The sequence below is a fragment of the Paraburkholderia domus genome, assembly GCF_905220705.1.
Taxonomy (GTDB): Bacteria; Pseudomonadota; Gammaproteobacteria; order Burkholderiales; family Burkholderiaceae; genus Paraburkholderia; species Paraburkholderia domus.
In genome coordinates, this window is the sequence record NZ_CAJNAT010000007.1 from 1 (window position 1) to 57,671 (window position 57,671).

Sequence of the window (57,671 nt, forward strand, 5' to 3'; positions counted from 1 at the left end):
CAGGCATGCACCATTGCCGTGTCGGTCATTGCGGCGCTGCCGTTCACCGGTATACCGCATCTCCGTTTCTCCGCCAACGCCGAGCCCGACGCGGGATTGGAATGCTTCCAAGGTGTTCCGGCCATGCACGCCAAACTGCTCGAACATTTGCAGACGCACGGCCACGCGTGGTCCGCGCCGCATCTGCGCTTTGCCTATTCGGGTGGCTCGCCGCTCGACGCCGCGTTGAAGGCGCACGTCGAAAGCGTCTACGGCCTCCCGCTGCACAACGGCTACGGTATGACCGAGAGCAGCCCGACCGTCTCCCACACGATGCTCGATGCACCGCGCAGCGATTGCTCGGTTGGCGAGGTGATTCCTGGCGTTGACGTGCGGTTCGTCGGGCTCGACGGCGTGGATGCCGCGCCGGGCGAAATCGGCGAACTGTGGGTGCGTGGCCCGAACGTGATGCTGGGTTACTACCGCAGCCCGGAACAGACCCGCGCCGCTGTCACCGAAGACGGCTGGCTCAAGACCGGCGATCTCGCACGGCAGGACACGGACGGCGCGTTGCATATCGTCGGGCGCAGCAAGGAGCTGATCATCCGCTCGGGCTTCAACGTGTATCCGGCGGAAGTCGAGCATGTGTTGAACGCCCATCCGCAGGTGGTGCAGTCGGCGGTGATCGGGCGGGCAGTAGAGGGTAACGAGGAAGTGGTCGCGTTCGTCGAATTGATCGCGGGTGCGAAGGTGTCGCCGGCTGAACTGATCGCGTGGTGTGGCGAGCGTCTCGCGCCATACAAGCGGCCTGCCGAAGTGAAGGTGCTCGCTGCGCTGCCGGCGGCGTCGACGGGGAAGATTCTCAAGCACCGGCTTCGTGAATTCGTCTAACGAGCCTCACCCCCGCGGATGATGCTGCGCATGCAGCGACTTCAACCGCTCGCGGGCCACGTGCGTGTAGATCTGCGTGGTCGAGATATCCGTATGACCGAGCAGCAATTGCACGACGCGCAAATCGGCACCATGGTTCAGCAGGTGCGTGGCGAACGCGTGCCGCAGCGTATGCGGTGAGAGCGGCGCGTGCACATCGGCTGCTGCCGCGTGACGCTTGATGATGTTCCAGAACTGCTGGCGGGTCATGCCCTCCGCGCGGCTCGTGACAAACAGCGCATCCGTCGCCCGCGCCCCTAGCAACGCCGGACGCGCTTCGCGCAAATAGCGTTCGATCCAGCCGTGCGCCTCTTCGCCGAACGGAATCAGGCGCTCTTTCGAGCCCTTGCCCATTACACGCACTACACCTTCGTTCAGGCCCACTTCCACCGTCTTCAGCGTGACGAGTTCGGTGACACGCAAACCGCTCGCGTACATCAACTCCAGCATCGTGCGATCGCGCAGGCCCAAGGGCGTGTCGATATCCGGCGCACCGAGCAGCGCTTCGACTTGCGCTTCAGAGAGCGTCGACGGAAAACGCGGCGGTTGCTTCGCTGAACGGATGCGTACCGTCGGATCGACCTTCGCGCGATGCTCGCGCACCGCCCAGCCGTAGTAGCGGCGAAACACCGAGAGCCGCCGGTTCGCCGAGGTGGATTTGTCTTTCTGACGTGCCGCACTATAGGCGTTGAGATCAGCCTCGCTGGCGGTATCGAGTGACGTGTTGCGGGTTTGCGCCAGCCATTCGCAGAACAGCCGCAGATCGCGCCGGTACGCATCGAGTGTGTTGCGCGACAAGCCGTGCTCGAGCCACAACGCGTCGCAGAAGGCATCGATCGAGGCCGAACTCGCCACAAACAAAGGTGACGCGATGGGCGCGTCTTCAGTCACGGTGTCGCTCATGCGTACGGGATACCTTCATGCGCCAGAAGCCAGCGCTTGACGTTGCGAAAGAAACCGTCTCCGGCGTGATGCGCGAATCCGCCGATGCCGCTCGAACTGACCACCCGGTGGCACGGAATCACGATCGGGAAATAGTTGGAGCCGCACGCCTGGCCGACCGCGCGCGGAACGCTGCCTAGCTGTTTTGCCAGTTGCCCATAGGTCAGGACGACGCCCGGCGGGATGTCGCTGATCGCTTGCCAGACGCGCCGCTGATACGCGGTGCCGACCGCAGCCAGCGGCAACTCGAACTTCGCGGACGCACGCTCGAAATAACGTTCGATCTGCTCGACGGCCTGCTTTGCCAGCAGCGTGTCCGGCGCGACGCTCTGGATCGACTCCGGCAGATAGACGATCTCGCGTACGGCCTCGCCTTCAAGGCGGATGCCGACCTTGCCGAACGGTGCATCGATCACTGCGTTGAACATGCTTGCCTGCTCCGTGATTGGCGCTACTTTACGCCGCTTCCAACGCCCATTCCACATGCTCGCGCACCACGGCGGAAGGATCTTCGACACGTAACTTCAGCGCGTGAACAATCGCCTCTCGCGCATCCACGCTCAAACTTTCGGAAGACGCACGCAGCGCATTACCCATCCCCACCGCCAGATTGCGCAGCCAGCTTTCATAGCCAATGCGGCGAATCGCGCTGCCCTGCATGCGCGTATCAAACTCGTCCGCGCTCCACGCGAACAATTCGACCAGCGTCGCGCGATCGAGCCCGTGCCGCACGTCGAAATCGGCAACCGGTGCAGCCTGCGCAAACTTGTTCCACGGACAGACGAGCTGGCAATCGTCGCAGCCGTATACACGATTACCGATCAGCGGCCGCATTTCCAGGGGAATATTGCCCTTCAGTTCGATCGTCAGATACGAAATACAGAGACGTGCATCGACCTTATAGGGCGCCACGATCGCACCGGTCGGGCATGCCCCGATGCAGCGCGTGCAACTGCCGCAATGCGAGCCCGGTGTTTCGGGTGCATCGTCGGGCGAAATCTCGGCATCGGTTGGCAACGGCACGTCGACGTAGATTTCGCCGAGGAAAAACAGCGAACCGGCATTGCGCTGCAGCAGCAGCGTGTGCTTGCCGCGCCAGCCAATGCCGGCCTTCTGAGCAAGTTCTACTTCGAGCACCGGCGCCGAATCAGTAAAAACGCGGTAGCCGAACGCACCGATCTCCGCTTCGATTTTCTCGGCCAGATGTTGCAAACGGTTACGCATCACCTTGTGATAATCGCGGCCCCGCGCATAGATCGACACCACCGCCGCCGATGGGTCCGCGAGCCGCGCATGCTCGGCCGCGCGCCAGTCTTGCGGTGCGAGCGGCGAGTCCTGCAAAGCGCTTTCGTGCGCCTTTCCACTCAATGTCTGAGCGGGCAAATAGGCGATGCGCGCGGTAATCACACGTCGCGTGCCGGCCACAAGCTCGGCGGGGCGCGCGCGTTTCATGCCGTGTTTCGCCATATAATCCATCTCGCCGTGGCAACCCGCCTCCAGCCATGCTGCAAGCGGTGCTTCGGCAGCGGAGAGATCGGTGTCGCTGATACCGATCTCCCCGAAACCCAGTTCACGGCCCCACGTTTTGATGTTGAGCGCGAGCGCATTCAGCGCCGCTTCATCGAAATGACGCTCGGCACGCGCATCGTCGTTAGACGCAGGCGTGCAGGAAACAGGGGACTCCGGACTTCGGTTCATCACGCCATTTTACGAGAATGCCCGTCAATCCCGATCTCGCGATCCAACCGCCCGCCAATGTCCTGCTCGAACGCTCCTTCGCGCTCGCGGACGAGGCCGCCACCCATGCATTCGGCGAGCGCTTCGCCCAGGCGATCGAAAGCGTGCGCGAGTTGCAGCAAAACCCGCAGCAACGCGCATCGGGTGCGGCGGATGATCAGGCATTCCACGGACTGCAAGTACAACTCGTCGGCGATCTCGGCGCCGGCAAAACCACCCTCGTGCGCGCGACCTTGCGTGGCCTCGGCCACGCCGGCCGCGTGCGCAGTCCCACTTACACACTCGTCGAACCCTACGTGCTCGAGCGGCCCGCTGGGGAACTCGCGCTCTATCACTTCGATCTGTATAGATTCACCGATCCGGCCGAATGGGCCGACGCGGGCTTTCGCGAGTACTTCGACAGCGGCGCCATCTGCCTCGTCGAATGGCCGCAGCGCGCCGGGCGGCTCCTCGGCGTGCCGGATCTCGTCTTCTCGCTCGACCTGGACAGCGGGGGCGACGGCCGGGTACTCGTCGCACGGGCATATAGCGAATCAGGAAAGGCATGTCTCGAAAGATGTTGATCAAACCGTTCCGCTCGATCGAATCAGCGGCTACCGCAACGCATAACTGGCGGCGCCGGCAGATTCTGCGCGCGGGCGCGTCCACGCTCGTGCTCGGCCTGGTCGCTCCGCGTCTCGCGTGGGCGAGCTCGGTGCTGGGTGTGCGGGTCTGGCCGGCGCGCGATTACACGCGTGTGACGATCGAGTCGGATCAGCCTTTGCAGAACGCGCAGCAGTTGCTGCAGGGTCCGGACCGGCTGGTGGTCGATCTGAGCGGCCTCGATCTGGATCAGGCGCTGAAGGATCTGGTCTCGAAGATTACGCCGAACGATCCGCAGATTCAGTCGGTGCGAGTCGGGCAGTATCAGCCGCACGTCGTGCGCATGGTGTTCGATCTGAAGGGCTCGGTGAAACCGCAGGTGTTCACGCTGCCGCCCGTCGGCGCGTACAAATACCGGCTGGTGTTCGACCTGTACCCCGCTGTCGCACCCGACCCGCTGATGGATCTGCTCGCGCAGACCGAGCGCAAGCAGCAAACGTTGGACGAAAACAACGCGCCGCCTGCCACGCTAAGCGGCCCGGGCACCACGCCGCCCACCCCCGACAACAGCGAAGCCTTCTTTGAGCGTTATGCGCAGAACGGCAGTGGCGGAACGGCGCCGGGCGTGCCACGTCCGCCGGTGCGCGTCACGCCGACACCTGCTCCGCCCATCCTCGGCAAGTCCACAACGCCGACGCCACCGATTGCGCCGGTCACGCCGCCCAGCGCGATCGCCCGCAACAAGGGGGGGACCAGTGGCAGCAACCTCGGTGGCGATGACAGCGACGGCGACGACAGCTACGCATTCACCAACCCGAAAACCGGCAAGAGCAACACGGTGCGTCTGCTCACCGTCGCGATCGATCCAGGCCACGGCGGCGAAGACCCGGGCGCGATCGGCGCTTCGGGCACGTACGAGAAGCACATCGCACTCGACGTCGCGAAGAAGCTGCGCGCAAAGATCGATGCACAGCCGAACATGCGCGCCATGATGACGCGCGACGCCGACTTCTTCGTGCCGCTCAACGTGCGCGTGCAGAAGGCGCGGCGCGTGGGTGCGGACCTGTTCGTATCGATCCACGCGGACGCGTTCACCACGCCCGACGCAAAGGGCTCGTCGGTGTTCGCCTTGTCGGAGCATGGTGCGTCGAGCGCCGCGGCGCGCTGGATGGCGAACAAGGAGAACTCGTCGGATCAGATCGGCGGGATCAACATCAAGTCCGCTGACGCCACCGTCAACCGCGCGCTGTTCGATATGTCGACCACCGCGCAGATCCGCGATTCGATGCGCTACGGCAACTTCGTGCTGAAGGAGATCGGCGGCATCAACAAGCTGCACAAAGGTTCGGTCGAACAGGCCGGGTTTGCCGTGCTGAAGGCACCGGACATTCCATCGATCCTCGTGGAGACCGCCTTCATCAGCAACCCGGATGAGGAGCGCCGCCTGAACGACGACGCGTATCGGGAGAAGATGGCCGATGCGATCATGACCGGTATCAAACGCTATTTCGCGGCGAATCCGCCGTTGGCGAAAAACCGCATGACGTAACGCCTCCCCTGCATGACACCGCGTCGCGCTGTGTCATGCAGGCGGTAAAAAACGGCCGCTCGATGCGGCCGTTTTTTCTGCTTCACGCTCAAGAGGCATTCAACGCGCCGGCGAAAGCCGCTGAACGACCCAACCACCGAACACATTGACCGCCAACCCTGCCATCACCAGCAAGGCGCCCACGATCTGCGCTGCCGACAACTGCTCGTCGAGAAACAGGGACGCCGACGCCAGCCCGACAATCGGCACCAGCAGCGAGAACGGCGCCGCCTGACTCGCCGGATAGCGCGATAGGAGCCGGCTCCACAAGCCGTAGCCGATCAGCGTCGCGATAAACGCGAGGTATACGATGGCGAAAATCGACATCGCGCTGATGCCGGACAGCGCCGCGACGATCCGCTGCGGCCCCTCGAACGCGTACGACAGCGCGAAAAACGGCAACGGCGGAATCAGGCTCCCCCACACCACCAACCCGACCAGATCGACCTTGCCGACCTTCTTCGTGACGATATTGCCAAACGCCCACGAACACGCGGCGCACAGCGTGAGGGCGAAACCGGCGAACGTCATCGCGTGGCCGCCTTGCATGCCGATGACCGCGAGACCGCCCGCTGCGATCAACAAACCGACGATGTTCGGCACGCGAAATCGCTCATGCAGAAACAGCGCCGCGAAAATCAGCGTGAAGAATGCCTGCGCCTGCAATACGAGCGAAGCGAGTCCCGCCGGCATGCCGACGTACATCGCAGAGAACAGGAAAGCGAACTGCCCGAACGAAATCGTCGCCCCGTAAGCGAACAGCCAGCGCCACGGCATCTGCGGCCGCTTGACGAAAAACACCGCCGGCACCGCGGCAAGCGAGAAACGCAGCGCACCAAGCAGCATCGGCGGCACGCCATGCAGGCCCACCTTGATCACGACAAAATTGACGCCCCACGCAACGACGACCACCAGCGCGAGCAGCAGATCCCTGGGCGACATCCCCGTCTCCATTTGATTGTTCGATCCGGCAGTTTAGCGGACGTCGCCTCACTCGACAGTGCGTTAAAGCGTAGTTAGCCGTTCAGCCAGTTTTCCACGCGCAGCCCCGGATACGCGGCGAAGTCACGTTCGTTGTTGGTCACCAGCACCACCCCGAGCGCCACGGCATGCGCTGCGATCAGCTTGTCGAGTTGATCCTTCTTACGCTCACGCGTCGCCTCGCGAATCGGACCGTACGCACTGGCTGCCGCACTGTCGAACGGCATGACCAGAATGTCTTCGGCGAGCGCCGCCAGGTTGCGGCGCTCGCGCGCACGGTTCGCCGATACCGCCACGCCGTATTCGAGTTCCGCAAAGGTAATGGCAGACATCACCACATCGCCGACGAAGCATTCCGCAAAGCGCTTCGCAACCTGTTCCGGCTGGTTCTTCATCAGATAGATGCAGATATTCGTGTCGAGCATGTAGCGCGGCATTACAAATCCTCGCGCTCGGCCTGCTCGTGGTCGCCACGTCCTTCGGACATGAAGTCTGGCCCGAATTTGCCGAATTTCTTGAGCACGCCGGTCAGTGGACGCCGGGTTGGACGGATCCGCAATTCTTCGCCAACTCGTTCGATTTCAACCTCGACGTCGGCGCGGTCGAATGCCAGTTCGGCTGGAATACGCACCGCTTGCGAATTGCCGTTGCGGAAGACTTTGGTGAGCATGCTGAACTCCTGCTGCGGATGTACGCTGGATGTACGAGCTAATACTATAGCCATCCGCGGCATCAATGTAAATACATGTGTGTACATAGCGTGCAGAATGCGGGCGTAGCCTCAACCGCAGTAGAATCATCCATAAAGCAAAATCCAACCCACCCTCCCAGCCGAGCCTGCCCCATGACTTCTTCGATCAAAGCAGTCCTTAAACCGCATCTGCGCGACGTCGGCAGTCTCACCGTGCGGCGCGTGCTGCCGGCCATGGCGGCACGCCTGATCGGCCCGTTCATCTTCTTCGACCACATGGGCCCCGCCACGCTCGAACCGGGTGTCGGGCTCGACGTGCGTCCGCACCCGCATATCGGCCTCGCCACCGTCACGTATCTTTTCGAAGGCTCGATCATGCATCGCGACAGCCTCGGCTCCGAGCAGAAGATCGTCCCGGGCGACGTCAACTGGATGACCGCGGGCCGCGGCATCGTCCATTCCGAGCGCACGCCTGCCGAAGACCGCGCGAGCGGCCTGGCCATGCACGGCATCCAGACCTGGGTCGCGCTGCCGCTTGAAGACGAAGACATCGAACCATCCTTCTCGCATCACGCGGCCGACACGCTGCCGGTGGTCAAGCGTAACGGCGTTACGCTGCGTGTGATCGCGGGCAGCGCGTTCGGCGAGACCTCGCCGGTCGCGACCTTTTCCGGCACGCTATATGTGGCCGCGGAGTTCGCCCCGGGCGGTGCCTTCGCGCTCGAACCGGAACACGAGGAACGCGGGGTGTATCTGGTGGACGGCGATCTGGAGATCGACGGCACACCGCTCGAAGTGGGTCAGATGGCCGTGCTCGCGCTCGACGAGACCGTCACGCTTGCCAGCACCCACGGCGCGCGCGCGATGCTCCTCGGTGGCGAGAAGCTGGATGGCGAGCGCTTTATCGAATGGAACTTCGTCGCCAGCTCGCGCGAGAAGATCGAAGCCGCGAAGCTGGCGTGGACCAACCAGGAGATGGGCAAGGTGCCGGGTGAAACCGAATGGATTCCGCTGCCGACAAGAAAATGAGCGCGAACCCGGGCACGTAAAAGTGCGCGCGAGGCGCATTGAATTCGCCGTGCCCGGCCCCACTTAGCCAACAAACCGTTTTATCGACGAGGACGCAATGGACACCACTCTGGCCACTTTCGAACAGGACGTCATCACGGCGTCGACACTGGCCCCCGTGCTGGTCGATTTCTGGGCGCCCTGGTGCGGTCCCTGCAAGACGCTCGGTCCGATGCTGGAAAAGCTCGAAGCCGAAGCCGCCGGCAAATGGAAGCTGGTAAAGGTGAACGTGGACGAGAACCAGGAATTGGCCGGGCACTTCCAGGTGCGCAGCATTCCGCATGTCATGGCGTTTGCAGATGGCCAGCCGGTCGATCAATTTGTCGGCGTGCTGCCGGAAGGCCAGTTGCGCGAGTTTATCGAGCGCCTCGTGCCGCAAGGCGCGGACGCGGCACGTCTTGAAGCACAAGCCGCGCTGGCCGAAGGCCGTCGTGACGATGCCTACAATGCGCTGCAAGCCGCACTCGCCTACGACCCAGGCTTCGACGAAGCGCGCATGGACCTCATCGAGATGCTGCTCGAAGATCACCGCATCGACGAAGCGCGCGATGAAGTCGATCTGCTGTCGCCGAAAACCACGCAAGGGATCGACGCCCGCTTCAACGCGATCAAGACACGACTCGACGCTGTGGACGCGGCTGCTGATCTGCCGCCCACGGACGCACTCGAAGCCCAAGTCGCAGCGAACCCGGACGATCTCGAAGCACGCTTCGATCTGGCTAGCGCACTCATCGCCCGCCGCAAATACGACGGCGCGCTCGAGCATCTGTTAGCCATCGTGCAACGCGACCGCACATTCCGCGAAGATATCGGCCGTAAGACGATGCTGTCGGTGTTCGATCTCGCCGCGCATCAGCCGGAGCTGGTGTCGAAATGGCGGCGCAAGCTGAGCGCGTTGTTGTTTTAATCTGTACGGTGTTCAGGTGCAGCCAAGGAGCCGCACCTGAATGCACTGCGTCCGCCGGTCTTACTGCACGAGCATCCTACCGTTCTAACGCAGCGACACTGTCACCCACTACCGCGTCAACCCGTCGCCTGCTTTGCCAACGCTCGCAACACATGCGCGGCAGCGGCAAAGCCGAAGCTCGCGGTCACACACACGCTCGATCCAAATCCCGCACAGTTCAAACCCACCGGTCCCATGTGACCCGGTGACGTCGTGACGTGCTCCGCTTCCTCGTCGATATCGCAGACGGCGGCTTCCGGATAGATCAGCGGCTCATCGGAATACACCGCACTCACCTTGAACTTCGCCTTCGGACCACGCGGAAACCCATGCTGTTTGCGCAATTGCCCGCGCACTTTCGACAGCAACGGGTCCTGGATGGTCAACGCGAGATCGTCGATCCGAATGCGCGTCGGGTCCAGTTGGCCACCCGCGCCACCCACCGTAATCAACGGCTGCTTCTTCTCGACGCACCACGCGATCAACGCGGTTTTGGTGCGCACGCTGTCGATCGCATCGATCACGTAGTCGAAACCACCGCCGAGCGTCACCGCAAAGTTGTCCGGCTCGACGAAGTCTTCAACCAGCCGGACGTCGCAGAAGGGATTGATCGCCGCGATGCGTTCTGCCATCGCCTCGACCTTCGGTTTTCCGTAGTTACCGTCCAGCGCGTGGATCTGGCGGTTAGTGTTGCTCTCGGCGACGTTGTCGAGATCGATCAAGGTCAGCGTGCCAACTGCGCTGCGCGCCAACGCCTCCGCCACCCACGAGCCGACCCCGCCGATGCCGATCACGGCAACGTGCGCCCCTTCGAACGCGGCGAGCGCCGGCGCGCCGTACAGGCGGGCAACGCCGCCGAAGCGCCGCGCACGATCGGCGGTTTCACTGCCGTCGAGGCTGGTAGTAAGATCGGAATGCGTGGTGGTGCTGGACATGGTGGAAGGCTCGTTTAAAGCAGGCAAAACAGGAAGTGGCAACGCCAAAGCGCTCGCAGCCCGTATTTTGCCTGATCGCGACAATGCACATCGCCGCACTTACTTGATCACGAATGGCCGCAAACGTGGTGACAGGAAAATCCACATAGCGCGGCAGACATTGACTTAGTCGCGGGCAAAGAACTCACGCCTTAGCTATACTGGATGTACTGTAGCGTTCGCATAAGAACATGACCTCACTCGCCGAACTTCGAAAAAACTATTCGCTGGGTTCTTTGGACGTTGCCGATGTTGACCACAACCCGTTTCGTCAATTCGACACGTGGTTTCGGCAAGCGGTAGACGCCCAACTGCCCGAACCGAATACGATGACGCTGGCCACAGTCGACTCGCGCGGCCGGCCGTCGGCGCGCATCGTGCTGATCAAGGGCGTCGATGAGCGCGGCTTTGTGTTCTTCACCAATTACGAAAGCCGCAAGGGCCGCGAACTGGCTGCCAATCCCTACGCGAGCCTGCTGTTCTACTGGATCGAACTCGAACGCCAGGTGCGCGTCGAGGGCCGCATTGTCAAAACCAGCGCAGAAGAAAGCGATACGTATTTCGTGTCGCGCCCGCTTGGTTCACGCATCGGCGCGTGGGCATCGAATCAAAGTCAGCCAATTGAAAGCCGTTCGCAGCTCGAAACGCGCGAACGCGAAATCAGCCTGCAATACGGCGACCAACCTCCGCGCCCACCACATTGGGGCGGTTATCGTTTGGTACCCGAAGCAATCGAATTCTGGCAGGGCCGGCCGTCGCGTCTGCACGACCGTTTGCTCTACACGCGTTCAAGCGAAAGCAGCAACTGGCAAATCTCCCGCCTATCGCCTTGAACCGGGATACAACACCGTACGCGCGTTGCCAACGCAGCAGCGCGCAACGGCCGGATTGCGCCTCGCGGCATGGGAGTTGCGCCGCAGTGAGCAGCGGTCCACACAAGCTTTGCTTTAATTCAACGGACACGGAGAGATCACATGTTCTGGGAGAAAAAGCTGGCGCAGTGGGTGGAAGAGGTAAAAACCAGGGCTAACCTGCCAGCACGCCTTGTGCTGTGGGACGGCCAGCAACATGACTTCGGGCAGTTCGCCGCGCCTCAGGTCACGCTACATGTCAAAAGCGCCACGGCGCTGCCTTATCTGCTCGAACCGAGCCTCGACAATCTCGGCGAGGCGTACGTGAAGGGCAAGATCGACATTGAAGGCAAGCTGTCGGACATCATCAACATCAGCTATCAGCTGGCGCGCAACACCGTCACCAGCGCGAGCAAGCTCGCGCGCGTACGGCGCTATTTCCAGCACTCGAAATCGTCTGACAAGAAGGCCATTCAGTATCACTACGATGTCTCGAATGAGTTCTACAAGCTGTGGCTCGACGAGAACATGGTCTACTCGTGCGCGTACTTCGAAAACGGCGATGAAGATCTCGCCACCGCGCAGATCAAGAAGATCGACCACATCCTCACCAAGATCCATTTGCAGCCGGGGCAGCGCCTGCTCGATATTGGTTGTGGCTGGGGAGCGCTCGTCTTGCGCGCCGCGCAGAAATTCGGCGCTCAGTGCGTCGGCGTGACGCTGTCGCAGAACCAGTTCGATCTCGCTACCTCACGCGTGAAGGCCGCGGGCCTGGAAAACCAGATCGAAATTCGTCTGCAGGATTATCGCGACATCGACGGCCAGTTCGACCGCATCACCAGCGTCGGCATGTTCGAGCACGTCGGCCGCAAAAATCTGCCGGGCTACTTCGAGAAAATCCACGATCTGCTCGTCGACGACGGCGTTGCCATGAATCACGGCATCACGTCGAGCGATTCGGACAGCGGTGAAACCGCGCTCGGCGGCGGCGAATTCATCGACCGCTATGTATTTCCGGACGGCGAACTGCCGCACATCAGCCTTGCCCTCGAAGCCATGCAGCGCGGCGGTCTGGAAGCGGTTGACGTCGAAAGCCTGCGCCGTCACTATGCGCACACGCTGGGCATCTGGGCGGAAAACTTCGAAGCGCATGCGGACGAAGCCCGCAAGCTGGTCGACGACGAAAAATTCCGTATCTGGCGTGTGTACCTCGCCGGCTGCGCGTACGCTTTCGAAAACGACGACGTCTCGATCTTCCAGGTGGTCTGCCGCAAAGCCGGCCGCAGCGCGAAAACCTTGCCGTGGTCGCGCCGTTATATGTACGACAAACCGCTGTGATACGGTTGCGCCGCGGCGATTTGCCGTGGCTGCGTGCCGGCGCTGCGTGCATTGTATGGGCGGGCCGACGCGGCGCAAACCTTAAACAGCAGGTCGAACATCGATGGATCAGAGCGGGACAAGCGAAGTTGAACAGCCGGTGAGCGCCGAGCATGAGGCACAGGCCGACGCCGTGCAGTTCGATCTGTTCGGCATGCCGGTGGCGCAGCCACCAGCGCAGGAATCGCCCTTGAAGGCGGATGCCGGCACCGAAGTTACTCGAGCAAACTCAGCTGCAATTCAGCCGCCCGCTGCCACGGCGCAGAGTAAGCGGCGGCGCCAGCCGCGCGAAAAGGCAAGCGACGCTACCCTCCCCTGGCAGGAAGACGACGCACCTGCGCCACCCGAAACCCGTACCGCGGTCGAAGCCAATGCGGCGTCAACCACCGATACGCCCAGGAAACGCCGCTCGCGCGACGTTCTCACCGCAGCACCCTCTCCTGAACTCCGGGCACTCGCCGCCGAACTGCCGCCGCAGGTCCACCTCGGGACTTCGACATGGTCGTTTCCGGGCTGGAACGGTATCGTCTACGGTGATGACTACAGCAATAGCAAACTCTCACGCGAAGGTCTGACGGCTTATGGCGCGCATCCGCTGCTAAAGACTGTCAGTATCGACCGGTCGTTTTATCAGGCGCTCACCGTCACCGAATACTTGCGCTACGCACAGCAGGTGCCGGCGCACTTCCGCTTCATCGTCAAAGCGCCGATGACGATCACCGACGCCACCGTGCGCGCCGAACGCGGCGAACCGGTCTCGCTGAACCCATGCTTTCTGAACGCGCAAATGGCGATCGACGAATTCGTCACGCCGTGCCTCGAAGGCCTCGGCGACAAAGCCGGGGCGCTGGTGTTCCAGCTCTCGCCGCTGCCCGACCAGATGCTCGCGCAACCCGCGGCGTTCATCGAACGCCTTGCTGAGTTCCTGATAGCGTTGCCGAAGCTGCCTGAAGGCACTTGCTACGCAATCGAAATCCGCGACGCGAGTTTGCTCACGCCACGCTTCATCCGCACGCTAAAAACGGCGGGAGTGCGGTATTGCGTGGGAATTCATGCGCGGATGCCGGACCCGCTGCGCCAGGCGGCGGCGCTCGCGCTGCTGGACGGCGAGCCGGCCGGACCATTGATCGTGCGTTGGAGTCTGCACGGCGGCTTCAAATACGAACAGGCAAAGGCCAAGTACGAGCCGTTCAACCAGCTGGTCGATCAGGACCCGTCGACCCGCGCCGCGCTCGCTGAACTGGCCGCGCGTTATGCGTTGGCCGGCCAGCCGGTGGTGATCGCGATCAACAACAAGGCGGAGGGTTCGGCGCCGTTAAGCTGCGTGGAACTGGCGCGGGAGATTATTGAAGCATATGCGCGCCTGGCTCATGAGCATGAGCATGAGCAAACGGAGTCGGAGTCGGACAAGAGTGGGCAGCGCGAAGACGGCGAGACAAGCTGAGCGGCGCATGTGCATTGCGCGCCGTCCGGCGTCGCCCGGCGTCGCCCGGCTTACCGGGCCGCCAGGCTGAAGCCGAGGCGGCAGCCTGTCCCGCCAATCGGCCTGCCATCAACCCCCACCGCCGCGCCGACTCAGCTCGCCTTGATCCGATGCGCGAACTTCTGACGGAACTTCGCGACCTTCGGCGCCACCACGAACGAGCAGTACCCCTGATTCGGATGCTGCGCGAAATAGTTCTGGTGATACGCCTCGGCCGGCCAGTAGTTGCCGTCAAGCGGTAGCACCTGGGTGACGATCTGACCGTCGTAGATACCTTGTTCGCCGATCTCGCGGATCGCCTGCAGTGCCGTTTCACGCTGCGCGTCGGAGTGGGTAAAAATCGCCGAGCGGTATTGCGTGCCGACATCGTTGCCCTGCCGGTTCAACTGGGTCGGATCGTGGATCGCGAAGAAAATATCAAGAATCTCGCGATAGCTGATTGTCGCCGGATCGAAGTCGACGTTCACGACTTCCGCATGGCCCGTCACGCCGTCGCACACCTGTTCATAGGTCGGCCGTTGAGTCTGGCCGCCCGCATAGCCCGACTCCACCGAGTTCACGCCTTCCACGCCCAGATACACCGCTTCAAGGCACCAGAAACACCCGCCACCAAGGGTGGCGACTTCGCCAGTCTGACTCATGCTGCTTGCTCCTTGATACTCATAGTCGGCCAATGCCGGTCCCGGTTAACCGCAACGCTCATGCCACCACCAAGACTTTCCAGCTTAGCGGTTTTTCCACTAACCGGCAGGGGTCGCGGCCAGTCCACCGCGATTGCAGTTAAAATTGGGACAAATCGACGATTTTCACTATGACTTTTGAATCATTTGTTTCCGGCTGCACGCGCGATGGGTTCAGCCCGGGGTTCACCCGGCTTGGCACCAAGGCTTTCGCCCGATGAAGCACGCCAGCCCGCCCAACTTCGACCAGTCCGCCTTTAAACAGGCGCTTGGCCAATTCGCCACCGGCGTCACCGTCATTACAACGCGCGCAGCGTCCGGCCAATTGATCGGCATCACGGCCAGCTCGTTCAATTCGGTTTCACTCAATCCGCCGCTGGTGCTGTGGAGCCTCGCCACGCGCTCGGCATCGATGCCGGTGTTCCGGGCGAACAGTCACTACGTGGTCAACGTGCTGGCCGCGTCGCAGCTCGATCTCTGCAAACGCTTTGCCACGGTGAAGGGCGATCGTTTCGAGGGTGTATCGCACGCCGAAGGCGACACCGGCATGCCGGTGCTCGACGGTGCGCTCGCGTGGTTCGAATGCCATAACCGCAGCCGCTACGAAGAAGGCGACCACGTGATTTTCGTCGGCGAAGTGGAGCGCTGCGGCGTCCACGAGAATGCCGCGGAGATTGCGCCGCTGGTCTTCCAGAACGCCCAATTTCACGGACTCAAGACGCTTTGAACGCTGCGCCGCTGTGTTTGAACAACGGTCGCAGCAGGTACGAGCCGATGCAAGCTGACCAGCCGCTCACACTCAGCTATGCGGCGCGCTATGCCCGCTGGTTTTCGTCACTAACGACACCGGCACGCCCGAATCTTCCTTCAGCGTTTGCAGCACGATATTCGAACGAATATCCATCACACCCGGCGCCTTATAGAGGCGTTGCAGCACGAAATCCGAATAGTGTTTGAGATTGTGGGCGAGTACCCGTAGCAGATAATGGGTTTCGCCGGTCACGACAAATGCGCCGACCACTTCCGGCCAATCCCGCACGGCCTCCGCAAAACGCTCGTGCCAGTTCTCCTGGTCGTTGCGCATCGACACCTGCACGAACGCCTCCAGTTCGAAACCCAGCACTTCGCGATTCAGACACGCGCGGTAATGTTCGATAACGCCCTGCTCTTCCAGCAGGCGCAAACGCCGTAGACAGGCTGACGGCGAAAGCGAAATGCGCTCCGCCAAATCGAGATTGCTGATCCGTCCTTCTTGCTGAAGCACCGTCAAGATACGGCAATCGGTGGCGTCGAGCGAGATCGCGTTCATATTCGGTCTCCCTTTCCCATTTGACTCAAATTATGTTCCAAGACACGGCTCAGAAGGAGATTTTTTCGCAATCACATTTCGCGCCAAGGCACCTATCATTCCCAGATAGACACAATCTGCCGATGGAGACATGGAAACACTCTGGGACATCACCCCCGCCGTCGATACCGCGACGCCCGTCTGGCCGGGCGATACGCCGGTCGGCATCGAACGCGTGTGGCGCATGGAGGCGGGCTCGCCCGTCAACGTCGCGCGCCTGACGCTGTCGCCCCACACCGGCGCCCACACCGACGCTCCGCTTCACTACGACGCCGAAGGTGCGGCGATCGGCCAGGTGCCACTCGACGCGTACCTTGGCCGCTGCCGCGTGATTCATTGCATCGGCGCTTCGCCTGTTGTCACGCCACAACACCTGACTGGTTCGCTCGACGAGCTGCCACCGCGAGTCTTACTACGAACTTACAAAAGCGCGCCGACGACAACTTGGGACAGCGCGTTCTGTGCGGTTGCACCGGAGACCATCGATCTGCTGGCCGCGAAAGGCGTGAAGCTGATCGGCATCGATACGCCGTCGCTCGATCCGCAGGAATCGAAGACGATGGACGCCCACCACCGGATTCGCGCGCACCGCATGGCGATCCTCGAAGGCATCGTGCTGGATGCCGTCGCGCCCGGCGACTACGAACTGATCGCGCTGCCGCTCAAGCTGACCACGCTCGATGCGAGCCCCGTGCGCGCCGTGTTGCGTGCGCTGCCCGAATCTCGCTGAATTCCCTGATCACACCGCCCTCTCTGACTGGACCATCATGAACAACCGTGACGAAGCACTGGCGCTCGACAGCGCCGACCCGCTCGCAACGCTGCGCGACCAGTTCGCGCTGTCGCCGACCACCATCTATCTCGACGGCAATTCGCTCGGCGTGCCGCCGGCCGCCGCCGCGCAACGCGCGCAGACCGTGATCGCCGCCGAATGGGGCGACGGCTTGATCCGCAGCTGGAACACCGCCGGCTGGTTCGAATTGCCGCGTCGCCTCGGCAACAAGCTCGCGCCGCTGATCGGTGCGGCCGACAACGAAGTGGTCGTCACGGATACGATTTCGATCAACCTGTTCAAGCTTTTGTCGGCTGCCGTGCGGTTGGCGAATGCGCGCGATCCGAAGCGTCGCGTGATCGTCTCCGAGCGCTCGAATTTCCCGACCGATCTGTACATCGCGCAAGGGCTGATCGAACAGCTCGACCGCGGTTACGAATTGCGGCTTGTCGATGACCCATCCGAGCTGCCCGCCGCGATCGGCGATGACACCGCGATCGCGATGATCACGCATGTGAACTACCGCACCGGTTACATGCACGACATGGCCGCGCTGACCAAGCTGATCCACGACAAGGGCGCGCTCGCGCTGTGGGACCTCGCGCATTCGGCAGGGGCTGTGCCGGTCGACCTCAATGGGGTTGACGCGGACTACGCGGTGGGCTGCACGTATAAGTATCTGAATGGCGGCCCGGGTTCGCCGGCGTTCGTATGGGTACCGAAGCGGCATCAGAACGACTTTGCGCAGCCGCTGTCCGGTTGGTGGGGTCATCGCGCGCCGTTCAAGATGGACCCGGCGTATCAACCCGATGACGGTATCGGCCGCTTCTTGTGCGGCACGCAGCCGATGGTGTCGATGTCGCTGGTCGAATGCGGTCTCGATGTATTCCTGCAGACGGACATGCAGACGATCCGCGCGAAGTCGCTCGCGTTGACCGATCTGTTTATCGAACTGGTTGAAGCGCGTTGCGGCGAGTTTCCGTTGAAGCTCGTGACGCCGCGTGAGCATGCGCAGCGAGGTTCGCACGCGAGCTTCGAGCATCCGCACGGTTATGAAGTGATGCAGGCGCTGATCGCGCGCGGCGTGATTGGCGATTATCGCGAGCCTCATGTGTTGCGATTTGGTTTCACGCCGCTGTACACGCGCTTTGTCGATGTGTGGGATGCGGTGGAGACGCTGCGCGATGTGCTTGCGCAAGAGACCTGGCGAGCACCTGAATTTGCCGCCCGCGGCGCAGTGACCTAAGGAGCGCGCGATGACCGATCACATGCAAACGCCGGGATTGCCAGAAGAGAAACCGGTGCAAGGGTGTCCGTTTGGACACGGCAGTGTAGCTGCCCCTTCGGACTCCGCTACGGCCGCTGCCGATGCCGGCGATGGCTGGCATGACGCGCAGCTCGATTTTTCGGAGTCGATGAGTTACGGCGATTATCTGTCGTTGGGGACGGTGCTGGATGCGCAACATCCGTTATCGCCGGATCACAACGAGATGCTGTTCATCATCCAGCATCAGACGAGTGAGTTGTGGATGAAGCTCGCGCTGTATGAACTGCGCGCTGCGTTGAAGGCGGTGCATCGCGATGAGTTGCCGCCTGCGTTCAAGATGCTTGCGCGAGTGTCGCGGATCATGGAGCAGCTCGTGCAGGCATGGAGCGTTCTCGCGACGATGACGCCATCCGAGTACACGGCGATGCGGCCTTATCTGGGTAGCTCTTCAGGGTTCCAGTCTTATCAGTATCGGCAGATCGAGTTTTTGCTCGGCAATAAGAATGAGCAGATGCTGAAGCCGCATGCGCATCGGGCGGATGTTCTTGCCGAGGTGACGGCTTCGCTGGAAGCGCCTTCGTTTTACGACGAGGTCGTTCGACTGCTGGCGCGGCGTGGGTTTGCGATTTCACCCTCCAGATTGGAGAGGGATTGGACGCAGCCGACTGTGCATGATGCTTCTGTTGAAGCTGCGTGGCTGGAGGTATATCGAAATCCTTCGCAGCATTGGGAGTTGTATGAGATGGCAGAGGAGCTTGTCGATCTCGAGGATGCATTTCGACAGTGGCGGTTCCGTCACGTGACGACGGTTGAACGAATTATCGGATTCAAGCAAGGCACGGGTGGCACGAGTGGCGCACCTTACCTGCGGAAGATGCTCGACGTTGTGTTGTTTCCCGAGCTTTGGCATGTGAGGACGATGCTTTAAGGGTCTTTATGCCGTGGTCGATGTCCGATGCATTGACCACGTTCGCGCAACGCACGGCGACCCGTCGACGCATCGGCCCAAATGTAAAGATTGGTTATAATTCGCGCGTTTAGCCGGTGTGGTTGATCGTCTTAAAAAACGGTTGGGTTAGATTTCTGTTTGCCGTTAAACAAAGCGGCCGGGTGTGAGAGCCTGAACGGTAGTTCGCACGACCTGCATTCGTGGGTCGTGCGCTTGCTTCTGCACGTCCAATCAATGGGCGGGTCGTAGTGAGGGGGCCGAAAGGCCCGCCGGTTTGAACTACCGCCGGTCTCTCAAACTCGCTACGTGCCCGCTCACCCCATCTGTTAGAGAGTGTCGGGCGTTTCAGAAACACACCGGAAATCGCACCATGAGCAAACCCGCTAAAAAGACCAAAACTGCATCACGCCCACCTGTTGATGCGCTCCAGTACGAAAAACTTGCACTGTCGGCGTTTGGCGCATGCGACCGGCAAATCCAGCAGCTTGAAACACTGATTGATCTCGCAGCGAGCATCACCCGATGCCCGGCTACGACGGTTGAGGAAAGACGCCGTGAGCGTAACTTGCTGGAACACCTGCTCTATACCGTCGAGCAATACCAGCAGGAAGTTGAATGCGACCGTGACCTGTACCAGGTGATCGCGCTCGATGCGAAGGGCGTTGTTCACAGTCGCATCACCGCCAAACTTGCGGCACAACTTCTTTCAGATGCTGCGGAGGTTGGACGAGAAGCAGGGGAAGCTACAGCTGCAGCCGAGGCTGCGTCGGACAATGCTGTGACGCGTAAGCACGCGCGTGTGAGGACTGCCGCGTGCGCGCGGGCGGAAGTGCAACAGGCGCCAGTGAAGCACTAGGTTGAAGTGGCGGCCACCACGCCGCTGCAATGAAAAAGGCGCGAACTACTCGCGCCTTTTTCGTCCAGCCGACAGCCTTACGCCGCGTAATCCTCGAACTCCCAATGAGCAAAACGAGCAATCTTTTGTGCCGTGCTCACCCAATCATCGCTACCGCACCGACTCACCAGACGCTCAACGGCGCGCTTTATCTGGTCTACATCGTAGTGGGACACGATGAGCATATGACGCCCCCAAGCTGCTCCATCTTTCTCGCCTTCAATGTATGAGTCGAGCCAGGTCGGCGTGCAAACAAGTATCTCGAAGTTGTCTGCTGCCGGCGACCCAGATGTCCCGATTCCCACACGTATCCATGTTCCGAAGTTACTGATATCGGCAGGGCGGAAGTCGTCTAGTGGATCTTCGATTTCAATGGAATCGAACGTCTTGGCTTCTACTTTCATGGCGCGATGTTCAAATGACCGTTCACGTATGGTTGCCCGTTTGGCGTGCTCTTCACTTGGAAATTGGATTGTACCCCTGTATCCGCATACGGAGAGTCCTTCGACTTGGGGAACCGATAGACGCGCAAGCCGTCAGCGCTCACCCAGCCTGATCCGTCACGTGTTTCTCGAAACCCCGGACCGACAAAGTCTTTTCCCAACGCATCAGAGTCCGCGCGTGTAGCAGTCCCCATCCTCGTATTACCCTTCTGGCCGAACAGCTCGCGCAGCATTCCTGCTCGTTCTGCGGTCGTCAGTTGCGGTGGAAGATCTACACACTGTTTAGCTTCCGCTGATGGTTTGCCCCCTCTCCCGATGCCCGCCCAGATCGGGTCTTTGAAAACGTTATAACCTGTATTAGCCCAGCGCAGCGGAATGACGAATGCGCATTCGATGCAGACCGGTTCCAGGCCAGGCTCCTGTACAGATTGCAACGCCTTTAGCAGGCCGTGTAAATTAGCAGGCGGCCCAACGGGGTTGATCCCCGACTCGTAGTTATCCAACCATTGGTCAATTTCGTCGCTGCTTATTGGCGTCGCGTCACCCATAAACGTTGAGCCACCGTTGTTCCTTGCGGCAGTGCCTGTACGGGACACGATTTGCCCATCGGCGGAGTAACTATATTTGAGGGTCAGCGTCCGATGAAGACCCCCGTTCAACGTAGTTGGATACTCGAAATAAGCGAACTGCGTTACCCGCCCTCGTGCGTTATAGGTGATAAGTGCTTCTCGATTGTCGCCAGCCAGATAGGTAGCGCGGTGCGCTGCGTCCCTGCCCATCATGCCCAGCGTCCACCCCGATACCCTATCGGTGGCAAGGCGCAGATTGCCCGTCGCGTCATAGAAGTACAGCCAGTCAGCGGTCTTGCTTCCGTTAAAATATTCAAGGGCCGCTACCGCACGATTTGACGAGTCGTAGGCAACACCTGCTGTCCTTTGCTGCCCAGACGCTTTAGCATCGAACGCGCTTTCTCCAGTTGGATCGCTCGTGGAGAACTCGCTGAATCCCGTGACATTGCCGTTCGCGTCATACACGAATGCCCGCACCTTACCTGGCTGCGCCATCGATGAAGGACGGAGCGTCGTCGCGTCGGCATAGCGAACCGAGGTCACTGATATGCCCGACGCACTGTGGACTACCAGACGAGTGGGACGGCCGGCATTGTCGTAGGTGTACTCCTGACTGCTGCCGTCGATCCCGGTTTGCGACCCAAGATTACCGTCCGATTCCCATGCAGTTTTCGTTGCACCTTTGGTCGAACCGGTGCCCGTAGGGCGCAGCACGCCTCCGGTCGAAGAAAAATGAATCGTGAGGTTGCTTTTCCCATAGCTCAACGTAGTTGCACCGTTGCCATAGGCGAACTGCACGTTGCGCGACGCGTCAGGATGGCTAACGGCGCTCGCACGACCCTGTGCGTCGTAGCTCCACGTCGCGATACGCGTACCGGCTTCATCAATCTCCCCGGTTATTGCATTCTTGAACCGCGCGTCGTCGTAAGCGTAACGTCGAACATTACCGTCAGGCCAGGTGACAGAAGTCAGATTGCTATTGTTGTCGTACCCGTACTGCGTCATGCCGCTGACCGGATCAAGCAGCCGGGAGACGCGCCGCTTGTCGTCGTATTCCAGTCGCACAGTCAGGTCATTGTTCGCGCTTGTTCCTGCTGCATGCTGAGTGATAACTGTAAGCAACCCGCTGCCGTCATAGTTCAGTGTTCGAAGGAATCCGGTTCTGGTGCTCTCTGAAAGCAGGACGCCTTGCGCAGAGTACGTTTCGGTAGTGCCCGTTGTCTGATTGGTTAGCGTCCACCCTGAGCCGCTTTGCGCCAAACTTAAGACGGGACTTCCAGACGCGCGCCACACACCGCTTGACCAACTGAACGTAACGGGCTCGCCATTCTCGCGATAAGCAAGGATCGTTGACGGGCTGCCGCTGTTCGCGTTCGCCAGGCCCAGGTTGCGCTGCCAGCTATGGAACCAGACCGGTCCCATCGCGCCGATATTTTTCGCAAGCGGCGTTGAACGATAGGTTCGCGTGAACACCATCGGTACGTCGTCACCACTCACGAAATCGCTTTCAGTCAGCGTGACGGCACCGCTGCCCGGATAGACGGGATCAGCAACCGGACAGGATTGCTCAGGCTGCGGGTCGGTTTCGCCCGCGCACCATTGCTTGATGAGATCGATGTCGTTAAGACACGAGTAGCCGCCTGGACCACCCGGCGTGTTACTTGCCACGTCGAGGGCACACCATTTAGTGCCGGGTACCGCGCCGGACTTTGCGTAGCGGCTAGTACAGTCGGACGTATGGTCGGCTCTTGCACCGAACGCGACCAGAAGTAATGCGAGCGCGGCCAGTAAACGAGCAAGGTTGACGACAGCCCCGTGAGACGGGTTTCTTGGTTTCATGAATCTCCCTGTTGTAATACGTCGTTAGAAATTCGTACTAATTCGACGTTGCATCAGGGATTCATGAATCCAAAATAGGAAAATTCGGAAAATTTCAACCACGCAACACATCTTCACAAACCTGCCGAAATGACAGGCTTCAGCGGAGGATCGGCGCTATGCGGAGCGCCAACAACGCCCGCATCGAGGACAGTCAAAGAAGGTGGAGAGCACGAGAGTAGATATCTACAACGGAGAGGGAAACGCTGCGCGCGGCGTCGTCGCCCACGACGCCGTCAAATCATTCGCAGAGTGACGCAGGCGCAACTGGCGGTGTGCAGCGCGCGCCAAGGACGCTGTGCATATTCGTGCCTAGGACCACGCTTTTCCACCGCGTTCAGAGCACGCGGGCAAACACATCACCTAGCGAGCGGTATAGCCGCCATCAATCGGCAAGCAAACTCCACTAATCATAGAAGCCGCATCGCTCAACAAAAACATGATCGGTGCAGCAACCTCAGCGGACTCAGCGAACCGTCGCAAAGGAATCGCCATCAAAGCTGGATCGCGCTTAGCAGGATCACTCCATGCCTGCACCGCCATAGGCGTCAACGTAACGGTCGGATTGACGCTATTAACCCGAATACCGAAAGGCCCCAACTCGATACACAAAGCACGCGTAACAGCATCAAGCGCCGCCTTGGACGCCGAATAAGCCAAATGGTCATCGAGCGCCACGAGCGCAGCCTGACTGGAAACATTCACTATGCTGCCGGCGCGCTTCGCCTCGATCATCCCGCGTGCCACATGCTTCGCCACCAACACCGCCCCGCGCGCATTCACCCCCATTACGCGATCGAAACTTGCGCCAGTCGTATCCACGGCACGCTCAAGCAACGCAATCCCCGCGCAGTTCACGAGCCCATCGAACGCTTCAAGTGAACCTAATGCATCATCGATAGCGGCTTCATCGCTCACGTCGAGCGTTAAAGGCTCGCATCCGGTTTCTTCAGCCAAGCGCGCGAGCTCATTCACATTCCGAGCTGCAGCGACCACATTCGCGCCGGACGCGCACAACGCTTCCACCGTCGCTCGCCCAATTCCGCTCGACGCACCCGTCACCAGAATCGAGCGACCAGAAAAATCAAAACTAGCATTCATGATGTCTGCAACCGATGCATGACCGGCTTCAACGCCGGATACAAATCCCTATAAACGCCAAACCGCTGCTCGTACAACGCCATCCGTTGCGCGTTCGGCTCAGCGCGTTCAATCAGCGTGACCCATCCAAGCTGCGCCTCTTCACGCGATACCAGCCCGGCACCGACACCAGCCAGCAACGCCGCGCCCATCGCTGCCTCTACGTCCTGCTCGATCGTATAAACCGGATAGCCGGTAATGTCCGCAATGATCTGCATCCACAAATCCGAATGCGCGGCGCCGCCCACCACGATCAACTTGTCATCCAGCGATTGCGCACCTTTACGCCCGGCTTCGATGTTGTGCTTTAACGCGAACGACACGCCTTCCAACACCGCGCGATACAAATGCGCCCGTGTGTGAAACAGGCTTAGACCAACAAACGCCCCACTCGCTTTCGCATCCCACACGGGGCTTCGTTCTCCCATCAAATACGGCAAGAACATCACGCCGTCCGAACCCGCCGGGATCTGAGAAGCACTCTCTTCCAGCAAGCGATGCGGATCCCCATTCGGCATCGCACGCGCCGCCTCAGTCTCCGCATGACAAAACTGCTCGCGATACCATGTCACCGAAGCACCCGCCGTAATCGCTCCGCCGAATACATAAATATCGCGCTGCCCGTTGAACACATGCGGCATGCTGATTAGCCCATGTCGCGCATCGACAGTCTGATTGATATACCCCCAGCACATACTCGTGCCGATCATCGCGACATGCTGCCCCGCGCGCGTGACGCCCGCGGCAAACGTCGCCACCGCCGCATCCACACCGCCCGCGACGATCGCCGTACCCACATCCAATCCAAGCTGCCCGGCCCACTGCGACAACAACCCACCCACCACTTCGGACGACTCCACCAACCGCTCCGGCATCATCGTCGCGGGAATACCAAGCATGTCGAGCGCTTCATCCGACCAGTCGCGTTTCGCGATGTCGTAAATACCGCCGATATTGCCCGCCGAACTATGATCGACGGCAACCTCCCCAGTGAGCATATAAATCACATAAGCATTCGGCGGCAGAAAGTAACGCGTATGCGCCCACACATCCGGCTCATGATCGCGCAACCACAACATCTTCGTATAACCGTAATAGCTGTCTACGCCATTGCCCGTGATCGCATACAGCCGCTCGAGATCGATGTTGTCACGCACCCACTCGACCTGATCGGTCGCACGCCGGTCCATCCAGATCAGACACGGATAAAGCGGCCGCATATCGCTATCGACGGGAATCCCCGAACCGCCATACAGGCTGCTCACGCATACCGCCTTGATCGACTTCGCCGCGACGCCCGCCTCCTTCGCTTTCCCGACGCACGCGGCGATGCATTCCATCACCGCCTTCAACCACACCGCCGGCCATTGCTCGGCCCATAGCGGCTTGGGCGTATCCGGCTGATAGCTCGACGCGTGCTGCGCGACGATCGCGCCATGCTGATCGACCAGCAGCGCCTTGGTGCTCTGAGTGCCGATATCGACGCCGATGACGTAGTCCATACAGTCTCCGTTTATGTACCGCCCGTCCCGTACTTGCGCAAAGAAAGCTCAGGCGCGCGGCTTCATCAACACCTTGATCGAATCGAGCGAGTTAGCGACCTTGATCGCTTCGTCCCATTCTTCCAACGAAAAACCATGCGTGACGATGCCCTTCGACGTAACGAGTCCGCGCGCCAGCAAGTCGATCGCAATCGGATAACAGTATGGGCCGAGATGCGCGCCACGCACATCGAGCTCCTTGCGATCGCCGATCACCGACCAGTCCAGCGTCGTATCCGCACCGAACACGGAGAATTCGACGAATCGCCCAAGCTTGCGAATCATCTCCATGCCTTGATTGACGCCGATCGGCGCACCGGTTGTTTCGATGTAGACGTCGCAACCATAGCCGTCAGTCAGCGAATGAATGATCGCCAGCGCGTCGTCCTGCTTCGGATTGATCGTCACGTCCGCACCATATTCACGCGCAAGTGCCAGGCGCTCTTCAACCAGATCGATCACAACGAGCTTCTTTGGCGTCTTCAGATGCGCGACTTGCGTCATCATCAAACCAAGCGGACCCGCGCCGGCAATCACCACCACGTCATCGAGCTGCAGGTCTCCGCGATTCACCGTGTGGATCGCACACGCGAGCGGTTCGATGATCGCCGCGTCTTCGAGCGAGATGCCGTCGGGAATCTTGTGGACGATCGCCGTCGGCGGAATCCGCATGTACTCGGCCATCCCACCGTCCGCGACTTCACGCTGGAAGCCGAAGATGTTGTGCACTTCGCACATCCAGTACTGGCCGGATTTGCAATAGCGGCACTTGCCGCAAGGCACGATCTGCTCGGCGATCACACGGTCGCCCATCTTCACGCCGAAGTGCTCGGCCGCGCCTTCGCCGATTTCCTCGACGAAACCAAAGAACTCGTGACCTGGAATCACCGGCGCTTTGACCCACGGGCTCGGGCCACCCCAAAACATCTTTGCGCCCGAATGGCATTTGCAGTCGCTCGCGCAGATGCCGCACGCGGCGATGCGAATCACCAGTTCATGCGCGCGGGCCTTGGGCTTGGACACCTGTTCGACGCGATAGTCTTTCGGTGCGTGGCAGACGATCGCCGTCATGTCCTGCTTATCGGGTTGCGTGGATTGAGTCATTGCATGGTCCTGCTAAAAGAGGGGAAGTCAGTGGAGAGTTACTTTCTGCGGTCGCGGCTGATGTAGATCGCCAGCAAAATAATTCCGCCCTTGATCACATTCTGCACATACGGGTTCACGCCGACCATGTTCAGGCCGTTGTTCAGTACGCCCAATAGCAACGCGCCGATCAGGGTGCCAATGATCGAACCGCGTCCACCAGAAATCGAGGTGCCACCCATCACCACGGCGGCGATGGCGTCGAGTTCGAAGCCGACGCCCGCGTTGGGTTGGCCACTCATCAAGCGCGCGGTCAACACGATGGCCGCGAAAGCGGAGGTCAAACCTGCCATCGAGTACACGATCAGTTTGACGCGCGCCACACGTACGCCGGACAGACGCGTCGCCTGTTCGTTGCCGCCAATCGCGTACACGTAGCGTCCGAATGGCATGCGCTCGAGCAACACCCACGCGATCGCGTAGATCACCACCATGATCACAACGGGCGCCTGAATGCCGAGTATCTTGCCGCTGCCGAAGAAACTGACCCAGTCAGGCAAACCGTCGATCGGATAGCCGCCGGTGTAGATCAGCGCCAGGCCGCGTGCGATACCCATCGTGGCGAGCGTGACGATGATCGGCGGCATGCCGGCGAAAGCAACGAAGAACCCGTTTGCCGCGCCGAAGCCCAAACCGACTGCGATACCCACTGCCAACGCGGCCACCGCATTCATCCCGGCGACCATCAAGCCCGCGGCGAGCGTGCCCGCCAAAGCCATCACCGATCCCACCGACAGATCGATGCCGCCGGTCAGAATCACGCACGTCATCCCCACAGCGATGATCGCGTTGATCGACACCTGGCGCAGCACGTTCTCGATATTCGCGGCGGAAAGAAAGCTGTCGCTCGCGAATACCATCACGACGCAAACCACCAGCAAGCCGATGAACGGATAGAACAGCGTCGAGCGTTTCAACGCGGCCCACGTAAAGCGCACGGGCGCGCCCGGCGTATCACTACTGACGGTCGACGTTTTCGGCGATGAAGAGGGATTAGGCGTGTTCATGGCTTGCTCCACGGGTGCCGGCTGTTGCATAAGTCATCACAGCGTTCGAGTCGATCTCGTCGCCTTCGAGCATCGCTTCGATGCGACCCTGCCGGAATACCGCGACGCGGTCGCACATGCCGACGATCTCCGGCAGTTCGGACGAGATCATGATGATCGAGTAGCCGCGCGCGGTGAGTTCGCGCATCAGCAGATAGATTTCGGCTTTAGCGCCGACGTCGATGCCACGCGTCGGTTCGTCGAAGATGAGGATGTTGGTGTGGTGATTCAGCCAGCGCGCGATCACCACCTTTTGCTGATTGCCGCCTGAAAGTGTCGCGACTTCGGTGTGCATCGTCGGAGCTTTGACGCCGACGCGCTTCATGATGTCGGCGGTGGCGCGCGCTTCGCTGCGCTGGTCGATGAAAAAACGCAGCGAGCGGTATTTGCCGAGGTTGTTGATCGAGATGTTCTGCTTGATCGAGAAATCGGTTATCAGGCCTTCGGTCTTGCGGCTCTCCGGCAGAATGCCGACGCCGGCGCGCAACGCATCGGCGGGATCGGATAGTTTCGCGGCTGTGCCGTTGATGCGGATCTCTTTCACATAAGCCGGATCCGCGCCGATCACCGCCAGCGCCGTTTCCGTGCGGCCCGACCCGACGAGTCCCGCGAAACCGAGAATCTCGCCCGCACGCAGCGTAAAGCTCAGCATCGGGCTGTCTTTGAGCAACTGCAGCTTGTCGACCTCGAGCACGATCTTCGCATCGGCGCGCAGCGCCGGCTTCGGCGGAAAACTATTTTCGATGCGGCGCCCCACCATCATTTCCACGAGGCGGCTCACATCCGATTGCGCAACCTCGGTCATGCCGACGTACTGACCGTCGCGCAACACCGTAATGCGGTCGCACACTTCGAAGATCTCTTCCAGGTGATGCGATATAAAAATCATGGCGACGCCCTGCTTCTTCAAATCACGCATGATCGTGAACAGATGTTCGGCTTCGGCGGGCGTGAGTGTCGCGGTCGGCTCATCCAGAATCAGAATGCGCGCCTCCAAAGACAGCGCCTTGCCGATTTCAACAAACTGCTGCTGCGCGACCGACAGTTCACGAATCGGCACCGACAAATCGATCGCTACACCCAACCGCTGAAAAATCGCGGCTGCCGCGCGCCGCATCTTGCCGCGTTCGAGCAGACCCAAACCGTTCTTCAACTCACGGCCGAGAAACATGTTCTCCACCGCATTCAGATACGGAATCAGGCTGAACTCCTGAAACACGATACCGACACCCGCGGCGACCGCGTCGTGGTAGTTCGTGAAGTGCCGCACTTCGTCCGCAATCGAGATCGTGCCTTCATCCGGCTGATAGATGCCGCACAGGATTTTCATCAACGTCGATTTGCCCGCGCCGTTTTCGCCGAGCAAAGCGTGAATCTCACCACGCGCAATTTCCAGGTGAATGCCTTGCAGCGCCTTCACACCGGGAAAGCTTTTGGTGATGTTGTCGAGCTTGAGTATCGTGTCCATCGGGTGCTCCTCTGCTGCTCGTCGCCATGTCCACCGAAGAAGCACAACGACGAGCGTTCGACTTACCAGCTGAAACCCTTGGCATTACTCTTGTCGATCATCTTCACGTCGACCGGAATGGTTTTCGGCACGTTGGCGCCCCACTTCTTCGCAAGCGCAATGCCGAGCGCGATACGCACCTGGTCGGCCGGGAATTGCGCGGACGTTTCGATGAACTTCGAGTTCGGCTTCTGAATCGCGGCAATCGCTTCAGGCGCACCGTCGACGCTGGTCAACTTGATGTCCTTGCCCGACGATTCGATCGCCGAGAGCGCGCCCATCGAGCCGCCGTCGTTCACGCTGAACACGCCCTTCAGGTTCGGATGCGCCTGAATCATGTTCTCGGTGACGGACAACGCCGTCGCGCGTTCCTGCTTACCGTTCTGCGTATCCACGAGTTTGATGCCGGGCACTTTCGCAAGCGCCGCCTTGCAACCGCGCACACGTTCGAGAATCGGCACCACTGGAATGCCGTCGAGAATCGCCACTTCGCCGCTACCGCCAATCGACTTCGCCAGATAGTCACAGGCCATCTCACCCGCGTCGAAATTCTTGGAGCCGACGAAGGAATCGACCGGGCCATTCGCATTGGCATCGACGGCGACCACCACCACACCCGCTTTCTTGGCTGACGTCACAGCCGATTGAATGCCGGTCGAATCGGTCGGGTTCACGAGCAGGATGTCGATCTTCTTTTGCAGCATGTCTTCGACGTCGCTGACCTGCTTGCTCACGTCGTGGTGCGCGTCGGTGACAACCACCGTCGCGCCAATCGACGCAGCCGCATCGTTCAGCGCTTTTTGCATCGTCACGAAGTACGGGTTGTTCAGTTCCTGAAACGTCATGCCGATCTTGAGCGGCGCCGCTTGCGCAGCCGGCGCGGCGATGAACGACAGGCCGAATGCGAGCGTCACCAGGGCGGCCGTGCTGCGCGCGAAGGTTTTCAGCGATGCCTGCTTCGAAGTGGATTGCGTCACGGTTGTCTCCGTTATTAAAACTGTTCGATGAGATGAGCACATCCCTCACGCTGTCTGGGGACAGCGCGATAGGTGTTGAAACGCGGGTGAACTAGAACGCTTCAGCGTGAAGCGTCACGTAGGAAGGACTACGTCGGTGGATAAGCAGCGGCGACGGTGCGTGGCAGACCTGGCGCAAGCACGATCGCGGGTGCATTGTCGATACCCGCGCCGCGCGCGGCGGCTTCTTCGGAGGCGTCGCGGCTCGCGTCGTTCAGTTGCTGATAGCGGCGAAACTTCGAAGGCGCCATGCCCTTCACCGCGAGGAACTGCCGGTTGAAATTCGACAGGTTGTTAAAGCCCGCCTTGAAGCAGATATCGGTGACGCTCAGTTCATCGTCCGTCAGTAACTGGCATGCGAGATTGATGCGCATGCGGTTGACGTATTGCACGAACGGCAGCCCTGTATGACGGCGGAAGTAACGCGAGAATGCACTCACGCTTTGCCCAGCGAGTTGCGCCAGATCAGATTCGCGCAGATCGTTAGACAGGTTTTTGCCGATATACGACAGCGCGTGATTGATGCGGGTCGATGCGAAGCCGGTCGGGTCGGCCTGATAGGCGGGACTTGCGAGCGTCTCGCGATCTTCGGCGTTCATCAGGATTTCAAGCATCGACATGAACAGCACGAGACGGCGCAGTCCTCGCGCAGCCAGCAATTCGATGAACAGCGGCTGTATCGCGGCGCTCGTTTCTGCACCGAACGACACACCGCGGCGCGAGTCGGCGAGCAGCGCCTCAACCTGGCGCCATTCCGGAAAACTCCCCATGCAGCTCGACACGAACTCCTGCCCAAACTGAACGACCAGATTACGCTGCGCAATCGTCTCGCCTTCCGGCACATCGCTGACCCAGTTGTGCGGCAGGTTTGGCCCCATCAACACGAGGTTGCCAGGCGCAAAGCTGCTGATATGGTCACCAACGAACATCTTGCCGGTCGTCGCCACGATCAGATGGATTTCGTATTCCGGGTGAAAGTGCCAGCGCACCGTGCGATACGGATAGCCGTGCGACCACGCTTTGAAGGATTCGTCACGCCGTACGGCGACGACTTCCAGATCGGGTTGCATTTGTGTCTTCCTCCATGAAGCGGCGTGTTGCCTGTGCCGCTGAGCTTCGTCTTGTATAGCGAAAAGTAGCCCTCAAAAGCCTGATCCACCACTAAAAATCAAACCGCGGACCGATACTTTTTTGCATTCGGGTTAGTCCTGGCGCGGAGAAAGTCAAATTTGATGCAATGCAATACGCACCGCGAGACATATCCCATAACGGGTGGACACCTCGCGAGCCGCGCCGAAAGTCCCGCCACGCCGCGCTGCGCCACGAAAAGCCACTGACGTCGCCTTGACATTCGTTTCGCCGGGTACGATCATTCGCTCACAGACAGAGCAAATGCTCCACCCAAAGAAAAACGCACGCTTCGAGCCGTGCGGTCAAAGACATTCAGGAGACGCACATGAACAGCGGGCAAGGCAGCGGCACGGCCGCACACGTGATCCTGCACATCGGCGCGGGATCGTTTCATCGCGCGCATCAGGCGTGGTATCTCCATCGATTGAACGAGGCAAACGTAGCGGGCGAGCCGCACTGGTCGCTGACCGTGGGCAATATCCGCAGCGACATGAACGCGGTGCTCGAAGCGCTCGCCGCGCAAAACGGCGTCTATACGCTAGAGACCGTCACGCCGCAGGGTGAGCGCGCGTACGAGACGATTCGATCGATCGAACGCGTGGTGCCGTGGACCGAGAGTCTCGACGCGCTGATCGAAGCAGGCGCCGATCCGGCCTGCAAGATCATTGCGTTTACGGTCACCGAAGGCGGCTATTACCTCGACGAACAGGACGAGCTAGACACGGCCAATGCCGATCTCGCGGCTGACCTGAAAGGCGGCCACACCACGATTTATGGCGCGCTCGCGGCGATTCTCGACGCCCGCATGAAGCGCGGCGCGGGCCCTGTCACGCTGCAGACCTGCGATAACCTGCGCAGCAACGGCGAGCGTTTTCATGCGGGTATGAGCGAGTTTCTCGAACGGCGCGGCGCGGACGAGCTGGCGCAATGGTTCGACGACAACACCGCGTGCCCGAGTTCGATGGTCGACCGCATCACGCCGCGCCCGACGCCGGACGTACGCGAACGCGTCAAAGCCGCCACCGGTGTCGACGATGCCTGCCCGGTGATGGGTGAATCCTTCATCCAGTGGGTGATAGAAGACCGCTTCGTCGCCGGGCGCCCCGCGTGGGAAAAGGTCGGCGCGGAACTGGTCGACTCGGTACTGCCTTACGAGGAAGCGAAGATCCGCATTCTCAACGCAACACATAGCTGCATTGCGTGGGCGGGCACACTGGTCGGACTGAACTACATCCACGAAGGCACGCTCGACCCGGACATCAACAAATTCGCCTTCGACTACGTGACCGAGGACGTGATCCCCTGCCTCACGCCGAGCCCGCTCGATCTCGAACGCTATCGCGACGTCGTGCTCGAACGCTTCGGCAATCCCTACATCCAGGACACCAATCAGCGCGTCGCGGCCGATGGCTTTTCGAAGCTGCCCGGCTTTATCGCGCCGACCCTCTCCGAATGCTTCGAGCGTGGCGTCACGCCGGCGGCGACGGCGATGTTGCCGGCGCTGTTCTTCCGCTTTCTCGAACGCTGGAATGCCGGCACGTTGCCGTATGCGTATCAGGATGGCGTGATGGACGAGCGCGTCGCCCGTGGTTTCTTTAGTGCGCCCGATCCGCTAAAGGCGTTCGCCGCAGACCGGCTGCTTTGGGGCAGCATGGCACAGACGCCGGAGTTGGAATCGGCGTTGGCGGGCGCGTTGGCGCGTGTCGATGTATGGCTGGCCAAACGCGGCGCGGCTTGACCCGCGCAGTATCGAACCACGCGAACCACGCCGGTGCCAGGCTTAATGCGCATGGCACCGCTTGCCCTATGCGGCTAAAGTAGCGCATCCCTAACGACGAAGGTTTCGCGCCCATGTATCTCGGCATCGACCTCGGCACGTCCGAAGTGAAAGTCCTGCTGCTCGCCTCCGATGGACGCGTGATCGGCACCGCAGGCTCACCCTTTACCGTTTCGCGTCCGCATCAGCGCTGGGCCGAACAGAATCCCGAAGACTGGTGGGCCGGCACGCGCACGGCGCTGGCCGCGTTGCGCGCCAAACATCCGGACGAGTTCGCGCAGATTCGCGGCATCGGCCTCTCGGGGCAGATGCACGGGGCCGTGCTGCTGGACGCGCAGAATCGCGTATTGCGTCCCGCGATCCTGTGGAACGACATGCGCAGCGACAAGGAATGTGCGGAGCTGACCGAGCGCGCGCCGGAGTTGCACACCGTGGCCGGCAATCTCGCAATGCCCGGTTTCACCGCGCCGAAGCTGCTATGGGTTGCACGCCACGAACCGGAAATCTTCGCGCAAACCGCCTGCGTACTGCTGCCGAAGGACTACCTACGTTTGCAACTGACCGGCGGCAAGGTATCCGATCCATCGGATGCAGCCGGCACGCTGTGGCTCGACGTCGCCAAACGCGACTGGTCCGATTCGCTGCTCGCCGCCTGCAACATGACGCGCGCGCAGATGCCAAGCCTGTGCGAAGGCAGCGCGCCGTCAGGCACTCTGCTCCCCGAAGTGGCGCGCGAGTTCGGTTTGAGCGACGGCGTGATCGTCGCGGCCGGCGGCGGCGACAATGCTACGAGTGCGATCGGCATCGGCGCGACGCAACCGGGCGACGGCTTCGTCTCACTCGGCACGTCCGGCGTGTTGTGCGTGGTCGGCGACAGTTTCCGCCCGAACCCCGCTTCCGCGGTGCACGCGTTCTGTCATGCGATTCCGGATCGCTGGCATCAGATGAGCGTGGTGCTGTCGGCGGCAAGTTGTTTGCGCTGGGTCTGCAAGCTCACCTCCACCGACGAGCCGACCCTGCTCGCCGAAATCGAGGCGCTGCCAGCGGATGCGTTGAACACCGCCCCGCTCTTTTTGCCCTATCTGTCGGGGGAACGTACGCCGCACAACGACCCGTACGCGCAAGGCGTGTTCTTCGGCATGAATCACGCAACCGATCGCGCGTTGCTCGGTTATGCGGTGCTGGAAGGCGTGACGCTCGCGCTCACCGACGGCCTCGATGCGTTGCGCGCGGCCGGCACTGAAGCGAAGGCGCTGTCCCTGCTCGGCGGTGGCGCTCGCAGCGACTACTGGGCGCAACTGCTCGCCGACGCGCTCGACACCGCCACCCGTAAGCATGGTGGCGGCGAGACGGGTGCGGCGCTCGGCGCGGCGCGCCTCGGTTGGTTAGCCGCAGGCGGTGACCCGGCCAGGGTGCTCACCAAGCCACCGATCGAAAAGGAGTTCACGCCGAACCCGCGACGGCACGCCGAACTGCGCAACCGGCTCGAAGCGTATCGCGCACTCTACCGCCACGTTCGGCCTCTGTTCGACCCCGCGCGGCAACCGCTCGCCTAACCGGCAAACCACAGCCAGTTCCCGTTGAGAGGCGGGGACTGGCTGCTATCATCGGCGCACTACAAGCGAACCGTCACCGTGCCCAAGTCCACAGAAAAATTAGATCTTGCTACCCGCGCCGCGTGGCTTTATTACGTTGCCGGCAATACCCAGAACGAGATCGCCGAGAAACTGCAGGTGTCACGTCCAGTCGCGCAGCGGTTGGTCGCCTTCGCTGTCGAGAAGAATCTGATTCGCGTGCGCGTCGATCACAAACTGGCCGATTGTCTTGCGCTCGCCGATCAACTCTCGAAGCGCTACGGCCTGAGCATGTGCGAAGTCGTACCGATCGACAGCGATACGCCGGAGGAAGTCGACCGCAAGCTGGCTGTGGCCGGCGCGCAGGTCATGGAACGCTATCTCGGCGAAGAAAAACCGATGGTGGTCGCTGTGAGCAGCGGCCGCACGCTGAAGGCCGCGGTCGATCAGATCGCCCAGCTGGAGCGTCCGCAGCACCGGTTGGTATCGATGGTCGGGGCGATCGCCCAGGACGGCTCCTCGAACCGCTACGACGTCGCGCTGCACATTTCGGAGAAGACCGGCGGCAAGCATTTTCTGCTGCCCGCGCCGTTGCTCGCCGACAGCGAGGCCGAACGCGCGCAGTGGTGCAATCACCGGCTGTACCGGATCGTCGAATCGCTGTCGGCTCAGGCCGACGTCGCATTCGTCGGCATCGGCAATATTGGGCCGAAATGCCCGCTGCACGAAGACGGCTTTATCACGACCGCAGAAGTGAATGAGTTGGTGCAGAACGGTGCGGTGGCTGAAATGCTCGGCCTGCCGATCGATGCATCCGGCGTGCACGTCGAATCGCCGACCGGCCGGCGCGTCACCAGCATCGCGCTCGATTCACCGCCACGGCGGCCCACCATCGGCTTTGCCGGCGGCGAGCGCAAACGCGAAGCGCTGATCGCGGTGCTCAAAGGCGGCTGGCTGTCGGGGCTGGTGACCGACGAGTTGTGCGCGCGGGCGGCGCTGGAAGCCTGAACGTGGCGGACAAAGACAGCTGCCCTACAACACCGGCAGTCCTTCCGTGATGATGATGCGATACTCACCGCCCTGCAGGCGCGTCTCGCTGACCGCCTGATACGCTGGGCTGCGATACCACGCGATCGCTTCGTTGTAGTTGGGGAATTCGAGAATCAGGATTTCCTCGATTGGCGGACCTTCCACCACTTCTTTTTCCCCGTGGCTCGCGAGCACCATTACCGCATGCTTCTCGAAGACTGCGGGCGCAACCTGTTTGTATTCGTCCAGCTTGGCGGGGTCGAGCGTTTTCTCGCGCGTGATGACAACATAAGCGGGCATGAGCGTTTCCTGAGCGTGAACAACGTGACCGACGGAAAGCGACGCGCCCGCCGCTTTCCCAATCACCTACTCACGCGGCCAGCACTTCGACGATCTTACGCTGGAATGCTTTCCCTTCGCTGTCGAACAAATGACAGTGATCCGGCGTGGCGCCAAGCTTTTGCGTCTCGCCCTTGGCGTGCCGTTCGAGCGGCGGAATCCGCGCGATCAGGCCATCCGGCGAAACGCTCGATTCTGCATACAGATACGCTGCGTCGCCGAGCGATTCGAGCGCCATGGTGCGCGCCGAGATGCCGTCTTCGGTGGTGCCGACGTGCAGATGCTCGGGGCGAATGCCGACGGTGACCTTGTCGCCCTGCTTCACCGCACCCGGTTCCACCGCCACACGCTGCGTCTCGCCGGTTTCGTAGCGCACCGTGACGCCGTCGTGCGTCACCGATTGCACCACCCCTTCCATGAAGTTCATCTTCGGCGAACCGATGAAACCGGCGACGAAGCGATTGGCGGGCGCGTGGTACAGCATGGTCGGGCTGCCGACCTGCTCCACATTCCCCGCCGACAGCACCACGATCTTGTCGGCCAGTGTCATGGCTTCGACCTGATCGTGCGTCACGTAAATCATCGTGGTCTTCAACTCGTCGTGCAGACGCGCGAATTCGAGGCGCATCTTCACGCGCAGCGCGGCGTCGAGATTCGACAACGGTTCGTCGAACAGGAACACCTTCGGCTTGCGCGTAATCGCGCGGCCGATCGCAACCCGCTGACGCTGACCGCCCGAAAGCTGCTTCGGCTTGCGATCGAGCAGATGGTCGATGTGCAGGATCTTCGCCGCGTTACGCACGGCGGCGTCGATCTCCGGCTTCTTGGTGCCGGCGAGTTTCAGGCCGAACGCCATGTTGTCGTACAGCGTCATGTGGGGATACAGCGCGTACGACTGGAACACCATCGCGATGCCGCGCTTGGCGGGCGGCACGTCGTTCACGCGCGTGCCGTCGATGGTCAGATCGCCGCCGCTGATATCTTCGAGGCCGGCGATCATCCGCATTAGCGTCGATTTACCGCAACCGCTCGGGCCGACGAACACGACGAATTCGCCGTCGAGGATGTCGAGGTTGATGTCACGCATCACTTCGTTGTCGTCGTAGGCTTTTCTGATGTTGCGCAGAGTTACGCTTGCCATGATGTGTCTCCGTGTATTGCTGTGTGTTGCTAACGGTGCTTCAGCTGCGTCGGTTGCTTAAGTTGCTTAAGTTGCTTCCATGTCTTCAGCAGCTGCGTTGATTCACTTCTCCATGTGCGGCTCAGATCCTGCTCATTCGCCGCTCATCTGCTCTAACCCGCCGCGGCTACGGCGCCGGTGCTGTCGCGCTCAGCGTCCATTGCGCGACCAGTTCCGGCAACTGCTGCATGTCGTCGAATACGGTACGCGCGCCCGCTGCATGCAATGCGTCGATCTGCGCGTCGCTCGCATGACCGCCGCCGATAAAACCCAGCACCGTCATGCCCGCCGCGGTCGCTGCCGTCACGCCCGTCACGCTGTCTTCCACCACGAGGCAGGCGGACGGCGCGAGGCCGACACCGAGCGCTGCGGCAAGATAGACATCGGGTGCGGGCTTCGGGTTCGGCACCGCATCGGCACAAAAGAGCCGATCGCCGAAGAACCTCACGAGGCCCGTGCGCGCCAGTACGTTCTCGACATACGGCCGGAAGCTGTTGCTCGCGCACGCTTTGGTGAGCGGTACCTGCGCGAGCGCGGCTTCGATTCCAACGACTGTGGGCGCCTGCATCGCCGCCGCTTCGACCGCGCGGCGTATCGCATCGATATCTTCGGCGCTGAGCCTTCTGCCAAGTTGCGCCGCCGTGCCCTCCAACACCTTTTCGATGCGCAAGCCGAGCAGCGGCAGCACCACCGGTTCGACATCGGCATCGGGCCAGCGCGTTTCGAGTTCATGCACCAGCATGCGCGCCGCCACGGCTTCGCTGTCGATCAGCACGCCGTCGCAATCGCAGATCAGAGCGAAATTACTCGCCGTCGTGACTGCCGTCATTTGACCGCCCCGAACGTCAGCCCGCGCACCAGTTGCTTCTGCGACAGCCAGCCGACGATCAGGATCGGCGCGACCGCGAGCAGCGAAGCAGCGGAGAGCTTGGCCCAGAACAAGCCTTCAGGACTCGAATACGACGCGATGAACACGGTCAGCGGCGCAGCGTTCGAACTCGACAGGTTGATGCTCCAGAACGCTTCGTTCCACGACAGGATCACCAGCAGCAGCGCGGTGGAGGCGAGCCCCGGCAGCGACATCGGCATCAGCAGGTAGACGATTTCCTGCCACGTCGCCGCGCCGTCGATCCGCCCCGCTTCGAGAATGTCGCGCGGAATTTCCGCGAAGTACGTGAACGACATCCACACTGCAATCGGCAGGTTGATCAGCGTATAGACGATCACCAGACCCGATACCGTATCGAGCAGGCCACTGTTTTTCCACAGCAGATAGATCGGCACCAGCACGCCGACCGACGGCATCATCTTGGTCGACAGCATCCACAGCAGCACCTTCTGCGTGCGTCGCGTCGGAAAGAAAGCCATCGCGTACGCGGCCGGCACGGCGAGAATCAGGCACAGCACCGTGACGCCCGCCGAGATCAGGATTGAATTCCACGCGAACGAAAAGTAGTTGCTGCGCGCGAACACCTCGCGGAAGCTATCGAGCGTCGGGATGAAAAACAGCGACGACGAATACGCCTGCTGCTCCGTCTTGAACGCGGTGATCGTCATCCAGAAGATCGGAAAGAACAGCAGCAGCGCGACCAGCCAGGCGATCACGCCGGGAATGCCGCGGCGAATCGCGTCGAACGGCGACTTGGTCGGCACGCTCATGGACGTCGTGGTGGACGCCGGTGTAGAGGCAACGTGGCTCATTTTTCGTACTCCCCCTTCAGGTTCTTCGCGAGCATCCGCACAAGGAAGAACGACACGATGTTAGCCAGCACGACAGCCAGAATGCCGCCTGCCGAAGCGAGACCGACGTCGAACTGTTGCAGGCCCAGCGAATAGATCAGGTACGACAGATTGGTGGTCGCAGTGCCCGGACCGCCGCCCGTGGTCGTATAGATTTCGGCGAAGATCGACAGCAGGAAAATCGTCTCCATCATCACCACCACCGCGATCGCCCGTTTCAGGTGAGGCAGCGTGATGTAGAAGAACATGGAGAACGGACCCGCACCGTCGATGCGCGCCGCTTCCTTCTGCTCCTGATCGAGCGACTGGATCGCGGTAAACAGAATCAGGAACGCGAACGGCAGCCACTGCCACGCGACGATCATGATCACCGCCGTCAGCGGATAGTCGGCGAACCAGTCGATCGGCTGCATGCCGATCGCGCGCATGCCTTGTGCGATCAGGCCGTACACCGGGTGCAGGATCATGTTCTTCCAGATCAGCGCACTCACTGTCGGCATCACGAAGAACGGTGCGATCGCCAACAGGCGCGCAATGCCCTGACCGTAGAACTTTCGATCGAACAGGATCGCCATCAGCACGCCGCCGACCACCGTGATCACCAGCACCGAGATGATCAGTTCGAGCGTGTGCCCGATCGACGGTCCGAACGACGGATCGGTGGCGAGATATTTGTAGTTGTCGAATCCGGCGAAGCCCTTGAGATCCGGATTCAGCAGGTTGTAGCGCGAGAACGAAAACCAGATCGTCATCGCCAGCGGAATGGCCATCCACAGTACGAGTACCGCGACCGAGGGCGACACCAGCCAGCGGGCGGAATTGGCTTTGCGGATTTCGCGTTCTTTTTCTGTCTGGGGATGGGCATGCATGAGAGGTAGGCGCAGAGGACGCATGATTGACCACCTGTTCGGTAATGCGCGGGCTGTCCGAGGACGACACCGTTTTAGCCGCATCACTCACCGCGACGCCTGCGGTGTCGCAGCGCGTCATTAGCAAATGCGTGGCAAATAAGTGTCGAGGACGGCCCGCTGTGCTGCGTGAGCCGGCTGACGGGCGTCAGCCGGCGCGTTTCACGTTACGTTGCAGCGCTCGCGGGTCGGCTTACTTCTGATAACCGGCCTGTTGCACAGCGCGGTTCGCCGTTGCCTGCCCGGCTGCCAGCGCCTGATCGATCGTCATCTGACCGGCAACCGCGCCGGAGATGCTCTGACCGACCACCGTGCCGAACGACTGGAACTCGGGGATGCCGACGAACTGCACACCGGTGTACGGCACCGGCTTCAGCGTCGGGTGATCCGGATCCGCCGTTTCAATTGCCTTCAGCACGAAGTCGCCAAACGGTGCAGCCTGCTTGTATTCGGGGCGCGCGTAAGTCGATTGACGCGTTCCCGGCGGCACCGAGGCCCAGCCTTCATCCTTCGCGACCAGTTCGATGTACTGCTTCGACGTGGCCCACGCGATGAACTTCTTCGCCGCGTCAGCCTGCTTCGACGACTTCGGAATGGCCAGCGCCCAGGCCCACAGCCAGTGCGAACCCTTCGGCGTGACAGCGATCGGCGCCGCAGCAAAGCCCACCTTGTCGGCGATTTGCGACTGCTGCTTGTTGTAGAGCATGCCGGCGGCCACCGTCGCGTCGATCCACATCGCGCATTTGCCCGAGGACATCAGCGTGAGGTTTTCGTTGAAGCCGTTCGAGCTCGCTCCCGGAGGGCCGTCCTTCTTCAATAGATCGACGTAGAACGTAATGGCCTTTTTCCATTCCGGCGAGGTCAGTTGCGCTTGCCACTTTTCGTCGAACCAGCGGCCGCCGAAGGTGTTCACCACCGTCGTCGCGTACGCCATGTTTTCGCCCCAGCCGGCTTTGCCGCGCAGGCAGATGCCGTACATGCCGTTCGCTTTGTCCGTGAGCTTGTCCGCGAATTGCGCGATCTGGTCGTAAGTCGGTTGATCGGGCATTTTCAGGCCCTTGGCCGCGAACAGATCCTTGCGGTAATACGTCATCGAGCTTTCGACGTAGAACGGCAGCGCGTACAACTGGCCGCCGCTCGAGAGACCGTCGCGGGCCGTCTTCACGACGTCGTTCAGATCGTAATCAGCAGGCAGGCCGGTGAGCGGCGTGAGCCAGCCGCGCTTGCCCCATTGCGGTGTTTCGTACGCGCCGATCGTCATCACATCGAACTGGCCGCTGCCGGTCGTGATATCGGTGGTGGCGCGCTGACGCAGCACGTTTTCTTCGAGAATCACCCAGTTGAGCTTGATATCCGGATTTGCCTGCTCGAAAGCGGGCGAGAGCTTCTTCAGCTCGATCATGTCCGGATTGTTCAACGTGGCGATGGTCACCGTGGCCGCCTGCGCGTGCAACGCAAAGCATGCAAGCGCGCCGGCACTGAGCGCCTTCAGCGCAGATTGAGTAACGGGTTTCATGTGTTGTCTCCTTTCTCGTACGTTATGTAGTGCTGCGTTTGTTCTACGAAAATGACGAAGGGTGAAGCAGGTCCGGCCCATCTACACTGCTATCCGCTCAGCTCATCCAGTTCCCGCCGTCGACGTTCAGGGTTTGCGCGGTGATGTAGTCTGCATCCGCCGACGCGAGGAACAGGGCGGCGCCGGTCAGATCGTCCGGCACACCCATACGGCCAAGCGGCACCGCTTCACCGACCAGGCGCTTCTTCTCGCCGAGCGGCCGGTTTTCATAGCGGGCGAACAGCGCGTCGACTTCATTCCACATCGGCGTATCGACGACGCCCGGCGCGATGCCGTTCACATTGATCTTGTGCGGCGCGAGAGCAAGCGCCGCGGATTGCGTATAGCTGAGCACGGCGGCTTTGGTTGCGCAGTAGTGCGACACCAGCGCCTCACCACGCCGCCCGGCTTGCGACGACATATTGATGATCTTGCCGCCGCGGCCCTGCTCGACCATTTTCCGGGCGACGCTTTGCATCAGGAAGAACATGCCCTTCACGTTGACCGCGAAGAGGCGGTCGAACACGTCCCAGGATTCATCGAGAATCGGGCGCATATCGAACAGCGCCGCGTTGTTGAACAGGATATCGACCTGGCCGAAGCGCTCCACCGTCTTCGCGAGGATGCGTTCGATATCCTCGCGGCGCGTCACGTCGGCGCTGACACCCAACACACGGTCGCCGTAGGCGGCGCGCAACGAATCGCCGAAACTGTCCGCCGGCTTCACATCGACCAGCACGCAACGCGCGCCTTCGTCCAGATAGCGCCGGGCCACGGCTTCACCGATTCCGCTTGCCGCGCCCGTCAGAATGGCCACCTTGTCTTGCAATCGTGCCGCCACTGCTTGTCTCCGGTTCGTTTCGCTTCTCGAAGCGCGGTGAGCGAACGCTCGTTGCGCGAACAATTGCTCTGTTTGTGATCGAATGATCGGATACGGACCGGGTCATGTCAAGGCGCTCGACCAGATTTCGATGGTGCAGCGCGGCAGGACCACCACGCACCCTCTTACGGTCTCGTTTGACGCTAATACGAGAAATCGAAGGCAGCCAAGCTACTTTCTGCATAAGTCGCTGACAAGAATTTTGGATACGTTATATCATTTCGAACTCGCTCAGCTTTGGGCCGGCGAGCTGCGCGCAGCACCGCCGGTGCGCAGGGATGAACAGATGCACGAACGCCTCGCATGACCACCAAAGCGCGCCGCTCCTAAGGTTTGTAGTGCATTCAACTCTCACGCAGCAGGGAACAACGATGAAGAAATTCGGCTCGATGTTGAACGGGGCGCGCCGTGCGCTGAAGCTGTCGAAGACCGTGGCCATGGGCGCGGCGGCCGCTGGTGCTTTCGCGCTCAGCCATAGCGCCGCGTATGCCGCAGATGCGAAAATCCCGGTGGTGGCAGCGGAAAACTTTTACGGTGACGTCGTGCAGCAACTGGGCGGCGACCGCGTCGACGTGACGAGCATCCTCAGCAATCCGGATCAGGATCCGCACCTGTTCGAAGCCAGCCCGAAGACGGCGCGCGCCTTGCAGCATGCGAGCCTTGTGGTCTACAACGGCGCCGACTACGATCCGTGGATGGCGAAACTGCTGGCCGCTTCGAAGAGCACGAAGCGCACCACGATCGTCGCCGCGGACCTCGTCGGCAAGAAGGGCGGCGATAATCCCCACCTCTGGTATGACCCGCAAACCATGCCGAAAGTGGCGCGCGCGGTGAGCGAGGCGCTCGTCGCGGCTGACCCGGCGCACAAGTCGGCGTACGATGCGAACCTCGCGAAGTTTCTCGATTCGCTGAAACCCATCGACGCCAAAGTCGCCGATCTGCACGGCCGTTACGCCGGCGTGCCGGTGACGGCGACCGAACCGGTGTTCGGTTATATGTCGGACGCGGTCGGCCTCTCGATGCGCAATCTGCGCTTCCAGTTGGCGACGATGAACGACACTGAAGCAAGCGCGGCCGATATCGCCGCGTTCGAACGCGATCTGCGCGACAGGCGCGTTCGCGTTCTGATCTATAACAGCCAGGCAACCGAGGCCCTGACCAAACGCATGTTGAAGCTCGCGCAGCAATCGAAGGTGCCGACCATGAGCGTCACCGAAACCGAACCGGCCGGCAAGACCTATCAGACGTGGATGCTGACGCAGCTCGACGCGCTGGGCACGGCGCTGGCCTCGGGCGATGCGGGCACGGCGGGGGCAACAAGCGCCAAAGGAAAAACCCCATGAACGTGACTGGCCGCAGCACGCCAGCTGATGCATTAACCAACCCATCCAACCGCGGACGCAGCCGCGCGCCCGTGCTCGAACTCGATCGCGTGACGCTCGAACTCGGCGGCCGCACGATTTTGCGCGACACCGGCTTCGTGGTGAACCAGGGCGAATTCATCGGCGTGCTCGGGCCGAACGGCGCGGGCAAAACCACGCTGATGCGCGCCGTGCTTGGTCTCGTGCCGGCCGCGAGCGGCGCGATCCGTGTGCTGGGGCAGCCGGTCGAGCGCGGCAACGCGTCGATCGGATATATGCCGCAGACGCGCAGTGCGCTGGCCGGGCGCCGCGTACGCGGCCGCGATTTCGTCGCGATGGCCGCCGATGGCCACCGCTGGGGCCTGCCCCATGCGGACAGCAAGACCCGCGCGGACGTCGAGCGGGTGCTGGATCTGGTGGGCGGCCGCAAGCTGGCCGAACGGCCGTTATCGGAACTGTCGGGCGGTGAGCGTCAGCGGTTGCTGCTCGCCCAATGCCTGCTCGGCAATCCCAAGCTGCTGTTACTCGATGAACCGTTGATCAGCCTCGATCCGCATCATCAGAAGACCGTGGTGGAACTGGTGCGGCGCGTGCAGCAGGAACTCGGCATTGCCGTGCTGTTTTCGGCGCATGAGCTGAACCCGCTTCTGCACGCGCTCGACCGCGTGCTGTATCTCGGCAGCGGCGTCGCCGCGCTCGGCACCGTCGATGAAGTCATTACGCGGCCGGTGCTGTCGCGGCTCTATGGCTCGCCGATCGACGTGATGCGCGTGAACGGCCGCATCTTCGTGATGTCGGGCGACGTCGAAGTCGAAAAACACGATCACGAGCACGAACACGACGAGAACGGCGGTCATAGCCACTCGCATTCGCACGACCACGGTGGCGCACACGGCCACTCACACCAGCACGACTCACGCGACGGACACACGCACGATGTTTGAATACGATTTCATGGTGAACGCGTTCGCGGCGTCGGGGATCGTCGCGGTGCTGGCAGGCGTGGTGGGCTATTTTCTGGTGATGCGCGGGCAGACCTTCGCGGGCCACGCGCTCTCGCATGTCGGCTTCACCGGCGCGACCGGCGCGGTACTGATCGGCATCTCGCCGATCTGGGGGATGATCGGCTTCACCCTGGTAGCGGGCGTCGGCATGGGCGCGCTCGGCGAGCGGCTCGCCGGACGCGATGTAGCGATCGGCGTGATCCTGTCGCTGTCGCTCGGCTTTGGCTTGCTGTTCCTGCACTTCTTCACCGCCTACGCGACGCAGGTGACTGCGCTGCTGTTCGGCAACGTGCTCGGCGTGAATGCGTCGACGCTCGGCGTGCTGGCGGCGTTAGGCGTCGTCAGTTTGCTGGCGCTCGCGGCGATCATGCGGCCGTTGCTGTTTGCTTCGTTGCAGCCCGAATTGGCCGAAGCCAAGGGCGTGTCGTTGCGGCTGGTGTCGGTACTGTTTCTGGCGATTGCCGCACTGGCGGTGGCAGCGTGTACGCAGATCGTCGGCGTGCTGCTGGTGTTCACGCTGATGGTCGGGCCGGCGGCCGCTGCGCAGAACATGACGACGCGGCTCTCGACCGGTCTCGTTCTCGCGGCCATGTTCGCGCTGATACAGGCCTGGCTGGGTCTGACGCTGGCGTTCTATACCGACTGGCCGACGAGCTTCTGGATCACCGTGCTGTCGGCTGTCGTATATGGCGGGAGCTTGTTGAAGCGTCGTTGAGCGGCGCTTGGCGGCAGCACACTGCGTGCCGCCGCCATCCACCATCGCCCTGCCGAATTTCAGCCGAGCAACACCTGCGCGTGATGCGCGAGATGATCCTCGATGAAAGTCGAGATGAAGTAATACCCGTGGTCGTAGCCTGCATGACGACGCAACGTCAGCGGCTGTCCCGCGGCCTTGCAGGCCGCTTCGAACACATCCGGGTTCAACTGCTCGGCGAGGAACTGATCCGCCAGCCCCTGATCGACCAGAATCCCTTGCGCGAACTTACGCGACGCGTGGGCGACCAGTTCGCTCGAGTCATACTGCCTCCACGCTTCGCGGTCTTCGCCCAGATACCCGCTGAACGCCTTCACGCCCCACGGGCACTGTGAAGGCGCGGCGATCGGCGCGAACGCCGACACCGACCGATAGATCTCCGGGTTGCGCAGCGCCAGCATCAACGCGCCGTGCCCCCCCATCGAATGCCCGAAGATGCCCAGACGTGCACCGTCCACCGGCAGATTCGCGAGCACCGTTTCGCGCAGTTCATCGCGCACATACGAGTACATCCGATAGTGCTTCGCCCATGGCTGCTGCGTCGCGTTGATGTAAAAGCCCGCGCCCACACCGAAGTCCCACGCCGCGCTTTCGCCCTGCACGCCCGCACCGCGCGGGCTGGTATCCGGCGCGATCAGGGCGATGCCGTGCTGGGCCGCGAAGCGCTGCGCACCCGCCTTGACTGGAAAAGTTTCTTCAGTGCAGGTCAGGCCCGCAAGATAGAACAGCGCGGGCACATTCGCGTTAGCCTGCAAGGCCTGCGGCGGCAGATAAATCGAGAAGCGCATCGGCAGACCGATGGTCTGCGAGTCATGCCGGTAAATCCGCTGCTCGCCGCCATGACAGGCATGTGACGACAATAGTTCAAGCATCGACGTGTTCCTTTGCGTGCCGGGTCAGTGGCGCATAAGTGGCGTATGAATCCCGCGTGAGTGCCGTGTTAGTACAGCACGACCGAGCGGATCGACTCGCCCTTCTTCATCAGGTCGAAGCCTTCGTTGATGCGCTCGAGCGGCAGACGGTGCGTGATCAGGTCGTCGATGTTGATCTTGCCTTCCATATACCAGTCGACGATCTTCGGTACGTCCGTGCGGCCGCGTGCGCCACCAAATGCCGAGCCCTTCCACTCACGGCCCGTCACCAGCTGGAACGGACGCGTGCTGATCTCTTCGCCCGCTGCCGCCACGCCAATGATGAACGACTGACCCCAGCCCTTGTGCGTGCACTCCAGCGCCTGACGCATCACCTTGGTGTTGCCGATGCACTCGAACGAATAGTCCGCGCCGCCGTCCGTGAGTTGCACGATATGGTCGACCACGTTCTCGACTTCGTTCGGGTTGATGAAGTGGGTCATGCCGAATTTCTTCGCCAGTTCCACGCGGCCTGGGTTCAGATCGACACCGATGATCTTGTCCGCACCGACCATCTTCGCACCCTGGATCACGTTCAGGCCGATCCCGCCGAGACCGAACACCACCACGTTCGCGCCCGCTTCGACCTTCGCCGAATACACGACCGCACCGACGCCCGTCGTCACGCCGCAGCCGATGTAGCAGATCTTGTCGAACGGCGCATCTTCACGCACCTTCGCCACCGCGATTTCAGGCACGACGATGTAGTTCGAAAATGTGGACGTGCCCATGTAGTGAAACAGCGGCTTGCCATCCAGCGAGAAACGCGACGTGGCGTCGGGCATCAAGCCCTTGCCTTGCGTCGAACGGATCGCCTGGCAAAGATTGGTCTTGCGCGACAGACAGAACTTGCACTGGCGGCATTCCGGCGTGTACAAGGGAATCACGTGATCGCCCTTCTTCAGCGTGCCCACGCCTGGACCGACATCGACGATCACGCCTGCGCCTTCATGTCCGAGAATCGCCGGGAAGATGCCTTCCGGATCGGCGCCCGAGAGCGTGTAGTAGTCGGTGTGGCAGATGCCCGTCGCCTTCACTTCGATCAGCACTTCACCGGCGCGCGGCCCTTCCAGATCCACTTCTTCGATCGTCAACGGGGCGCCGGCTTTCCATGCGATTGCTGCTTTGGTTTTCATCGTGAATGCTCCTGTGAGTCTGTGAATGCCTGGCGCGTCGCGGCGGGATATCGCGCGGCGCGCCGGTGTCGCGGTTCGGTTGCTGCGGTTAAACCATGTGCCAGGCTGTGAACGGAGGATGTTGCTCTCGTCCGGCATCATGTGCCGGCCTATAACGTAGCGTGCGAAAGTCGTAATGGTATTGCAAAGTACGTCGCAGCGTTGTCTGTAGCTGACATCGCCTCGTTTATCGAAGCGGAGTTTCGCCAAACCAGGATTCGACGCGTCCATACAGATCGAGAAAGCGCGCATAACGTTCGGCGAGCGCCGCATCGCCCTGCGGCCCGGCAACACGCGTCGCGCCCGGTGCCAGCGCAGCGAGATCGCTCGCGTGCCAATGTCCGCTCGCCAGTCCACCCAGGATGGCCGCGCCGCGTGGCGCCGCGTTGGGACAATCCACGGCATACAACTCGACGTTCAAAGCATCGGCGAGCAACTGCCGCCAGCGCGCATCGACCGAACCACCGCCCGCGAGTTTCAATGTCGTCACCGTCGCGCCGCTTGCGCGAATCGCGTCGAGCCCGGCACGCAGCGAGAACGCGACGCCTTCGAATGCGGCGCGCATCATCATGCCGCGCGTGTGGTCGAGCGCGAGGCCGAGCCAGCCGCCGCGTGCGGCCGGGTTGAGCCACGGGGTGCGCTCGCCGGTGAGGTATGGCAGGAAGGTGAGGCCTGTTGCAGTGCTTGCGGTCGCGCTTCTTTCATCACCAAGGGCATCACCCGATGCGTTGCCTGAGGTACTACCGGATGCATGGCCGAACGCATCACGATAGGCGTCCGCCCATTCATATGACAGCCAGCCGCGTACGCGTTCTAGCGCCACGCCGACGTTTTGCATCGCCGCCATCCGATACCAGTGATCGCTCGCGGCTCGATAACGATGCAGTCCCTTTACCGCTTGCGGTACATGCTCGGCGAGTACGACGATTTGTCCACCCGTGCCGGTGGTGAGCAAGGCGTCGCCGTCGCTAGCGAGACCACTGCCGAGTGCCGCGCATGGCGTATCGGCGGCGCCCATCGCGAGCACGATGCCGGCGCGCAGACCGAGCGCTTGTGCGGCTTTCTCCGACAACATGCCGCCCGCCGCATACGATGGCGCCAACGGCGCGAACCATTCGTGCGGCAGTTCGAGGCGATCGAGCAGCGCGCGATCCCACGCGCCGGCGGGATCGGCAAGCGCGGTCGCACAGGCGTCGGAAGGATCGGTTGCGACCGCACCGCCTAGCGCGACACGCAGCCAGTCTTTCGGTTGCAGCGCCCAACGCGTTTTACGCGCGGACTGCGGATCGTTTTGCACGATCCAACGCAGCAAAGGACCCGCCATGCCAGGCGCAACCGGATTCGGCTGAGGCTCGGGCCACTGTTCGAGCAACTCCAATGCACGCGTGTCGGGCCAGAGCATCGCGGGGCGCACCGCTTCGCCATTGGCGTCGATCAGAACAACACCGTGCATCTGTCCGGAGAAGCCGATTGCTTGCACCTCTCGACGCAAATCTTCAGGCAACCGCGCCGCCGCTTCGCAAAGCGCGCGCCACCAGGTTTGCACCGAAATTTCGGCCCATCCGGGATGCGGCGTTTCGAGTCCATACGCGACACTCGCCGCGGCCTGCTCGCGGCCGCTTTCGTCGACGATTGCTACTTTGAGGGAGCCGGTGCCGAGGTCGATGCCAAGAAAAGTCATGAGCGATAGAACATCTAATGAGGCTTGGGAAAACGCACACGGAAGGTGCGAATAGCGCTGTATTTTCCATCTTCCAAGGCAGGTTTTCGAGACTCGCCGACAGTCGCGCGGCAGTCTAAGTGAAAACCCTCAATTTGCGGGTTAACCCCGTCAAACGGGCCGCCAGGCGAAAACAGGACTATGCGCACAGCGAGATACACCCCATTGTTTTTAACACATATCACCTGAGGCGACGCCGCGCCGCGCACGCAGAGGCCTCGCCGCTGCATAGGGCTTTGCGCCGATTTGCGCGGCGCGCACATTTCTTTTTGCTTTCAAACGCGCTTCACGCATATCGTCACCGGGAATGCCGGAATAGGCCCCAGTGGTCTTGTTGCGCTTTATCGTTCCGCATACCTTGGAGCCATCCCAAAACGAGATGGTGGAGAGAGACAAAATGCAATCGAACACGGTTCACCCGTGCGACGAGCGACTGCCCGCGGGCCAGTTGCTGACGCTCGGCATTCAGCACGTTTTGGTGATGTACGCAGGCGCAGTTGCGGTGCCACTGATCATCGGTGCCGCGCTCAAACTGCCGAAAGACCAGATCGCGTTCCTGATTAGCGCCGATCTGTTTTCCTGCGGCATCGCCACGCTGATTCAGACCCTCGGTCTGTGGATCTTCGGCATCCGTCTGCCGGTCATCATGGGCTGCACGTTCGCGGCTGTCGGTCCGATGGTCGCGATCGGCACGAATCCTTCACTCGGCATTCTCGACATCTTCGGCTCGACGATCGCGGCCGGCGTCATCGGCATCCTTCTCGCGCCGATGGTCGGCAAGCTGCTGCGCTTTTTCCCACCGGTGGTGATCGGCGTAGTGATCTCGGTGATCGGCCTCTCGCTGATGGAAGTGGGCATCAACTGGGCGGCCGGCGGCGTGGGCAATCCTGATTACGGCAACCCGATCTATCTGGGGCTGTCGCTGCTCGTGCTGATGCTGATTCTGCTCATCAACAAGTTCGCCAAGGGCTTCCTCGCCAATATCTCGGTGCTGCTCGGCATCGTCGCAGGTTTCATCATCGCGCTGGCGCTCGGCCGCGTGAACATGGACGGCATCACGCACGCACCGTGGGTCGGCATTGTGATGCCGTTCCACTTCGGCCTGCCGCATTTCGATCCGCTGGCAATCGCGACGATGGTCACCGTGATGTTCGTTACCTTCATCGAATCAACCGGCATGTTCCTCGCAGTCGGCGACATGGTGGATCGTCCGGTGGACCAGAAGACGCTGGTGCGCGGTCTGCGCGTTGACGGTCTGGGCACGCTGATCGGCGGCATCTTCAACTCGTTTCCGCATACCTCGTTCTCGCAGAACGTCGGCCTGATCGGCGTGACGGGTGTGAAGAGCCGCTTTGTCTGCGCAATGGGCGGCGTGATTCTGGTGCTGCTGGGTCTGTTCCCGAAGATGGCGCAGGTGGTTGCTTCGGTGCCGGCCTTCGTGCTCGGCGGTGCAGGCATCGTGATGTTCGGCATGGTTGCGGCAAACGGCATCAAGGTACTGGCCAAGGTCGACTTCGTGAAGAACCACCACAACCTGTTCATCGTCGCGGTGAGTATCGGCATGGGTCTGGTGCCGGTGGTGTCGCCGCAATTTTTCTCGAAGCTGCCTCCGGCGCTGTCGCCGCTGTTGCATAGCGGGATCTTGCTGGCGTCGGTGTCGGCGGTCGTGCTGAACCTGATCTTCAACGGCGTGAAGAGCGAGAAGAAGGCGCAGTGCGAAATTCGCAAGGCCGGACATGATTTCGACGGACGCGGCGGCAATGATCCGAAGGGCGGCGACGAGATGCTGCGCGCCGCGGATGTGCACTGAGCGTGATCTCCCGCTAGCGCCGATGCAATAGTCATTGCGCGAGCGCTACGAACCAACAAAAAAGCCACGGCATGCCGTGGCTTTTTTTATTGCCGGCTACGCAGGACGGCTCCCTTGAAACAGAAACCCTCCGTGCGCGCCGGCGGTTACTGGACTGAAGCCGGCCTAACCCGCCGACTCAGTCCACCGGCTTAACCCGCTGTAGCCGCCGAAGCCGCCACCGGTGCACTCGCTGCACCGTAATCGACCGGAGCATCGGCCGGACGCGGCTGCTCGCCGTTCCGTTCGATCCAGCCGCCGCCGAGTGCCTGATACAACGTCACCAGGTTCTGGAGGCGCTGCATACGCGCGGTAACCAGCAACTGCTGCGACAAATACAGGTCGTTCTGCGCGGTCAGCACCGACAGATAACTGTCGACGCCGTTCTTGTAACGCAGATCCGACAGATCCAGCCGGCGCTGCTCGGCAAAGGTATTGCGCTCAAGCGACTGGATCTGCTGATCGTATGTGCCACGTGCCGCCAGACCGTCCGCCACGTCGCGGAAGGCCGTCTGGATCGCCTTCTCATACGTCGCGATCTGGATGTTCTTCTGCACCGTGGCGAGGTCGAGATTAGCTTTGTTCGCGCCACCTTCGAAGATCGGCAACGTGATCGACGGTGCGAAGCTCCATGCCGCCGAACCCGCCTTGAACAGACCGCCGAGCGATGGGCTCAGCGTACCGAAACTGCCGGTCAGCGAGACCTTCGGGAAGAACGCTGCACGCGCCGCGCCGATGTTCGCGTTAGCCGCGAGCAGATTCTCTTCGGCCTCCATGATGTCCGGACGACGCGTAAGCAGATCGGACGGCAGACCCGCCGGAATATCCGTGAGCAGACTCTGGTTGTCCAACGACATGCCAGGCGGCAGATCGTCGGGCAACGGCTCGCCAAGCAACAGCACGAGCGCGTTATCCGCTTGCGCCCGCAAACGCGCCTGCGACTGCAGGCTAGCCTGCGCCTGATCGACCACCGTTTCCGACTGCCGCAGATCCAGTTCCGAACCCGTGCCGTTGTCGAACTGCAACTTGGTGATCCGGTACGATTCCTCAGCGGTCTTCAGCGTGTTCTGTGTGACCTTCAGCAGATCGTCCAGCTCGAGCACCGTCATGTACTGATTCGCGACCTGCGAGACCAACGCGATTTCCGCGGCCTTGCGCGCCTGAGCGGTAGCCAGGTACTGAGCCAACGCCTGATCCTTCAGGCTTTGAATCCGCCCGAAGAAGTCGATTTCCCAGGAGGCGTTCAGGCCGACCGAATACGAAGTCGTGACCGTCGAGGGCGTGGACGACAGGTCCCTCGGCGTGCGCTGTTTGCTTTCCGACGCCGCCGCGTTCAGCGTCGGGAACAACGCCGCGCGAACGATCTGGTACTGCGCCTGCGATGCCTGAATATTCAGCACCGACACGCGCAGATCGCGGTTGTTCTTCAGCGCGATTTCGATCAGCCGCTGCAAACGCGCGTCGCCGAAGAAATCACGCCAGCCGATATCGGCGGCCGCCTGACCGTTCGCGGTACGCGCGGCACTCGCCGCGCCCGGTTGCGTGTCGTACACGCCGCCGGCCGGGAAGGTCGCGGTCACGGGTTCAGCCGGGCGGTGGTACTTCGGCGCCATCGTGCAACCCGCGGCGAACAGCGCTACCGCCACTGCAATCAAAGAGTGTTTTTGCATCTCAATGTCCGTCCTTGCCCGAGCCTTGATCAGTCGACCCGCCAGCCGACCCGCCACCTTGCGGATCATGCGGATGGTGCTGGTTGTAGTGTGCGAGCGCCTCATCCGGGTCTTCCTTTTCGCCGCCGAACTTCGCGCGGATCACGACGAAGAACATCGGGATCATGAAAATCGCGAGGAAGGTCGCCGTCAACATCCCGCCGATCACGCCGGTACCGATTGCGTGCTGGCTGGCCGAACCCGCGCCGTTACTGATCGCAAGCGGCATCACGCCGAGAATGAACGCGAGCGAGGTCATCAGAATCGGACGCAACCGCAGACGCGCAGCTTCCAGCGCGGCCTCGACCGGACCCATCCCTTCGCCCTGCTGCAGTTCGCGGGCGAATTCCACGATCAGAATCGCGTTCTTCGCCGACAGCCCCACCGTGGTCAACAGACCCACCTGGAAGAACACGTCGTTCTCGAGCCCGCGCAGCGTAGCGGCCAGCAGTGCGCCGATCACGCCGAGCGGCACCACCATGATCACCGAGAACGGGATCGACCAGCTTTCATACAACGCCGCGAGACACAGGAACACGACGAGGATCGAGATGCCGTACAGAATCGGTGCCTGCGAACCGGACTGGCGTTCCTGCAGCGACAAGCCCGTCCATTCGTAGCCGATACCCGCCGGCAGCTTCGCCACGAGTGCTTCCATGGCCGTCATGGCCTGACCGGTCGACTTACCCGGTGCTGCCGCGCCCTGGATTTCCACCGCCGAGATACCGTTGTAGCGCTCGAGCTTCGGCGAACCGTAGGTCCACGTGCCGCTGGCGAACGATGAGAACGGCACCATGCCGCCGGCCGAATTGCGCACGTACCAGGCGTTCAGGTCTTCCGGCTTCATGCGGAACGGTGCGTCGCCCTGCAGGTACACCTTCTTGATCCGGCCGTCGGTATCGAGGAAGTTGTTCACGTACTGCGACGCCCATGCGATCGAGAACGTCTGGTCGATCGCCGACAACGACACGCCGAGCGCGGAAGCCTTCTCGTGATCGATGTTCACGGTGAACTGCGGCGTATCGTTCAGGCCGTTCGGACGCACCTGAGCCAGCGTCGGATCTTTCGCGGCCATGCCCAGCAGCATGTTGCGAGCTTGCATCAGCTTCTCGTGGCCGATACCGGCGCGATCCTGCAACTCGAAGTCGAAGCCGGCGGCCGTGCCGAGTTCAGGAATCGACGGCGGATTCACCGGATACACCAGCGCGTTCTTGTAGCTCGAGAAATGCATGAAGAGGCGGCCGACCAGCGCCTGCACCTTCTGATCCGAGTGCTGACGCACCGCGTAGTCCTTCATCCGCACGAACACGAGACCCGCATTCTGACCGCGGCCGGCAAAGCTGAAGCCGTTCACCGTGAAGGTCGATTCGACAATGCCCTTCTCGGTGTTGAGCAGGTAGTCAGAGACGTCCTTCAGCGCGCGCGCCGTGGTTTCCTGCGTTGAACCGGACGGCGTTTGCACCAGCACGAACATCGTGCCCTGGTCTTCGTCAGGCAGGAACGACTTCGGCAACTTCACGAACAGCAGGCCGACCGCGAAGATCACCACCATATAGATGATCAGCCAACGGCCCGAGCGCTTGATCACGTGGTGAACGCCCGAGTGATACTTGTCGCGGCTCTTGTTGAACGTGCGGTTGAACCAGCCGAAGAAGCCGGTGGTTTTTTCCTGGTGGCCCTTTTCGATCGGCTTGAGAATCGTCGCGCACAGCGCCGGCGTCAGAATCAACGCGACCAGCACGGACAGCACCATCGCCGCCACGATCGTCAGCGAGAACTGCCGGTAAATTGCACCGACCGAACCGCCCGAGAACGCCACCGGCACGAACACCGCCGACAGCACGAGCGCCACGCCGACCAGCGCGCCGGTAATCTGGTCCATCGCCTTGCGGGTGGCATCTCGAGGCGATAAGCCCTCCTCCTGCATCACCCGCTCGACGTTTTCCACCACCACGATCGCATCGTCCACCAGCAAGCCGATCGCCAGCACGAGCCCGAACATGGACAGCGTGTTGATCGAGAAGCCCACCAGACCCATGATCGCGAATGTGCCCAGCAACACCACCGGCACGGCGATCGTCGGGATCAGCGTGGCGCGCAGATTCTGCAGGAACAGGTACATGACCAGGAACACCAGCACGATACCTTCGAGCAGTGTCTTGACCACTTCTTCGATCGACAGGCGCACGAACGGCGTGGTGTCGTACGGGTACTTCACGACGAGGCCATGCGGGAAGTACTTCGACAGTTCGTCGATCTTCGCGCGCACTGCCTTGGCGGTTGCCAGCGCGTTCGCGCCGGTAGCGAGCTGAATACCGAAACCTGCCGTCGGCTGACCGTTGTACTTGGTGTCGAAGTTGTAGTTTTCGCCACCGAGCTCGATACGGCCCACGTCCTTGATGCGCACCTGCGAGCCGTCCGGATTCACCTTCAGCAGCACGTTGCCGAACTGTTCAGGCGTGTTCAGCAGCGTGGCTTCCGTAATGGTTGCTTGCAGCACCTGCCCCGGCACCGACGGCGTGCCGCCGAGCGAGCCGCCCGCGACCTGCACGTTCTGCGCCTGCAAGGCCGTCTGCACGTCTACCGGCGTGAGGCCGAAGTTGGTCAGCTTGTTGGCGTCGAGCCAGATCCGCATTGCGTACTGCGAGCCGAACAGCGTCACCGTACCCACGCCGTCGATCCGGCTGACCGGATCCTGAACGTTCGACGCGACGTAGTTCGCCAGGTCGTACTTGTTCATGCTGCCGTCTTCGGACACGAACGCCATCACCAGCAAGAAGCTGCTGCTCGACTTCGTGACCTTGGTGCCCAGCTGCTGCACGGCTTGCGGCAACAGCGGCGTGGCGAGCTGCAGCTTGTTCTGCACTTGCACCTGCGCAATGTCAGGATTGGTGCCGGCTGCGAACGTCAGCGTAATGGTTGCCGTACCCGAGTCGTCCGAGGTGGACGACAGATACAGCAAGTGGTCGAGACCACTCATCTGCTGCTCGATCACCTGCGTGACGGTGTTTTCCACCGTCTTCGCCGATGCGCCCGGGTACGTTGCGCTGATCTGCACGGCCGGCGGCGCGATGGTCGGGTATTGCGCGATCGGCAACGTAAAGACCGACGCGATACCCGCGAGCATCAGAATAATGGCGATCACCCATGCAAAAATCGGGCGATCGATAAAGAACTTTGCCATGTGGCGGGCTCCCTGTTATTACGCGCCCGATGCAGCAGAAGCGGGTCGCGCCGTCTGCGTAGCACCGCTGGCGGCCGGCGCACCCTGAGCGGATGCGTCGGAAGCGGGTGTGGCGGGAAGTTGTGCGGCAACGGCCTTGACCTGCTGCCCCGGATGCGCCTTGTCGGTACCCTGGACAATCACGCGGTCGCCGGCCTTCAGGCCACTCTCGACCACCCAGTTCGGACCGTACGTACCCGACGTAACCAGTTGACGCAGCACGACCTTGTTGTCCTCGCCGACGACCAGCGCGGTCGGCTGACCCTTCTGGTCATGCGTGATACCGACTTGCGGCACGACGAGCGCGTTGTCGTTGACGCCTTCCTCGATCCTGGCGCGCACGAACATACCCGGCAGGAGCACCTTATCCGCGTTCTTGAAGATCGCGCGAACCGTAACAGAGCCCGTGCCCTGATCGACCGTCACGTCGGTGAACTGCAGCTTGCCCTTTTCCGAATAGGTGCGGCCGTCTTCGAGAATCAGCGAGACCTTGGCAGCATCCGGGCCGGTCGTCTTCAGGCGCCCTTCCTGCACTTCGCGGCGCAGCTTCAGACCGTCGAGGCTCGATTGCGTCAGGTCCACGTAGACCGGGTCGAGTTGCTGGACCGTGGCCAGCAGCGTGGCGGCGCTCGCCTGCACATAAGCGCCCGGCGTGACTTGCGAGATGCCGATCTGGCCGGTCACCGGCGAGGTCACGTCGGTGTAGCCGAGGTTGATCTGCGCCGTGTCGACCGAGGCCTTGCCGGCGGCGACGTCAGCCGCGGCCTGGCCCTCTGCGGCCACCGCGTTGTCGTAGTCCTGCTTGCTGACCGCGTTGGCGGCAACCAGCACCTTGTAGCGGTTGGCTTGCGCGGTGGTTGTCGCAAGGTTGGCCTGCGCCTTCGCCAGCGTTGCCTTCGCGTTGTTCAGCGCGGCGATGTACGGCGCCGGATCGATCTTGTACAGACGCTGGCCGGCCTTGACCTGGTCACCTTCGGTGAATTCGCGGCGCAGCACGATGCCGTCGACCCGTGCACGCACTTGCGCCACGAGGAAGGCATTGGTGCGGCCCGGCAATTCGGTAATGACGGGCACAGCCGTCGGCTGCACGGTGACGACGCCAACTTCGGGCGTTTGTTGCGGCGGGGCAGATTGTTTTGGTCCGCACGCTGCCAGCAATACGGCAGCCGTCGCGGCACTGATTAAGCGGAATGGAACCCGTTCGACGCGCATGGAGCGACCTCTGTCAAAGACTGAGAATGAAAAAGTGCGCGCATCCCTACCCCGGGGACGACAGCGCACACATGCGTCTTGCGACGCTTGACCGAAAGCCCGTGGATGCCAACCGCACCTGCAGGGGCATCTGAGCGAAATGCGCCATACCGGGGAAATGCCGCGCGGCGCCGCCCATCCAGGCACGGCGCAAGAGCGTTTTGAAAGGCAACAGTGACGGATATTAACCGGTCGTCACGGCTTGGGCTATCCGATCGTGGGATGCTATTATATATACATCCACGAATGCATGTAAAAGTGCATTTGCTTCTCTTGTC

Annotated in this window: 52 protein-coding genes; 20 read left to right on the plus strand and 32 right to left on the minus strand. The window is 61.5% G+C overall.

The window, feature by feature from the left end; translation table 11 throughout:
- A partial coding sequence (locus tag KHO31_RS14775) for a class I adenylate-forming enzyme family protein (protein WP_236071258.1) occupies positions 1-870 on the plus strand: 870 nt, incomplete at its 5' end.
- A 6-nt stretch (positions 871-876) separates the two neighbouring features.
- On the opposite strand, the gene xerD is transcribed toward KHO31_RS14775, so the two are convergent.
- The 3 genes from xerD to queG are packed head-to-tail and all read right to left on the minus strand — an operon-like array spanning position 877 to position 3,549.
- The gene (gene xerD, locus KHO31_RS14780; RefSeq protein WP_201070931.1) at positions 877-1,812 is read right to left on the minus strand and encodes a site-specific tyrosine recombinase XerD; all 936 of its coding nucleotides are present in this window, start codon (positions 1,810-1,812) and stop codon (positions 877-879) included.
- A complete protein-coding gene (locus tag KHO31_RS14785) occupies positions 1,809-2,279 on the minus strand; it encodes a methylated-DNA--[protein]-cysteine S-methyltransferase (RefSeq protein WP_201070933.1) in 471 nt (156 codons plus the stop codon). The genes xerD and KHO31_RS14785 overlap by 4 nt, the downstream gene beginning before the upstream one ends.
- Before the next feature lie 28 nt (positions 2,280-2,307).
- Positions 2,308-3,549 (minus strand): tRNA epoxyqueuosine(34) reductase QueG, encoded by a 1,242-nt coding sequence (gene queG / locus KHO31_RS14790; RefSeq protein ID WP_211623636.1) that lies wholly within the window; start codon positions 3,547-3,549, stop codon positions 2,308-2,310.
- 17 nt (positions 3,550-3,566) lie between these two features.
- On the opposite strand from queG, the gene tsaE reads away from it, so the two are divergent.
- Both tsaE and KHO31_RS14800 read left to right on the plus strand, forming a co-directional pair.
- The gene (tsaE, locus tag KHO31_RS14795) at positions 3,567-4,151 is read left to right on the plus strand and encodes a tRNA (adenosine(37)-N6)-threonylcarbamoyltransferase complex ATPase subunit type 1 TsaE (RefSeq protein WP_201070936.1); all 585 of its coding nucleotides are present in this window, start codon (positions 3,567-3,569) and stop codon (positions 4,149-4,151) included.
- Positions 4,133-5,719, plus strand: a complete 1,587-nt coding sequence (locus KHO31_RS14800) for an N-acetylmuramoyl-L-alanine amidase (RefSeq protein WP_211623638.1) — start codon at positions 4,133-4,135, stop codon at positions 5,717-5,719. The genes tsaE and KHO31_RS14800 overlap by 19 nt, the downstream gene beginning before the upstream one ends.
- Before the next feature lie 99 nt (positions 5,720-5,818).
- Here KHO31_RS14800 and KHO31_RS14805 read toward each other — a convergent pair whose 3' ends face one another.
- The 3 genes from KHO31_RS14805 to vapB all read right to left on the minus strand — a co-directional run bounded on the left by KHO31_RS14805 (position 5,819) and on the right by vapB (position 7,409).
- The gene (locus KHO31_RS14805) at positions 5,819-6,700 is read right to left on the minus strand and encodes an EamA family transporter (RefSeq protein WP_211623640.1); all 882 of its coding nucleotides are present in this window, start codon (positions 6,698-6,700) and stop codon (positions 5,819-5,821) included.
- Between the two features lie 74 nt (positions 6,701-6,774).
- Positions 6,775-7,176, minus strand: coding sequence for a type II toxin-antitoxin system VapC family toxin (locus KHO31_RS14810; RefSeq protein WP_074282364.1), 402 nt, complete (start codon positions 7,174-7,176; stop codon positions 6,775-6,777).
- The gene (gene vapB / locus KHO31_RS14815; RefSeq protein WP_172309389.1) at positions 7,176-7,409 is read right to left on the minus strand and encodes a type II toxin-antitoxin system VapB family antitoxin; all 234 of its coding nucleotides are present in this window, start codon (positions 7,407-7,409) and stop codon (positions 7,176-7,178) included. Before vapB ends, KHO31_RS14810 begins: the two co-directional genes overlap by 1 nt.
- Positions 7,410-7,583: 174 nt before the next feature.
- Between vapB and KHO31_RS14820 the strand changes: the two genes are divergently transcribed.
- Both KHO31_RS14820 and trxA read left to right on the plus strand, forming a co-directional pair.
- Positions 7,584-8,459, plus strand: a complete 876-nt coding sequence (locus tag KHO31_RS14820; protein ID WP_201070944.1) for a pirin family protein — start codon at positions 7,584-7,586, stop codon at positions 8,457-8,459.
- A 97-nt stretch (positions 8,460-8,556) separates the two neighbouring features.
- Positions 8,557-9,405, plus strand: coding sequence for a thioredoxin (trxA, locus tag KHO31_RS14825; RefSeq protein ID WP_201084739.1), 849 nt, complete (start codon positions 8,557-8,559; stop codon positions 9,403-9,405).
- 116 nt (positions 9,406-9,521) lie between these two features.
- On the opposite strand, the gene tcdA is transcribed toward trxA, so the two are convergent.
- Positions 9,522-10,379, minus strand: a complete 858-nt coding sequence (tcdA, locus tag KHO31_RS14830) for a tRNA cyclic N6-threonylcarbamoyladenosine(37) synthase TcdA (RefSeq protein ID WP_201070948.1) — start codon at positions 10,377-10,379, stop codon at positions 9,522-9,524.
- A 230-nt stretch (positions 10,380-10,609) separates the two neighbouring features.
- Here tcdA and pdxH point away from each other — a divergent pair, with 230 nt between their 5' ends.
- The 3 genes from pdxH to KHO31_RS14845 all read left to right on the plus strand — a co-directional run bounded on the left by pdxH (position 10,610) and on the right by KHO31_RS14845 (position 14,090).
- The gene (gene pdxH / locus KHO31_RS14835; protein WP_201084740.1) at positions 10,610-11,251 is read left to right on the plus strand and encodes a pyridoxamine 5'-phosphate oxidase; all 642 of its coding nucleotides are present in this window, start codon (positions 10,610-10,612) and stop codon (positions 11,249-11,251) included.
- A gap of 141 nt (positions 11,252-11,392) precedes the next feature.
- A complete protein-coding gene (locus KHO31_RS14840) occupies positions 11,393-12,607 on the plus strand; it encodes an SAM-dependent methyltransferase (RefSeq protein ID WP_201070950.1) in 1,215 nt (404 codons plus the stop codon).
- A gap of 103 nt (positions 12,608-12,710) precedes the next feature.
- Positions 12,711-14,090, plus strand: a complete 1,380-nt coding sequence (locus KHO31_RS14845; protein ID WP_211623642.1) for a DUF72 domain-containing protein — start codon at positions 12,711-12,713, stop codon at positions 14,088-14,090.
- Between the two features lie 131 nt (positions 14,091-14,221).
- Here KHO31_RS14845 and msrA read toward each other — a convergent pair whose 3' ends face one another.
- Positions 14,222-14,770 (minus strand): peptide-methionine (S)-S-oxide reductase MsrA, encoded by a 549-nt coding sequence (gene msrA, locus KHO31_RS14850; RefSeq protein ID WP_201084741.1) that lies wholly within the window; start codon positions 14,768-14,770, stop codon positions 14,222-14,224.
- Between the two features lie 256 nt (positions 14,771-15,026).
- Between msrA and KHO31_RS14855 the strand changes: the two genes are divergently transcribed.
- Positions 15,027-15,536, plus strand: coding sequence for a flavin reductase family protein (locus KHO31_RS14855; protein WP_201070955.1), 510 nt, complete (start codon positions 15,027-15,029; stop codon positions 15,534-15,536).
- Positions 15,537-15,608: 72 nt separating this feature from the next.
- Here KHO31_RS14855 and KHO31_RS14860 read toward each other — a convergent pair whose 3' ends face one another.
- Positions 15,609-16,118, minus strand: coding sequence for an Lrp/AsnC family transcriptional regulator (locus KHO31_RS14860; RefSeq protein WP_120289809.1), 510 nt, complete (start codon positions 16,116-16,118; stop codon positions 15,609-15,611).
- A 130-nt stretch (positions 16,119-16,248) separates the two neighbouring features.
- Here KHO31_RS14860 and kynB point away from each other — a divergent pair, with 130 nt between their 5' ends.
- The 4 genes from kynB to KHO31_RS14880 all read left to right on the plus strand — a co-directional run bounded on the left by kynB (position 16,249) and on the right by KHO31_RS14880 (position 20,001).
- Entirely contained in the window at positions 16,249-16,887 is a 639-nt protein-coding gene (gene kynB / locus KHO31_RS14865) for an arylformamidase (protein ID WP_201084742.1), read from the plus strand.
- Between the two features lie 37 nt (positions 16,888-16,924).
- A complete protein-coding gene (kynU, locus tag KHO31_RS14870) occupies positions 16,925-18,175 on the plus strand; it encodes a kynureninase (protein WP_211623644.1) in 1,251 nt (416 codons plus the stop codon).
- Between the two features lie 10 nt (positions 18,176-18,185).
- Positions 18,186-19,124 carry a tryptophan 2,3-dioxygenase gene (kynA, locus tag KHO31_RS14875; RefSeq protein WP_201070962.1) on the plus strand — a complete coding sequence of 313 codons (939 nt, stop codon included), beginning with the start codon at positions 18,186-18,188 and terminating at the stop codon, positions 19,122-19,124.
- Between the two features lie 391 nt (positions 19,125-19,515).
- On the plus strand, positions 19,516-20,001 hold the full coding sequence (locus KHO31_RS14880) for a hypothetical protein (protein ID WP_201070964.1): 486 nt from the start codon (positions 19,516-19,518) through the stop codon (positions 19,999-20,001).
- 77 nt (positions 20,002-20,078) lie between these two features.
- Here KHO31_RS14880 and KHO31_RS14885 read toward each other — a convergent pair whose 3' ends face one another.
- The 9 genes from KHO31_RS14885 to KHO31_RS14925 all read right to left on the minus strand — a co-directional run bounded on the left by KHO31_RS14885 (position 20,079) and on the right by KHO31_RS14925 (position 31,393).
- A complete protein-coding gene (locus KHO31_RS14885; RefSeq protein ID WP_201070966.1) occupies positions 20,079-20,444 on the minus strand; it encodes an immunity 8 family protein in 366 nt (121 codons plus the stop codon).
- Positions 20,441-22,891, minus strand: a complete 2,451-nt coding sequence (locus tag KHO31_RS14890; RefSeq protein WP_211623646.1) for a DUF6531 domain-containing protein — start codon at positions 22,889-22,891, stop codon at positions 20,441-20,443. Before KHO31_RS14890 ends, KHO31_RS14885 begins: the two co-directional genes overlap by 4 nt.
- A 402-nt stretch (positions 22,892-23,293) precedes the next feature.
- Positions 23,294-24,031 carry an SDR family oxidoreductase gene (locus KHO31_RS14895; RefSeq protein ID WP_201070972.1) on the minus strand — a complete coding sequence of 246 codons (738 nt, stop codon included), beginning with the start codon at positions 24,029-24,031 and terminating at the stop codon, positions 23,294-23,296.
- The gene (locus tag KHO31_RS14900; protein WP_201070975.1) at positions 24,028-25,572 is read right to left on the minus strand and encodes an FGGY-family carbohydrate kinase; all 1,545 of its coding nucleotides are present in this window, start codon (positions 25,570-25,572) and stop codon (positions 24,028-24,030) included. Before KHO31_RS14900 ends, KHO31_RS14895 begins: the two co-directional genes overlap by 4 nt.
- Positions 25,573-25,620: 48 nt before the next feature.
- The gene (locus tag KHO31_RS14905; protein ID WP_201070977.1) at positions 25,621-26,715 is read right to left on the minus strand and encodes an alcohol dehydrogenase catalytic domain-containing protein; all 1,095 of its coding nucleotides are present in this window, start codon (positions 26,713-26,715) and stop codon (positions 25,621-25,623) included.
- A gap of 38 nt (positions 26,716-26,753) precedes the next feature.
- The gene (locus KHO31_RS14910) at positions 26,754-27,761 is read right to left on the minus strand and encodes an ABC transporter permease (protein WP_201070980.1); all 1,008 of its coding nucleotides are present in this window, start codon (positions 27,759-27,761) and stop codon (positions 26,754-26,756) included.
- Positions 27,748-29,268 carry a sugar ABC transporter ATP-binding protein gene (locus tag KHO31_RS14915; RefSeq protein ID WP_201070983.1) on the minus strand — a complete coding sequence of 507 codons (1,521 nt, stop codon included), beginning with the start codon at positions 29,266-29,268 and terminating at the stop codon, positions 27,748-27,750. Before KHO31_RS14915 ends, KHO31_RS14910 begins: the two co-directional genes overlap by 14 nt.
- A 62-nt stretch (positions 29,269-29,330) precedes the next feature.
- Positions 29,331-30,284, minus strand: a complete 954-nt coding sequence (locus tag KHO31_RS14920; RefSeq protein ID WP_211623647.1) for an ABC transporter substrate-binding protein — start codon at positions 30,282-30,284, stop codon at positions 29,331-29,333.
- 128 nt (positions 30,285-30,412) lie between these two features.
- Positions 30,413-31,393: an AraC family transcriptional regulator gene (locus KHO31_RS14925; RefSeq protein ID WP_201070989.1), complete on the minus strand. Its 981-nt coding sequence runs from the start codon at positions 31,391-31,393 to the stop codon at positions 30,413-30,415.
- Positions 31,394-31,779: 386 nt separating this feature from the next.
- Between KHO31_RS14925 and dalD the strand changes: the two genes are divergently transcribed.
- The 3 genes from dalD to KHO31_RS14940 all read left to right on the plus strand — a co-directional run bounded on the left by dalD (position 31,780) and on the right by KHO31_RS14940 (position 35,813).
- Entirely contained in the window at positions 31,780-33,192 is a 1,413-nt protein-coding gene (gene dalD / locus KHO31_RS14930; RefSeq protein WP_211623649.1) for a D-arabinitol 4-dehydrogenase, read from the plus strand.
- Between the two features lie 113 nt (positions 33,193-33,305).
- Positions 33,306-34,787 (plus strand): xylulokinase, encoded by a 1,482-nt coding sequence (xylB, locus tag KHO31_RS14935; protein ID WP_201070993.1) that lies wholly within the window; start codon positions 33,306-33,308, stop codon positions 34,785-34,787.
- A gap of 78 nt (positions 34,788-34,865) precedes the next feature.
- A complete protein-coding gene (locus KHO31_RS14940; RefSeq protein WP_201070995.1) occupies positions 34,866-35,813 on the plus strand; it encodes a sugar-binding transcriptional regulator in 948 nt (315 codons plus the stop codon).
- A gap of 24 nt (positions 35,814-35,837) precedes the next feature.
- Here the strand turns inward: KHO31_RS14940 and KHO31_RS14945 are convergent, their stop codons facing one another.
- The 7 genes from KHO31_RS14945 to KHO31_RS14975 form a co-directional block, all read right to left on the minus strand.
- Positions 35,838-36,134: a DUF1330 domain-containing protein gene (locus KHO31_RS14945; RefSeq protein ID WP_201070997.1), complete on the minus strand. Its 297-nt coding sequence runs from the start codon at positions 36,132-36,134 to the stop codon at positions 35,838-35,840.
- Between the two features lie 70 nt (positions 36,135-36,204).
- Positions 36,205-37,314 (minus strand): ABC transporter ATP-binding protein, encoded by a 1,110-nt coding sequence (locus KHO31_RS14950; protein WP_201070999.1) that lies wholly within the window; start codon positions 37,312-37,314, stop codon positions 36,205-36,207.
- A gap of 166 nt (positions 37,315-37,480) precedes the next feature.
- The gene (locus tag KHO31_RS14955; RefSeq protein ID WP_201071002.1) at positions 37,481-38,182 is read right to left on the minus strand and encodes an HAD family hydrolase; all 702 of its coding nucleotides are present in this window, start codon (positions 38,180-38,182) and stop codon (positions 37,481-37,483) included.
- Positions 38,179-39,012 carry a carbohydrate ABC transporter permease gene (locus tag KHO31_RS14960; RefSeq protein ID WP_236071273.1) on the minus strand — a complete coding sequence of 278 codons (834 nt, stop codon included), beginning with the start codon at positions 39,010-39,012 and terminating at the stop codon, positions 38,179-38,181. The genes KHO31_RS14955 and KHO31_RS14960 overlap by 4 nt, the downstream gene beginning before the upstream one ends.
- Before the next feature lie 38 nt (positions 39,013-39,050).
- Positions 39,051-39,986 (minus strand): carbohydrate ABC transporter permease, encoded by a 936-nt coding sequence (locus tag KHO31_RS14965; RefSeq protein WP_211623653.1) that lies wholly within the window; start codon positions 39,984-39,986, stop codon positions 39,051-39,053.
- A gap of 208 nt (positions 39,987-40,194) precedes the next feature.
- Positions 40,195-41,517, minus strand: a complete 1,323-nt coding sequence (locus KHO31_RS14970; protein ID WP_211623655.1) for an ABC transporter substrate-binding protein — start codon at positions 41,515-41,517, stop codon at positions 40,195-40,197.
- A gap of 97 nt (positions 41,518-41,614) precedes the next feature.
- On the minus strand, positions 41,615-42,397 hold the full coding sequence (locus KHO31_RS14975; protein ID WP_201071006.1) for an L-iditol 2-dehydrogenase: 783 nt from the start codon (positions 42,395-42,397) through the stop codon (positions 41,615-41,617).
- A 410-nt stretch (positions 42,398-42,807) separates the two neighbouring features.
- On the opposite strand from KHO31_RS14975, the gene KHO31_RS14980 reads away from it, so the two are divergent.
- The 3 genes from KHO31_RS14980 to KHO31_RS14990 are packed head-to-tail and all read left to right on the plus strand — an operon-like array spanning position 42,808 to position 45,516.
- Positions 42,808-43,779, plus strand: a complete 972-nt coding sequence (locus KHO31_RS14980; RefSeq protein ID WP_201084745.1) for a metal ABC transporter solute-binding protein — start codon at positions 42,808-42,810, stop codon at positions 43,777-43,779.
- Positions 43,776-44,741: an ABC transporter ATP-binding protein gene (locus tag KHO31_RS14985; RefSeq protein WP_201071011.1), complete on the plus strand. Its 966-nt coding sequence runs from the start codon at positions 43,776-43,778 to the stop codon at positions 44,739-44,741. The genes KHO31_RS14980 and KHO31_RS14985 overlap by 4 nt, the downstream gene beginning before the upstream one ends.
- Complete coding sequence (locus KHO31_RS14990) at positions 44,734-45,516, plus strand: metal ABC transporter permease (RefSeq protein WP_201071013.1); 783 nt, start codon at positions 44,734-44,736, stop codon at positions 45,514-45,516. Before KHO31_RS14985 ends, KHO31_RS14990 begins: the two co-directional genes overlap by 8 nt.
- Positions 45,517-45,575: 59 nt before the next feature.
- On the opposite strand, the gene fghA is transcribed toward KHO31_RS14990, so the two are convergent.
- The 4 genes from fghA to KHO31_RS15010 all read right to left on the minus strand — a co-directional run bounded on the left by fghA (position 45,576) and on the right by KHO31_RS15010 (position 49,757).
- Positions 45,576-46,427, minus strand: a complete 852-nt coding sequence (gene fghA / locus KHO31_RS14995) for an S-formylglutathione hydrolase (protein WP_201071016.1) — start codon at positions 46,425-46,427, stop codon at positions 45,576-45,578.
- 68 nt (positions 46,428-46,495) lie between these two features.
- Positions 46,496-47,602, minus strand: a complete 1,107-nt coding sequence (locus KHO31_RS15000) for an S-(hydroxymethyl)glutathione dehydrogenase/class III alcohol dehydrogenase (protein ID WP_028197996.1) — start codon at positions 47,600-47,602, stop codon at positions 46,496-46,498.
- Between the two features lie 226 nt (positions 47,603-47,828).
- On the minus strand, positions 47,829-49,322 hold the full coding sequence (locus KHO31_RS15005) for a xylulokinase (protein WP_201071018.1): 1,494 nt from the start codon (positions 49,320-49,322) through the stop codon (positions 47,829-47,831).
- Positions 49,323-49,532: 210 nt separating this feature from the next.
- Positions 49,533-49,757, minus strand: a complete 225-nt coding sequence (locus tag KHO31_RS15010; protein WP_236071260.1) for a prephenate dehydrogenase — start codon at positions 49,755-49,757, stop codon at positions 49,533-49,535.
- A gap of 1 nt (position 49,758) precedes the next feature.
- Here KHO31_RS15010 and KHO31_RS15015 point away from each other — a divergent pair, with 1 nt between their 5' ends.
- Complete coding sequence (locus KHO31_RS15015) at positions 49,759-51,171, plus strand: nucleobase:cation symporter-2 family protein (protein WP_201071020.1); 1,413 nt, start codon at positions 49,759-49,761, stop codon at positions 51,169-51,171.
- A gap of 191 nt (positions 51,172-51,362) precedes the next feature.
- Here KHO31_RS15015 and KHO31_RS15020 read toward each other — a convergent pair whose 3' ends face one another.
- From KHO31_RS15020 to KHO31_RS15030, 3 genes are read right to left on the minus strand one after another with little or no spacing between them, the layout of a single operon-like run.
- Positions 51,363-52,880, minus strand: coding sequence for an efflux transporter outer membrane subunit (locus KHO31_RS15020; RefSeq protein ID WP_201071022.1), 1,518 nt, complete (start codon positions 52,878-52,880; stop codon positions 51,363-51,365).
- A 1-nt stretch (position 52,881) separates the two neighbouring features.
- On the minus strand, positions 52,882-56,103 hold the full coding sequence (locus tag KHO31_RS15025; RefSeq protein WP_201071024.1) for an efflux RND transporter permease subunit: 3,222 nt from the start codon (positions 56,101-56,103) through the stop codon (positions 52,882-52,884).
- An 18-nt stretch (positions 56,104-56,121) separates the two neighbouring features.
- Positions 56,122-57,354 carry an efflux RND transporter periplasmic adaptor subunit gene (locus tag KHO31_RS15030; RefSeq protein WP_201071026.1) on the minus strand — a complete coding sequence of 411 codons (1,233 nt, stop codon included), beginning with the start codon at positions 57,352-57,354 and terminating at the stop codon, positions 56,122-56,124.
- Between the last annotated feature and the right edge of the window lie 317 nt (positions 57,355-57,671).

Coding starts and splice junctions, on each gene's coding strand:
- xerD (WP_201070931.1), bottom strand. CDS start 1,812: ATGAGCGACACCGTGACTGAAGACGCGCCCATCGCGTCACCTTTGTTT.
- KHO31_RS14785 (WP_201070933.1), bottom strand. CDS start 2,279: ATGTTCAACGCAGTGATCGATGCACCGTTCGGCAAGGTCGGCATCCGC.
- queG (WP_211623636.1), bottom strand. CDS start 3,549: ATGAACCGAAGTCCGGAGTCCCCTGTTTCCTGCACGCCTGCGTCTAAC.
- tsaE (WP_201070936.1), top strand. CDS start 3,567: ATGCCCGTCAATCCCGATCTCGCGATCCAACCGCCCGCCAATGTCCTG.
- KHO31_RS14800 (WP_211623638.1), top strand. CDS start 4,133: ATGTCTCGAAAGATGTTGATCAAACCGTTCCGCTCGATCGAATCAGCG.
- KHO31_RS14805 (WP_211623640.1), bottom strand. CDS start 6,700: ATGTCGCCCAGGGATCTGCTGCTCGCGCTGGTGGTCGTCGTTGCGTGG.
- KHO31_RS14810 (WP_074282364.1), bottom strand. CDS start 7,176: ATGCCGCGCTACATGCTCGACACGAATATCTGCATCTATCTGATGAAG.
- vapB (WP_172309389.1), bottom strand. CDS start 7,409: ATGCTCACCAAAGTCTTCCGCAACGGCAATTCGCAAGCGGTGCGTATT.
- KHO31_RS14820 (WP_201070944.1), top strand. CDS start 7,584: ATGACTTCTTCGATCAAAGCAGTCCTTAAACCGCATCTGCGCGACGTC.
- trxA (WP_201084739.1), top strand. CDS start 8,557: ATGGACACCACTCTGGCCACTTTCGAACAGGACGTCATCACGGCGTCG.
- tcdA (WP_201070948.1), bottom strand. CDS start 10,379: ATGTCCAGCACCACCACGCATTCCGATCTTACTACCAGCCTCGACGGC.
- pdxH (WP_201084740.1), top strand. CDS start 10,610: ATGACCTCACTCGCCGAACTTCGAAAAAACTATTCGCTGGGTTCTTTG.
- KHO31_RS14840 (WP_201070950.1), top strand. CDS start 11,393: ATGTTCTGGGAGAAAAAGCTGGCGCAGTGGGTGGAAGAGGTAAAAACC.
- KHO31_RS14845 (WP_211623642.1), top strand. CDS start 12,711: ATGGATCAGAGCGGGACAAGCGAAGTTGAACAGCCGGTGAGCGCCGAG.
- msrA (WP_201084741.1), bottom strand. CDS start 14,770: ATGAGTCAGACTGGCGAAGTCGCCACCCTTGGTGGCGGGTGTTTCTGG.
- KHO31_RS14855 (WP_201070955.1), top strand. CDS start 15,027: ATGAAGCACGCCAGCCCGCCCAACTTCGACCAGTCCGCCTTTAAACAG.
- KHO31_RS14860 (WP_120289809.1), bottom strand. CDS start 16,118: ATGAACGCGATCTCGCTCGACGCCACCGATTGCCGTATCTTGACGGTG.
- kynB (WP_201084742.1), top strand. CDS start 16,249: ATGGAAACACTCTGGGACATCACCCCCGCCGTCGATACCGCGACGCCC.
- kynU (WP_211623644.1), top strand. CDS start 16,925: ATGAACAACCGTGACGAAGCACTGGCGCTCGACAGCGCCGACCCGCTC.
- kynA (WP_201070962.1), top strand. CDS start 18,186: ATGACCGATCACATGCAAACGCCGGGATTGCCAGAAGAGAAACCGGTG.
- KHO31_RS14880 (WP_201070964.1), top strand. CDS start 19,516: ATGAGCAAACCCGCTAAAAAGACCAAAACTGCATCACGCCCACCTGTT.
- KHO31_RS14885 (WP_201070966.1), bottom strand. CDS start 20,444: ATGAAAGTAGAAGCCAAGACGTTCGATTCCATTGAAATCGAAGATCCA.
- KHO31_RS14890 (WP_211623646.1), bottom strand. CDS start 22,891: ATGAAACCAAGAAACCCGTCTCACGGGGCTGTCGTCAACCTTGCTCGT.
- KHO31_RS14895 (WP_201070972.1), bottom strand. CDS start 24,031: ATGAATGCTAGTTTTGATTTTTCTGGTCGCTCGATTCTGGTGACGGGT.
- KHO31_RS14900 (WP_201070975.1), bottom strand. CDS start 25,572: ATGGACTACGTCATCGGCGTCGATATCGGCACTCAGAGCACCAAGGCG.
- KHO31_RS14905 (WP_201070977.1), bottom strand. CDS start 26,715: ATGACTCAATCCACGCAACCCGATAAGCAGGACATGACGGCGATCGTC.
- KHO31_RS14910 (WP_201070980.1), bottom strand. CDS start 27,761: ATGAACACGCCTAATCCCTCTTCATCGCCGAAAACGTCGACCGTCAGT.
- KHO31_RS14915 (WP_201070983.1), bottom strand. CDS start 29,268: ATGGACACGATACTCAAGCTCGACAACATCACCAAAAGCTTTCCCGGT.
- KHO31_RS14925 (WP_201070989.1), bottom strand. CDS start 31,393: ATGCAACCCGATCTGGAAGTCGTCGCCGTACGGCGTGACGAATCCTTC.
- dalD (WP_211623649.1), top strand. CDS start 31,780: ATGAACAGCGGGCAAGGCAGCGGCACGGCCGCACACGTGATCCTGCAC.
- xylB (WP_201070993.1), top strand. CDS start 33,306: ATGTATCTCGGCATCGACCTCGGCACGTCCGAAGTGAAAGTCCTGCTG.
- KHO31_RS14945 (WP_201070997.1), bottom strand. CDS start 36,134: ATGCCCGCTTATGTTGTCATCACGCGCGAGAAAACGCTCGACCCCGCC.
- KHO31_RS14950 (WP_201070999.1), bottom strand. CDS start 37,314: ATGGCAAGCGTAACTCTGCGCAACATCAGAAAAGCCTACGACGACAAC.
- KHO31_RS14955 (WP_201071002.1), bottom strand. CDS start 38,182: ATGACGGCAGTCACGACGGCGAGTAATTTCGCTCTGATCTGCGATTGC.
- KHO31_RS14960 (WP_236071273.1), bottom strand. CDS start 39,012: ATGAGCGTGCCGACCAAGTCGCCGTTCGACGCGATTCGCCGCGGCATT.
- KHO31_RS14965 (WP_211623653.1), bottom strand. CDS start 39,986: ATGCGTCCTCTGCGCCTACCTCTCATGCATGCCCATCCCCAGACAGAA.
- KHO31_RS14970 (WP_211623655.1), bottom strand. CDS start 41,517: ATGAAACCCGTTACTCAATCTGCGCTGAAGGCGCTCAGTGCCGGCGCG.
- KHO31_RS14980 (WP_201084745.1), top strand. CDS start 42,808: ATGAAGAAATTCGGCTCGATGTTGAACGGGGCGCGCCGTGCGCTGAAG.
- KHO31_RS14985 (WP_201071011.1), top strand. CDS start 43,776: ATGAACGTGACTGGCCGCAGCACGCCAGCTGATGCATTAACCAACCCA.
- KHO31_RS14990 (WP_201071013.1), top strand. CDS start 44,734: ATGTTTGAATACGATTTCATGGTGAACGCGTTCGCGGCGTCGGGGATC.
- fghA (WP_201071016.1), bottom strand. CDS start 46,427: ATGCTTGAACTATTGTCGTCACATGCCTGTCATGGCGGCGAGCAGCGG.
- KHO31_RS15000 (WP_028197996.1), bottom strand. CDS start 47,602: ATGAAAACCAAAGCAGCAATCGCATGGAAAGCCGGCGCCCCGTTGACG.
- KHO31_RS15005 (WP_201071018.1), bottom strand. CDS start 49,322: ATGACTTTTCTTGGCATCGACCTCGGCACCGGCTCCCTCAAAGTAGCA.
- KHO31_RS15015 (WP_201071020.1), top strand. CDS start 49,759: ATGCAATCGAACACGGTTCACCCGTGCGACGAGCGACTGCCCGCGGGC.
- KHO31_RS15020 (WP_201071022.1), bottom strand. CDS start 52,880: ATGCAAAAACACTCTTTGATTGCAGTGGCGGTAGCGCTGTTCGCCGCG.
- KHO31_RS15025 (WP_201071024.1), bottom strand. CDS start 56,103: ATGGCAAAGTTCTTTATCGATCGCCCGATTTTTGCATGGGTGATCGCC.
- KHO31_RS15030 (WP_201071026.1), bottom strand. CDS start 57,354: ATGCGCGTCGAACGGGTTCCATTCCGCTTAATCAGTGCCGCGACGGCT.